We start from the raw sequence: 55,471 nt of genomic DNA, 5'->3' as shown, positions 1-55,471 counted from the left end.
CATAGGAGCGTGGAATGGATCACCCGCATTTACATCGGGATATTCCAGGGCACCCCGCTGCTGCTGCAGCTTTTCGTCGTGTACTACGGATTGGCGCTGACCGGGTTGAAGCTCGACGCCTTCGCCGCGGTGGCGATCGGTTTCACCGTGAATGCCTCCGCCTTCCTCGGCGAGATCTGGCGCGGTGCGATACAGGCCGTGCCGCGCGGCCAGACCGAGGCGGCGATGGCGCTTGGACTGCACTATTCGTCGCGCATGCGCGACATCGTGCTGCCGCAGGCGATCCGCATCTCGCTGCCGGCGACGATCGGTTATCTCGTTCAGCTCATCAAGGGCACTTCGCTCGCCGCCATCGTCGGATTCATCGAACTCGCCCGCGCCGGTCAGATCGTCTCGAACCAGACCTTCCAGCCGTTGCTCGTCTTCGGCGTGGTCGGCGCAATGTATTTCATCCTCTGTTGGCCACTTTCGTGGTGGGGCAGTCGGATGGAGGCCAGGCTCGCCCTGGCCAATCAAAGGTAGGAACGGCGCACCTGCCCAATCAAACACAGCCATCACCAGCAGGAGGAAACATCAGATGTTATTTTGGTTCAATCGCCGCCAGCTCGGCATCGCGCTGCTGACGCTCGGGGCCGTCACCGTCGCAGGTAAAGCGCAGGCGGGCACTCTGGAAGACGTGAAGAAGAAGGGCGTCGTCGTCATCGGCATCCAGGGCGACAATCCTCCCTGGGGCTATGTCGACAGCTCGGGAAAACAGGATGGGATCGATGCCGACATGGGGCGCGCCTTCGCCGAATATCTCGGCGTGAAGGCCGAGTTCGTCCCGTTGGCCGTGGCCAATCGTATTCCGGCGCTGACCACAGGCCGCGTCGACATTCTGTTCGCAACCATGGCGATGCTGCCGGAGCGCGCGAAGGCGGTGCAGTATTCCAAGCCGTATGTCGCCAACGAGATCACGCTTGTCGCTGCCCAGGCAACGCCAATCAACAGCAATGCCGACATGGGCAAGTACGTGATCGGCGTTCCGAGGTCATCGACGCAGGACACCCAGGTCACCAACAGCGCTCCAGCGGGCACCGAAATCCGCAGGTTTGACGATGATGCGGCGACGATCCAGGCGCTGCTCTCCGGTCAGGTGCAGGCCGTCGGCGCGAACAGCTTCTATCCGCAGCGTCTGAACGCCGCAAAGCCGGAACTGGGATTCGAGCCCAAGCTTCACTTCACCGCACTATACAACGGAGCCTGCACCCGCCTGGGCGAGAAGGAGTGGAACGAGACGGCCAACAAGTTCATCGACCAGATCAAGTCTAACGGCAAGCTGGCCGGCTTCTACGCCAAATGGATGAAGGCGCCCGTGCCGACCTTCCCGGAGTCGATCCCCGGCGTCCCCTTCACAGTCCAGTAGCCCCTGCGAGCGGCCGACGCGCGATCCGCGTTGGCCGTCGCCCGACGGCGGAGACCAGCATGCAAGACCAGATCCTGATCGAAATGAAGGGCGTGCAGAAGTGGTATGGCGGGTATCAAGCTCTCCGCAACGTCGATCTCACTGTCCGCAGGGGTGAAAAGATCGTGCTCTGCGGTCCGTCCGGTTCGGGCAAGTCGACGCTCATCCGCTGTATCAACCGCCTGGAGGCGATCCAGCAGGGCAGTATTGTTGTAAACGGACATCGGCTCGACGACAGCATCAAGGCCATCGATGTCGTACGTCAGGACGTCGGCATGGTCTTTCAGAGCTTCAACCTTTTTCCGCATATGACCGTGTTGCAGAACTGTACGCTCGCGCCCATTCGCGCACGCCGCATCGGCAGGACCGAGGCGGAGGCGACCGCGCGAAAATACCTCGAGCGGGTACGCATCGGTGACCAGGCCGAGAAGTATCCGGCTCAGCTTTCGGGAGGTCAGCAACAGCGCGTCGCGATCGCGCGCGCACTCTGCATGCAGCCCAAGGTGATGCTGTTTGACGAACCGACCTCGGCTCTCGACCCTGAGATGGTCAAGGAGGTGCTCGATACCATGATCGGCCTCGCCAACGACGGCATGACCATGATTTGCGTCACCCACGAGATGGGCTTTGCTCGCCAGGTTGCAGATCGGGTCATCTTCATGGCAGAAGGGCAGATCATCGAAGAAGGCGCGCCCGACGCTTTCTTCCGCGAACCACGGCACGCCCGCACCAAGCAGTTCCTTGGCGAGATCCTCGCCCATCACTGAACGGAGTTCTTCGATGAGTCGTCTTGTCTACGTCCTCAACGGGCCGAATCTCAATTTGCTCGGCAAGCGCCAGCCTCACATCTACGGCCACGAGACGCTTGCGGATGTGGAGCGGGATTGTCGAGCGCTGGGCAAGGAGCTCGGCCTGGACATTCGCTTTCATCAATCCAACAGGGAATACGAGATCATCGATTGGATTCACGAGGCGCGCGAGACGGCTGCCGGTATCGTGATGAATCCCGCAGCTTTCACCCATACGTCGGTCGCCATCCTGGATGCTCTGAACACGTTCGAGGGGACGGTGATCGAGGTGCATATTTCCAACGTGCACAAGCGCGAGGAATTCCGCCACCATTCGTTTGTTTCCAAACGAGCCGATGGGGTCATCGCAGGCTTCGGCACGCAGGGCTATCTGCTCGGCTTGCGTCGTGTGGCCAAGCTGCTCGATGAGAACAAGGGGTAGCATAGGATGGACGCACCCGTCCGCCTGTCGGTGATGGGAGCGGGCCTCATCGGCAAACGGCATATCGAGCACATTCTCGCGCGGCCGGAGGCGGTGCTGTCGTCGATCGTCGATCCGGCGCCGGCGGCACGAGAGTTGGCGGCTGCCCTGAAGGTGGACTGGTTTCCGTCGTTTCAGGACTTGCTTTCCGGAAATCGGCCGGAGGGGGTGGTCGTCGCCACCCCCAATCAGATGCACGTTGCCAACGGCATGGATTGTATCGCGGCTCGCATCCCGGCGCTCATCGAGAAGCCGTTAGCAGACGACGTCCTCGCTGCACATGCTCTGGTCGAGGCCGCCGAGGGGGCGGGCGTGCCGCTGCTCACCGGCCATCATCGCCGCCACAATCCGATGATCCAACGCGCCAAGGCGGAGATCGACAGCGGCCGGCTCGGCGAGATCGTGTCGGTGCATGGCATGTTCTGGCTGATCAAGCCGGACGAGTATTTCGATGTGGCTTGGCGCCGGCAGAAAGGAGCGGGGCCCGTTTTCCTGAATCTCATCCACGATGTCGACCTGCTGCGGTACCTCTGCGGGGATATCGTGGCGGTACAAGCTGCCCAATCCAATCGGGTGCGTGGAAATGCGGTTGAAGAGACAGCGGTGATCCTCCTGCACTTCGCCTCCGGCGCCTTGGGAACGGTCAATGTCTCCGATACCATCCAGTCGCCTTGGAGCTGGGAATTCACCGCCGGTGAGAACCCGGCCTACAGTCATACGCAGGAGGCGTGTTACCAGATCGGCGGCACGAGGGCATCGCTGGCTATTCCGCAACTCGATCTATGGCATCACCCAAGCCAGGCCAGCTGGTGGGCGCCGATCGAGCGCGAGCGGCTGCGGTACGAGAAGGAAGATCCGCTCGGCCTGCAGATTGCCAATTTCTGTGGGGTGATCCGGGGTACGGCCGAGCCTGTGGTGAGTGGACGCGAAGGGCTGAAAACCCTCAGAGCGATCGACGCGGTCAAACGCGCGGCGGAAACGGGGGGGTTCGTATCGGTTTGATGCCGGAAAGCACGGCCTTCTGTTGCAGAGTGAGCACGCCGCGAAGATATTCGAGCGGCGTCCGGATCGTATGGATGAGGAGCAGCGGAGGCCCATTGCCGGTCTTTTGAAAGCGCACGCTGAGTTTGATGATATCCACGATGTTGCGTGCGAGAAGCCGGACCTGCAGCCGGCACTGGCTGCCGAATAGGGCCGTGCCAGTCCGATGATCCCATGAATGCCCTGACGTCGATGACGCCGCGGAAGCGGCCCGGGCGGTCACATTCGGCGTTCATGTCCTCCGTTTTTCACTTCTGTCGTTTCTTCTTTTTGGTCTCGAGCAGGGTTCGCATCGCGTCGGCCCACATCGCTACAAGTCGCTCGCGTGGTCCCGCAGAGGTTCGAAGGTTCTCGGAAATCGCGAGGCCTCTGATGAAATGGAGCGTCAGCGCGATGACGTCGTGATAGGCCTCGGAATCCGTCCACTCGCCGAAGAGCTGGACATAAACGCGCTCGAGATCGTGTCGGGCACCGCGCTCCGCCGTGGTCAATGCCTGTTTCAAGGCAGCATCCGTGCGAGCCACCGCCCAGAGCTCCAACTCGGCGAGATAGGCTGGCTGGCGCGCGGCGAATGCAAGCGCTTCGACGGCCGCAACCAGAGTGTCAGCCGGCCCCGCGCCTGCGCGCCCCTGCGAGACGGCCTTCTCGTTCCGGCTGACGAGTTCGGCGACGCTCGCGGCCAACAGAGAGGCGTGGGTTGGAAAGTGATGGAGAAGGGCGCCACGGCTGACTCCCGCCCGATGCTGTACCGCGAGCGTTGTCGTGCCGGCGACGCCGAGGTCGATCAGGCAATCCACGGCGGCGTTCAGAATCCGCGATCGTGTGGTCTCGGCCACTCCGTCGAGAGCGCCGTTCTTCGCAGGTCTTGGCATGCCTTCCCTCGGCCAGTCAGCATTGACTGTAACACGATTGTTGTTACAGTCAACGCTGACTGTCCATACATCCGGGAGGTTACGATGCCGAATTTCTCGACTCTCAGTATCGCGGTCCGCGAGGATGCACCGAACATCGCCCGTCTCGTCCTCGACCGCCCGGGTCGGTTCAACGCCATCGACGACGTGATGCCCGAAGAGATCCGTGCGGCGGTGGAGTGGGCGGAGAAAAACGACGACGTGCACGTCGTCGTGATCGAAGGCGCAGGTAAGGGGTTCTGCGGCGGATATGATCTCGTCGCCTACGCGGAGAGCGAGATCGAGCACCCGTGCCAGCAGGAGAGCGAGCCTTGGGACCCCATGGTCGATTACGCATTCATGAAGAAGAACACCGAGAACTTCATGAGCTTGTGGAAGTGCTCCAAGCCGACCATCGCCAAGATTCACGGCGCGGCGGTCGCCGGGGGTAGCGATATCGCGCTCTGCTGCGACCTGATCGTGATGGCGGAGGACGCTCGGATCGGCTACATGTCGACGCGCGTATGGGGATGCCCTACCACCGCGATGTGGACGTTCAAGCTCGGACCTGCGCGCGCCAAGGAGATGATGTTCACCGGGAACATGATCGACGGGCGCAAGGCGGCGGAGTGGGGGCTGGCGAATGTCTGCGTTCCGGTGGAGCGGCTCGAGGCCGAGACGCGAAAGCTCGCCGACCGGATTGCCGGCGTTCCGAAGAGTCACCTCGCCATGCACAAGATGGTCGTCAACCAGGTCATGCTGACCATGGGTCTCGAGCAGACGCAGTCGCTCGCGACGCTCTTTGACGGCATCACGCGTCACAATCCTGAGGGGTTGTGGTTCAGGCGGTACGCGCAGAAGCACGGTTTCAAGGCGGCCATCGAATGGCGTGACAGCGGCCGCCCGATCCCGGAACGCGACGAGGCACGCAGGTTGATTCACGAAATGAAGGGTATTGACTGACGCCGTCGGGAGCGCGAGCGATGTCGGCGCCATTCATTCATCGAAGAACGTCCGGAGAAACGAATGAGCATTAAGAACAGTACGTCGGATGACGTGCAGGCCTATCGCGCGGTCGAGCGGATTTATCACTCCTATCTTACGGGTCTCATCCTTCATCTCTCGTCGCGCGCCGGGGCGGCTCGCGCTGCTGAGATCGTGTTCAGAATGTTCCGCCGCCAGCAAGCGACCCATTTCGTCGCTGGCCTCAAAAAGCTCGGTTTGGACGGCTTGCCCCATGCAGTCGCCAGCGCACAGTACAACTACCTCGCCAATCAGATCGGCGGCGTAAAGGTCGAATACGTCTATGAGAGCGACAAGAAGGCATGGATTCGTTATCCGCCTCCCCGGTGGCTTTGGTATGGTACCGCAATCTGCGGAATTCCCTCGGAAGTGTCTCGCGGGATGCTCAGGGGATGGCACGGCAACAACGGCGTGGTTCTCGGTAACCCTCGCCTGGGCTTCGTCTGCACGGGACAGACCGTCGACGGGCAGCCCGGCCTGGAGGGATATTACCGGGAGTACGATCACGAACTTTCTCCGGAAGAGCGGCTGCAATTTTCGCCCGGAGAGCGATGCCCTCCATTCAGGCCAGAACTTGCGCCACGCCTTGGCGAAACGAATTGGCCAGAAAGTCGCTTGAGAAAGGCCCTCCGCAATTACGCGATGGACTACATCACGTCGATCCTGCCTGAAATGATGTCGGTGCTCGGACCGGCCGAGGGAGGTCACCTGGGAGGTTTAGCCGCTCGATTGATCGGCATGCACACGTTCGACGATGTTGCGTCCATGCTCGGTGGAGTGGACCGAGGTGTCGCAGGTTTTGCAACCGCACTTACGAGGCTGTTACGTGGCCAAGGCGATGACGCCGAGATGCATCTTGAAGGCAGCACGGCGATCGTAAGGCAAACGACGTGGCGCCTCATGTCTGGGAGGGAGCAAATGTCTCCCGCCATATTCGATGCGTGGAATGAGCTGTGGCTGGGCGCTGCACTGGCTCACGATCGTTTCATGCGCGTCACCCTGATCAGCCGCCGAGATGCCGGTGATCCGGTCTGGGCATGGGAGATTCGACAGGGCCATTGAATGAATTGACCTGAATCAACCAGCTTGTGGGAACGCGAGCGATCCTATAATTGGGTTGGAAGCGACCTTGAACCAATTCACTTGCATGATCCTCCCGTTTTTCATGCAGTTGCGATCGCAGGCGTGCGCTTTGGAGCAATGCGACGCGTCCGCGACATCGCAGCAAGTGAAAAGCCGTACCTCACGTGTGATCAGTTGGTCCATCCTCGGAAAGCAAGCTGGTTCTCCAGGCTGCTGCTCCCGCCAAGCGGGGAGGTCGAGGCCGTCGCGCCTGCCACGAGGCCGGTGTATGGTCTCCGCGTCTCGCTCGCGCTCTTCCTGATATCGCTGGGCGCCATCGCCGCCGTGTGGTGGTGGTTGGGGACGCCGGTCCAATTGGTGCGCGCACCCATCGATCCAAACGACAAGGTCCAATGCATCTCATACGCCCCGTTCCGCAGCCATCAGACCTCGCTTTCGTCCGCGACGCAGGTATCGCGTGAGCAGATCGCGGAAGATCTCGCCCAGCTTGCGGAGATATCCGACTGCATCCGTACCTATGCGACCGATCTTGGTCTCGACCAAATCCCCGAGCTTGCAGCCCGAGCGGGGTTGAAGGTCATCCAGGGTATTTTCCTCGACAAGGACCAGCAGAAGAATCGAGCGCAGATCTCAACGGCGATACGCCTCGCCAGGGAGTATCCCGGGACCGTCATCGCGTTGGTGGTCGGCAACGAGACCTTGTTGCGCAAGGACATAACGGTCTCCGATCTCGCCGACACGATCCGCTCGGTCAAGGCGCAGGTCAGTGTCCCCGTGACCTATGCCGACGTCTGGGAATTCTGGCTCGGCAGTCGTGAGCTCTACGACGCCGTCGACTTCGTCACGATTCACATCCTGCCATATTGGGAGAACGTGCCGATTCCGGCAGAAGCGGCTGCCACGCACGCCGACGCAATACGCCGGCAGGTCGCGGCGGCCTTTCCGGGCAAGGAGATCCTGATCGGCGAAGTAGGCTGGCCGAGCCAGGGACGGATGCGGGGATCGGCGTTGCCGTCGCGTATCAACCAGGCCCGGGTGGTCTCGGAGGTTCTCGACCTCGCCCGGCGCGAGAATTTCCGCTTCAACCTGTTCGAGGCCTACGACGAATCCTGGAAGCGAGAGATCGAGGGCACAGTCGGCGGATCATGGGGCCTGTTCGGAGGCGAGCAGCGCGTGCTCAAATATCCTGCCGGCATCCCCGTCAGCAACTTTCCGCTCTGGAAGCTGCAAATGAGCTGCGGAATTGCGCTCGCGACCCTGGTGTTCGCCGCGGCATGGTTGACCTCGCGTCGCAAGCCCGCGAGCCCTGGCCTGGCTTCATGGCTCGGGGTGGCGATATCGGCGACGGCAGCCGGAATCCTGTTTGGCGTGGACGCCCAAAAGGTGTTCTTTGAAAGTGTCGGAGCGGGTGGCTGGCTCCTTTGGAGTTCTCTGCTGCTGGCCGCGACGATTTCGCCGGTGCTTGGTGCCAACGCTCTCATGTCGGGGCGTCCACCGCCGAGTTTTCAGGAGTTGCTCGGTCCGAAAGGCTACCGGACGGAAACGATGGTCGCAACCATGCACGGGTTGGCCTTGATCGTGACCGTCGTGATCGGTGCGGCCACCGCACTAGGGCTCGTGTTCGACCCGCGCAACATCGATTTTCCTTTTGCAGCACTCACCATGGCAGCGTTGCCTTTTGCAGCGATGACGCTGCTCAATCCATCCGGGAAGGGAAGTCGTCCTGTGGCGGAGTCGCTGTTTGCCGGCGTGTTCGTCGGAGCGGCGATCTATGTGACCGTCAACGAGGGGACGGCGAACTGGCAGGCGATGTGGACTTGCGCCGCCTACCTCCTGCTTGCCGCGACGCTGTGGCGGGCCCGCGCCTGAGAAGGGCACGACATGACCCGCCGTGCCTGCGCGAGCACCACCTTGATGCGGCCGATCGAGAGCGTTGAACTTTGAGCAGGCGGGTGCGCAAGGATGCGACAAAAAATTTTCACCGAGTCCCCTTGAACAAAGATGAACCTGTTCCTAGGTCGTTTGCCGCCCGGGGGCCGGTTCCGGACCCGGATTTTGGACATCGCTGAACCTACCCAAGGAGGATGTGCATGCATTTCCGCCCGTTGCACGATCGCGTGCTCGTGCGCCGCGTCGATGCCGAGGAGAAGACCGCCGGCGGCATCATCATTCCCGACACCGCCAAGGAGAAGCCGCAGCAGGGCGAGATCATCGCCGCTGGGCCGGGTGCGCGTAACGAGCAAGGCCAGCTCGTGCCACTCGACGTCAAGGTCGGCGACCGGGTGCTGTTCGGCAAGTGGTCAGGCACCGAGGTCAAGATCGATGGCGAAGAGTTCTCGATCATGAAGGAAAGCGATCTTCTCGGCGTGGTCGAACAGGCCGGCACGCTGAAGAAGGCGGCGTAACACTGACGGTCATCGACAGAAAGGAGAGTGGCAACATGGCTGCCAAGGACGTGAAGTTCGCGACCGAGGCTCGCGAGCGCATGCTGCGGGGCGTCGACACGCTGGCGAATGCGGTGAAGGTCACGCTCGGTCCAAAGGGACGCAACGTCGTCATCGAAAAATCGTTCGGCGCGCCGCGCATCACCAAGGACGGCGTCACCGTCGCCAAGGAGATCGAACTGGAGGACAAGTTCGAAAACATGGGCGCCCAGATGGTGCGCGAGGTCGCGTCAAAGACCAGTGATCTTGCCGGAGACGGCACCACGACGGCGACGGTGCTGGCGCAGGCCATCGTCAAGGAAGGTGCCAAGGCCGTCGCCGCCGGCATGAACCCGATGGACCTCAAGCGCGGCATCGACCTTGCCGTGGAGGCGATCGTGACCGATCTCAAGTCGCACGCCAAGAAGGTCACCTCCAACGACGAGATCGCCCAGGTCAGCACCATCTCCGCCAACGGCGACACCGAGATCGGCCGCTTCCTGGCGGATGCCATGCAGAAGGTCGGCAATGAGGGCGTGATCACGGTCGAGGAAGCCAAGAGCCTGCACACCGAACTCGAGGTGGTCGAGGGCATGCAGTTCGACCGCGGCTATGTCTCGCCCTACTTCGTCACCAACCCGGAGAAGATGAGGGTCGAGCTCGAAGATCCCTATGTGCTGATCCACGAGAAGAAGCTCTCCAGCCTGCAGTCGATGCTCCCGCTGCTCGAGCAGGTCGTGCAATCGGGCAAGCCGCTGCTGATCATCGCTGAGGAGGTCGAGGGCGAGGCGCTTGCGACTTTGGTCGTCAACCGTCTGCGCGGCGGCTTGAAGGTCGCCGCCGTCAAGGCGCCGGGATTTGGCGACCGCCGCAAGGCGATGCTGGAGGATATCGCGATCCTCACCGGCGGCACGGTGATCTCCGAAGATCTCGGCATCAAGCTCGAGAACGTCACAGTGAAGATGCTGGGCCGTGCCAAGAAGGTGGTGATCGACAAGGAGAACACCACGATCGTCGATGGCGCCGGCGCCAAGAAGGACATCGAGGCGCGAAGCCAACAGATCAGGACGCAGATCGAGGAAACCACCTCGGATTACGATCGCGAGAAGCTGCAGGAGCGGCTGGCCAAGCTCGCCGGCGGCGTCGCGGTGATCCGGGTCGGCGGAGCGACCGAGGTCGAGGTGAAGGAACGCAAGGATCGCGTCGACGATGCCCTGCATGCGACGCGGGCCGCTGTCGAGGAAGGCATTCTGCCTGGCGGCGGCGTTGCACTGCTGCGCTCCCTCAAGGCGCTCGACGGCGTCAAGACCACCAATGCCGACCAGAAGGCGGGGGTCGAGATCGTGCGTCGCGCCATCCAGGTGCCGGCCCGGCAGATCGTTCAGAATGCGGGCGAGGATGGCTCCATCGTCGTCGGCAAGCTCCTCGAAAATCAGACCTACACCTGGGGCTTCAATGCCGCGACCGGCGAGTACCAGGACATGGTCCAGGCGGGCGTGATCGATCCTGCCAAGGTGGTGCGCACCGCCTTGCAGGACGCGGCCTCGGTCGCTTCGCTGCTCATCACGACCGAAGCGCTGGTCGCTGACAAGCCGAAGAAGACAGAAGCGGCAAGCGCCCCCCCCATGGACTTCTAGGGATGAGCGAGCCCGGCCGAGCGGCCGGGCTCGTTCTTCGCGTGCTCTGTTCTGATCAATTGGATCTGTTCTCGAACGAAAGGAGGATGAGATGATCAACGATCGTGCTTTCTCCGCTCGCGGGGAAGCCACCCAGAAAACGCTGCGGCGACTCGCCGCCTTGGCCGTTGGTGCCGGCCTCTCCCTCGTGCCCTTCGCAGCCTACGGCGCCGAAAGCTCGAGCTCTGCCGCCAAGGCGGCGGACACTTTCGAGCGGCTGGCCTTGCCGCCGATCCCGTACCTGGACACGATGCCGTGGTCGAGCTGGCAACGGGGCAGCCCGACTATGAAGGTGGATACGCTGCTGTCGCCGGTTCTGGGGCCATCCGGTATCCGGCTCGATGTCACGCCGCTGGATCGGAACCGTCCAGAGCCTGCCATGAGCTGAGGTCGTAGAGCGGCCGGGAGGCCGCTCCCTCCCGGTTCTCGCCATCTCGGCAGTCCAATGCAGAGGGGAAACGCCGCGGGGGACTACGCCCGCCCGGAATAGAGATCTGCAAAGCGTTCGCGCAAGACGTTCTTCTGCACTTTTCCCATCGCGTTGCGCGGCAGCCCCTCGACGAACACGACGCGCTTCGGCTGCTTGAACTTTGCCAATCGTCCCGACAGCGCCGCGAGAATGGCGCGTTCGTCGACCGATGAGCCCGGCGACCGAACCACCGCCGCGGTGACACCCTCGCCAAAATCGGCGTGCGGCACGCCGACGACCGCGCTCTCGGAAACGCCGGGAATCGCGTCGATCTCGGTTTCGATTTCCTTGGGATACACGTTGAACCCACCGGTAATGATGAGGTCCTTGCCGCGCCCGACGATGTGCAGATAACCATTCGCATCGAATTTGCCGAGATCGCCGGTGATGAAGAAGCCGTCGGCACGGAACTCGGCCGCGGTCTTGTCCGGCATGTTCCAGTAGCCCGCAAAGACGTTCGGCCCCTTCACCTCGATCATGCCGACCTCGCCAACGGGGAGCATTGCGCCGGTTTCGGGATGGGTGACGCGAACCTCGACGGCGGGAAGCGGCCGGCCAACCGACCCGGCGATGCGAGACCCCTCGTAGGGATTGGAGGCGATCATCCCGGTCTCGGTCATGCCGTAGCGTTCCAGAATCGCGTGCCCGGTCCGCTTCTTCCAGGCCCGGTGTGTCTCGGCCAGAAGCGGCGCCGAGCCGGCGACGAAAAGCCTCATGTTGGCGGTGCTTCGCTCGTTCAGGTCAGTGCTCTCGAGCAGGCGGACATAGAAGGTCGGCACGCCCATCAGAACCGTGCTGCGCGCCATCGTTGCCAGAATGCGTTCGGCGTCGAACTTCTGCATGAACAGGATGCGCGCGCGTGCGGCGAAGCTGACGTTGCAGGCCACGAAGAGCCCGTGAACGTGATAGATCGGCAGGGCATGGATCAGCACGTCCTTGCTCGAATAACGCCACTCCTGGACGAGCGTCAGGGCGTTCGAAGAAAGATTGCCGTGTGTCAGCATGGCTCCCTTCGAGCGGCCGGTCGTGCCCGACGTGTAGAGGATGGCCGCAAGATCGTCAGTCGTCCTGGCGACGGTTTCAAATCGCACCGGGAAGTCTGCCGCAGCTTCGACGAGCGAACCCTTGCCGCGGTGATCGAGCGTCTCGACGCGGCCGCCCGCCTTGGCGGCGATGGCGCGCAACTCGGCCTCTTCTCTGGGATCACACACGATCAACGTCGGCTGCGCGTCGCGGATGAAATACTCGGTCTCAGTCGGCGTATAGGCTGTGTTGAGGGGCAGATAGACCGCGCCAGTGCGCAGCGTTGCGAGATAGAGCGCGACCGCCTCGACGGATTTCTCCACCTTGACCGCGACGCGGTGGTTCGGGCCGATGCCGATACTGGCGAGGAAGTTTGCGAACCTGCCGTTCAGCGCAGCAAGTTCGGCATAGCTCAACGCCGTGCCGTCGTCCTTCTCGATGCAGATGGATTGGTCGGACGCCGCGCCGGCCAGCAGGCGATCGTACAGGTTCGAGGTCATGACGAGATCTTCCGTTGCGAGTTGGTGTGAGGACTGGGAACGAGGTCCCGCGATGACAGTTTCGCGCGAAGCGCCTTCTTCACCTTGTCGGACGCGACGACCGTGCCATGCTCGGCAAAGGCCTCGTGGTTCGCCTCGATGCGCTCGAGCGCGTAGAGATAGTTCACCATCAGCCCGTAGGATTGCTTCATTCCCTTGGCGGAGGCATCGCCGAGGAAATTCAGCCGTTCCAGGCGCGCGCCGTTACCGAGATGGAAGCGGGCGACCGCGTCCACCGGCTTGCCTGACGGCAGTTTCGCCTTCAGGAAGTAATAGGCGGCGAGCGCCGTGATCGCCTCCTTTGCCTGCGCGATGTCGCCGCCGTCGTCGAGCGCGGCCAGCGCGCGTCGCGTCTCCTCATCGATCGCGGCGGAGGCCTCGGTCTTGAGCTCGCGCCGCACCCAGCCGGCAAAGCCGGGAACGGGAGACAGCGTGACGAAGGTCTTCAGGTTCGGCAGCTCGCGGGCGAGGTCCTGCACCACCTGCTTGATCAGGAAATTGCCGAACGAGACGCCGGCCAGGCCCTTCTGCGTGTTCGAGATCGAGTAGAACACGGCCGTTGTCGCCTCGTGCGCGGCAATCGCCTCGCGCGATTTGTCTAGCAATGAGCCGATCGCGCCGGGAATCTCCTTCGTCAGCGCGACCTCGACGAAGATCAGCGGCTCGTCGACCAGCTGCGGATGAAAGAATGCGTAGCAGCGGCGATCCGGTGGCTCCAGTCGGTTGCGTAAGTCGTCCCAGTCCTGGATGGCGTGGACGGCTTCATATCTGATGATCTTTTCGAGGATGTTGGCCGAGGTGGTCCAGTCGATCGGTCGCAGCACGAGAAAACCCCGGTTGAACCAGGACGAGAACAGATGAACGAAATCGTCGTCAACCGGCTGGAGCTCGGGATGCTCGCGCAGCAGCGCGAGCAGCACCTCGCGCATCCGCACCAGCGACGATGTTCCACCGGGCGCAAGGTTGAGGCGCCGGATCAGCTCCTGCCGGCGCGGCTCTGCGGCGGCATGGAGCGCCTCGAGCTTGCTTCCATCGCCGCCCTCCTTGCGCTGGTAGGCGGCGATCGCGAGCTCGATCGCGCGCCGGTCGGGCCCGAACCGGTCGGCGAGGGAGGATAGAAACTTGAGCCGCTGCGGCTCGGCCGCCCGCTCGAAGGCCGCAAGCAGCGATTGCGCGATCGCAACGCCGGAGGCTTCGCCGCGCCGGGAAAGTAGCGCCTCGCCGAGAAGCTCGAGGTCGCGATCCTCGCCGACATCGCGATCCGGCTTGATGCCGAGAACCGCGCGGCCGCGTTGCGTCAACGTGTCGATCAGCCCTTGCAGGAATTCGGGCGCCGCAATGCGTCCGGATCGGATGTCGTTCAGCATCGTTCATGCCTCCTCGGTTAACGCGACGGCGCGCCCATCACCAGATTGGGCAGAAAAGTGGAGATCGACGGCACCAGGCAGAGCAGGACGACCGCGAACGCCATCAGCAGGACGAAAGGCAGCGTGCCCCAGATCACGTCCCGCAACGGGATGTCGGGCGCGATGTTCCTGATGACGAAGATGTTGAGTCCGACCGGTGGATGGATGAGGCCCATCTCCATCACGATCGTCATCACCACGCCGAACCAGATCAGGTCGAAGCCGGCGGCCTTGAGCGGCGGCAGGATGATCGGCGCGGTCATCAGGATGATCGAGACCGGCGGCAGGAAAAAGCCGAGCACGACCACCAGCACCAGGATCGCGCCCAGCAGCACCCATCGCGACAGCTGCATCGCCACGATCGCCTGCGCCGCCGCCTGGCTGATGTGGAGATAGCTCATCACATAGGAGTAGAGCAGCGACATGCCGATGATGAGCATCAGCATGGTCGATTCCTTCAGCGTCGATTCCAGGATCGGGCCGAGATCCCGCGGGCGCCACACGCCGTAGATCGAGGCGATCAGGACCAGCGCCAGGATGCCGCCGAGGCCGGCGGTTTCCGAGGGCGTCGCATAGCCGCCATAGAGCGCGATCATGACGCCGCTGAGCAGCACGACGAAGGGCAGCACGCGCGGCAGCGCGCCGAACCGCATCGCCATGGTGAAGCGCTCGTTCGACAGGATCGGATGCTGCGCCGGATCGGCGGCATAGGCGCGCTGCGCCGCGTTGTATTCGGCCTTGAACCTCAGCACCGCGTAGATCGCGAACAGCAGCACCAGCAGGAGGCCCGGTCCGATGCCGGCGAGGAAGAGGCGTCCGAGCGACTGCTCCGCCGCGACCGCGTAGAGGATCATGGTGATCGAGGGCGGCAGCAGGATGCCCAGCGTGCCGCCGGCGGCGATCACGCCCGCGGCGAAGCCGCCGGAATAGCCGCGCTTGCGCATCTCGGGGATACCGGCCGAGCCGATTGCCGAGCAGGTGGCCGGAGACGATCCGGCCATCGCGGCGAACAGCGCGCAGGCAAACACATTGGCGATGCCGAGACCGCCGGGAATGCGGCCCATCCAGACATGCAGTGCGCTGTAGAGGTCCTGTCCCGCCTTCGACTTGCCGATCGCGGCGCCCTTCAGGATGAAGAGCGGGATCGCCAGCAGCGTGATCGAGGCCATCTCCTCGTAGACGTTCTGCGTCACCGTATCGAGCGATGCGGTGGGCATGAAGTAGTACATGAAGACGACGGCGACCGCGCCGAGTGCGAGGGCGATCGGCATGCCCGAGGCCATGACGGCGAGGGTCGCACCACCATACATCAGTCCGACGGCAAGCGTGCTCATTTGCTCCTCCATGCGTCGATGCTCGCGGCGAGCTGAAGCGCGATCTGCAGCGTCATCAGGGTCATGCCCAGCGACATCATGCTGTAGGGAATCCACAGCGGCGGAGCCCAGGTCGATCCGGACACCTGGCCGTCGACCCAGGCTTCGTGGAACAGCGTCCAGGATTTCCAGGCGAAGAAGCCGCAGAACAGCAGGCTCGCCACGTCGACCACGAGCATGCGGATCGCGTTGCCGCGTTTCGACAGGTAGCCGGTGAGGGCCTCGATGCCGATATGGCCGCGCCCGGCCTGCACGAACGCGGTGGACAGGAACGTGGCGCCGACCAGCAGGAACACCGCGGCCTCGTCCTGCCAATAGGTGGCCGCGTTGAAGAAGTAGCGCGCGCCGACGCTGTAGCTCAGGATCGTGCTCGCGACGATGAGCGCGATCGAGCAGAGCACGACGATTGCCCTGTTGAGCAGGGTCATCGCGCGGCTGATGCGTCCCACGGGGGACCCGGAGCGCGCCGCGGGCACGGCGGCGGAATGGCCGAGATCGATGCCGTGCGCGCTCATGAGCCGGCCTCCATGGCAAGCTTGATCAGGCGGGCGCAGTTCTCGTTCTTGCCAGCGTAGTCCTTCCAGGCGGTGTTGCGCGCAAGCTCACGCCAGGCCTGAACCGTCTTGTCGTCGAGATCGTGCACCGTTGCGCCGGCGGCCTGGTAGACCTTGGCGACGCGGACGTCGTCCTCCACGGCCGCAGCGCGGCCGAACGCTTCGAGCTCGGTGCCGACCGAGACGATGATGTCGCGCTCCTCGCTCGAAAGCCGGTCGAACACCGCCTTCGACATCACGAGCGGCTCGAGCATGAACCAGTAGCTCTTGGCTCGCCCGGTCGTCAGATGCTTGGCGAGCTCCTCCAGGCGGAACGAGGTCAGGCTGGTGGACGAGGTGAGGGCGGCATCGCAGGCGCCGGTCTGCATCGCCGCATAGAGTTCGTTGGAGGGCAGCGACAGCACCGAGGCGCCGGCAGCCTGCAGCACGAGATCCATCTCGCGCGAGCCGCCGCGGATCTTCATGCCCTTGGCATCGCCGACCTCGACCAGGGGGCGCGCACGGCTGGCGACGCCGCCGGCCTGCCAGATCCAGGTGATGATGACGAGACCCTTGGCGGCAAGGAATTTGCTGAACTCCTGGCCGATCGGCTTGTTCTTCCAGCCGAGGCCTTCGTCGTAACCGGTGACGAGGCCCGGCATCAGGCCGATGTTCAACTCGGGAAGATCGCCGCCGGCGTAGGAGATCGGGATGAGGCTCATGTCGAGCGCGCCTTTGCGCATCGCTGAGACCTGCGCGTTGGTCTTCATCAGCGACGAGCCCGGATAGATCTCGGCGGTCATCGCACCTTTGCTGCGCTCCTGGATCTGCGCCGCGAAACGCCGGCAGAGCCGGTCGCGGAAATCGCCCTCGGTTGCGGTGCCTCCAGGAAACTGGTGCGAAATCTTCAGGGCCGTGGCCGCACGCGCCTCTCCGAACCGGAGCAGCGCCGGGGCCGCGATGCCCAGGGCCAGGGCTTGGCGTCTCGAAATCCTCATTCCATACCTCCTGTCGCCAAATTGCATTTTTTATTTCTAATCTTGCATACAATTACCATATGAACTGCATGCTGTATGTTTTGTCAAGCGTATGGTATGGAGCTGTGAGATCGGATGTATACAATGAGCCAGGCCTTCAGACTGAAGCAGTCGATCGAAGATGCTGTGATTGCAGGGGAATTTCAGCCCGGCGATCGCTTGGACGAAGCCTCGCTGGCGGAGCGATTCGGCGTGTCGCGGACACCCATCCGGGAAGCGCTGCTGCAGCTCGGGGCCGAAGGCTTCATCGATGTTCGCCCGCGACGCGGCGCCATTGTCAGCGTCCCGTCACCAACCCGGCTGTTCGAGATGTTCGAGACCATGGCCGAGATCGAAAGCGCCTGCGGACGGCTGGCCGCACGGCGGCTGACGCCGGACAATGATGCGGCGATGGAAGCTGCGCACCGGGCCTGCGAGACGGCCGCGCGGAACGGCGACAGCGAGCAGTACTACGCCGACAACCGCAACTTCCACGAAGCGATCTACCGCGCCAGCCGCAACAGCTTCCTGGCCGATCAGGCTTTCGCCTTGCACAAGCGTTTGAGCGCCTATCGCCGCATCCAGCTTCGGGCGCGCAACCGGCTGCTGCAATCGCTGCAGGAGCATGCCGGCATTCTGGAAGCGATCCGTGCCGGCGACGAGCAATTGGCCGCAACCCGCCTCCACGACCACGTCCTGGTGCAAGGCGAACGGTTCTCGGACATGGTCCTTGGCCTTTCACCCGGCGGCCAATCTCCTGCCGAAAGCAGGAGGCAGACGGCGAAATAAACGTGGCTGCCGTGCGGCGCGCCAGTTAGATGGCCCGCAGCCCTTCCTTGGGCATCTCCCGGATCAGCGCATCGATATCGTTCTGCTCGAGCGTCTCCTTCTCCAAGAGCTTCTTCGCGGCGCGGTCCAGGATCGGCCGGCGCGTGTTCAGGATGCCCTGGGTGCGTTGGAAGACCTGATCGACGATGGCCTTCACCTCGCGATCGACCGCGGCTGCAGTCTCTTCCGCATAGTCGCGCTCGCGCGCCGGATAGGGGCGGTCGGCGCCGGCAAGGAAGTTGCCGGGGTCGCGCTCGTAGGCGACGCCGCCCAATCTCTCGGACATGCCGTAGCGCGTCACCATGCTGCGGGCGATGTCGGTCACGCGGCGCAGATCGTCGGCCGCACCCGTGGACAAATGACCGAACACGATCAGCTCCGCGGCGCGGCCGCCGAGCAGCACCGCCATCTTGTTCTCCAGCTCCTCCTTGGTCATCAGGAAGCGGTCTTCGATCGGTCGCTGAATGGTGTAGCCGAGCGCGCCGACACCGCGCGGGATGATCGAGACCTTGTGCACGGGATCGGTCCCCGGCAACGAGAGGGCGACGAGGGCGTGGCCCATCTCGTGATAGGCGACGATCTCGCGTTCCCTGGTGTTGAGCAGGCGGTTGCGCTTTTCGAGGCCCGCGACCATGCGCTCGACCGCATTGTTGAAGTCAATCATGCTGACCGCGTCGGCCCCTCGACGTGTCGCCAGAAGCGCCGCTTCATTGACGAGATTGGCGAGGTCCGCGCCCGTGAAACCCGGGGTGAGCGCTGCAACGGCGTCTGCATCGACGCCGTCCGCCAGCCGCACCTTCTTCATGTGCACCTTCAGGATCTCGATGCGGCCCTTCTTGTCGGGCCGGTCGACCAGCACCTGCCGGTCGAAGCGGCCGGCGCGGAGCAGGGCGGGATCGAGGATTTCGGGCCGGTTGGTGGCGGCGAGGATGACGAGCCCCGACCGCGAATCGAAGCCGTCGAGTTCGACGAGCAGCTGGTTGAGCGTCTGCTCCTTCTCATCGTGGCCGCCCGCGAAAGCGCCGATGCCGCGGGCGCGGCCGAGCGCGTCGAGCTCGTCGATGAAGATGATGGCCGGAGCCTTTTCATGGGCCTGCTTGAACAGGTCCCGCACCCGCGCGGCGCCGACGCCGACGAACATCTCGACGAACTCCGAACCCGAGATCGAGAAGAACGGCACTCTCGCCTCGCCGGCAACGGCCTTCGCCAGCAGGGTTTTGCCTGTGCCCGGAGGGCCGACCAGCAGCACGCCTTTCGGCATGCGGCCGCCGAGCCGGCCATAGTCGGTCGGGTTCTTCAGGAAATCGACGACCTCGCGAAGCTCGTCCTTGGCCTCATCCACTCCGGCGACGTCGGCAAAGGTGACCCCGGTGTTGGATTCGACATACACCTTGGCCTTGCTCTTGCCGATGGCCATCAGCCCACCGCCGATCCCGCCGCCTTCCGCCATGCGGCGGCCGATGTACCACCAGACCCCGAAGAACAGCAGCACGGGCATGACCCACGACAAAAGGTCACGCAGAAACGTGCTCTCGATCTGGCCGGTGAATCGGACGTTGTATTTCTCCAGCTCCTGCGCAACGTCCTGATCGACGCGCGTGGTGACGAATTGTTTTTGCCCGCCGGGCAGCGGCTCCTTCAGTGTGCCCTGCAGGGTGCGGTCGGAAATGCCGACGGCATCGACTTTCCCCTGGCGCAGCAATTGCTGGTATTCACTGTAGGGGATCACGGCGGTCTGGTGCGCCGTGGAGATCAGATACTGGATCAAGAAGACCGCGAAGATCGCGGCCACAGCATATCCAAGATTGAAACGGATATTCTTGTTCATGCGAGAGCCAGATCCGATCGTGTTGCGGCCGCGCCGCGTCGAGGCGCATTTTTGCGCGCTCGGGCCCGGTACGCGGCCGGACCTGCATCGTTATCGACAAAACTTCTCCTGCTGCCTTCAGTTCCGGATACGCCAGTGCGCTTGGGGTGAGAGGCGCAGGCCGGGCCCTTGCTCAGCCGCCGCAGCCGGTGTGTCGCAGCGGCAACAGCCGGTGCTTTTCCGCGGGTTGTAACCGGGTTGGCGCTCGCGCGCCCTTGCGAAGGGCGTCCCGGTTCCAACATAGGCACGGACCACGCGCCGGCGGGCGGTGCGGTGGCGAGACGGCTACCGGCAGCGAGTGAGCAATCATGCGCGTGTTCGTTCGAATCGCGATCCTTCTATCTGCCATCTGGTGTCTAGCCGACCCGAACGCAGCTTGCGCACACGCCATCATCGTGTCGTCCTCGCCGGCGGCCGGTGCGACCGTATCGGGCGATGCGGTCGCGATCAGCCTGCATTTCAACAGCCGGATCGATCGCGCCCGTTCCAAGCTGACGCTGCTGGCTCCGAACGGCGCCGCGCAGGCGCTGACGCCCGCGGCCGATGCGCCGGCCGACGAGCTCAAGGCCGAGGCGGCGCGGCTTTCCAGTGGCGCCTGGCACCTGCGCTGGCAGGTGCTGAGCGTCGACGGACACATCACGCGCGGCGACATTCCGTTCATCGTTCACTGACCTCACCTTGTACCTGTTTCTCGACATCTTCGGCTATCTGTCGGTCGTCCTGCGCGGCCTGATCCTGATCGCCCAATCCTTCGCACTCGGCGGTCTCGCCTTTCAGATGCTTTTGTGGGGGCCGTTGCAGCCGCAGCTCTCCGTGTTCGGCCTCTCGATCGAGGAGAAATGCCTGACGGTGCTGAAGGCCAGCGCCTTCGCGTGGGCGATCCTCACCGTCGCCTCGCTCGGCCTCAATACCGCCGCGCTGGTCGGAACGCTCCAGGTGCCCTGGAGCGAAGCTGTCACCGCCGATTTCGGCCGGGCGGACTTCGTCATCGCGATATGTGCATTCGGCCTCGCCGTACTGGCGAATGGTCGCGCGCAGGGCCTGCGATCCGCTGCGCTCCTCGCGCTTGCGCTGCTCGCGCTCGCGATGCAGACCAGGCTGACCCACGCGGCGAGCCGGCCGGTCGTCAGCTGGCCGCTGCTCCTGTCCAATGCCGGACACATGCTGGGCGCCGCGATCTGGATCGGCGGGCTTCCCTATTTCCTGATCGCGCTGAACGGCTGCAAGTCGTCCTCCGACTGGCGTCTCATCGCACGGCGCTACTCGCTGATGTCCATGGCCGCAGTCGCGGCCATCGTCGGCGGCGGTCTCGTCATGGCCTTCGATTACATCGGCTCAATCGAGGCGATCTACGGCACCGCCTATGGCGTCATGACCCTCGCCAAGGTCGGGTTGCTGCTGATGCTGCTCGCGCTTGGCGCGGGCAATTATTTCCTGGTCGAGCGGCTGCGGCGCGACGCCGCAACGCCCATCGTTCGCCTCAAGCGCTTCGCCGAGGTCGAGGTCGGCATCGGTCTCACCGTTCTGCTCGCCGCTGCGTCGCTGACGTCATTGCCGCCCGGCGTCGATCTTTCGCGCGATCGCCTGAACTGGCAGGAGATCGTCGAGCGCGCTACGCCGCAATGGCCGCCGCGCCTGACCAGCCCGGACTACGACAAGCTGACCATCGCGCAGCTCCAGGCCAGGATCAGCCTGGTTGATGCCGGGCGCAGCAGCGCGCCATCCGCCTACGTTCCCGGCGAAGGCACGATCCTGCCGCGCAACGCCGAGGACATCGCCTGGTCCGAGTACAATCATCACTGGGCCGGCGTCTTCGTGGTGTTGATCGGGCTGCTCGCCTTGATCGAGCATTTTCGCTGGGGCCGCTGGGCGAGGCACTGGCCGCTGCTGTTTCTCGCGATGGCCGCCTTCCTGTTCCTCCGCGCCGACGAGCAGGCCTGGCCGCTCGGGCCGGCCGGTTTCTTCGAGTCGCTTCGTGATCCCGAGGTGGCGCAGCATCGGATCTTCGTGCTGCTGATCGCCGCGTTCGGCCTGTTCGAATGGCGCGTGCGGCTGCGCGGCGACAAGGCCGGACGCGCAGCGCTGGTGTTTCCCCTGACGACCGCGCTCGGTGGTGCGCTGCTGCTCACGCATTCCCATGCCATCGCCAACATCAAGGACCAGCTGCTGATCGAGATGAGCCACACACCGCTGGCGCTGTGCGGCATCGCTGCCGGCTGGGCGCGCTGGCTCGAATTGCGTCTCGATGGTCGCGTCCGCGAGGTCGCGGCGTGGATCTGGCCAGTCGCCTTCGTCCTGGTCGGGCTCGTCCTGCTGGACTACCGCGAAGCCTGAGCGCCCGCTGCCATCTTGCCGTGGCAACCATTCCCTGTAATCTGACCAAAACACCGGGGAAGAGGCCGATGGGAGGAGTTTTGGAGGGCGTGCGCGTGCTCGATTTCGGGCGCTACATCGCCGGGCCATATTGCGCGACCTTGCTGGCGGAGTTCGGGGCCGACGTCATCCGCGTCGAGAAGCGCGACGGCAGCGAGGATCGTTTCGTGGCGCCGGTGGGCGAAGGCGGCGAGGGCGCACTGTTTCTCCAGGTCAATCGCAACAAGAAGTGCATCACGCTCGATCCGATGAAGGCGGAAGGCCAGGAGGTGATGCGCCGCCTGATCGCGACCGCGGACGTCGTGGTTGCCAATCTGCCGCCGCAGACCCTGCGCGCGATGAAGCTCGATTACGAGTCGTTGAAGGCGATCAAGCCGGACATCATCCTGACTACGGCGACTGCGTTCGGCGGGCCGGGCCCCTGGTCTGACCGCGTCGGCTTCGACGGCGTCGGGCAGGCGATGTCGGGTTCGGTCTACATGACGGGCGCGGGCGATCCGCCGTATCGGGCCGCGGTGAACTGGGTCGATTTCGGCACGGCGCTGCATTGCGCGTTCGGCACGCTCGTCGCGCTGATCGAGCGCGGCAAATCCGGACGCGGGCAGATCGTCGAGGGCGCGCTGCTCGCAACCGCTCTGTCCTTCACCAATGCCACGCTGATCGAGCAGGCGGTGATCAACGTCAATCGCGTTCCGACCGGCAATCTCGGCCAGACCGCAGCGCCGGCCGATATCTACCGCACCAAGGACGGCTGGGTGCTCTGCCAGGTCACCGGCCATCCGCTGTTCAAGCGCTGGGCGAGGCTGATCGGCGAGGAGGAGCTTTGGCTGAACGATCCGCGCTTTGCCGACGACATCAGCCGCGGCAACAACGGCCGCATCATCAGCGAGCGGATGGCGCGCTGGTGCGCCGAGCGCACCACGCAGGAAGCCGTCGACGCGCTGGGCCAAGCGATGATTCCGACCGGTCCCGTCCTCAGCCCGCAACAGGCGCTGGATCATCCGCACATCCGCGCCGCCGGTTTCATGCAGGACGTCGATTATCCGGGCCTGCCGAAACAGGCGCCGGTCGCCCGCGCCGCGGTGCGGCTGTCGGAAACGCCGGGCAACATCGCAACGCGTCCGCCGACACTCGGCGAGCACACCGATCTCATCCTCGCCGAGCTCGGCTATGACGAGGCGGCGATCGCGGCGCTTCGGCGAGGCGGCATTATCTAGCTATCAGGGTGCAAGCTCTGGGATGGCGGGCGCTCAAAGCGAGCTGCCGCCGCAGATGACCAGCTGCTGTCCGGTGATGGCGGCGGCTTCGGCCGAGAGCAGGAAGGCGACTGCGCCGGCCACTTCCTCGGGGCGGATGTAACGGCCGAGTGGCGGCAGTCTTGGTGCAACATCAGCGCGCGAGGGATCCTTCAACATCGGCGTCTCGGTCGCAGCCGGCGCAACCACGTTGACCGTGACGCCACGCGGTGCAAGCTCCATTGCCCAGGACCGGGCCAGCGCGATCAGCGCCGCCTTCGTCGCGGCATATTGCCCGCGTCCGGGCGCACCCGATGCGGTTCGGCTGCCGATGAAGACGATGCGCCCGCCCTGTGGAAGGCGCGGTGCCAGGGGCGTCGGCGAGACGCTCGGCAACCTCGACATGCAGCCGCCACATCGCCGCTCCCGCCTCGTGATCGAGCGACCCGAGCTGACCGACCCTCAGCATCCCGGCGGCATGAACCAGTGCGGTCGGCGCGATGCCCGCGACGGTGTCCGCGATGGCCCTGACGTCGGCAAGGTCGAGCGACACATGATCGAAGGCCGGATGCTCCAACAGACCGGGCCGCCGGCTGATCCCGGTGACGCGCCAGCCGTCGCGCAGCAGCCGCTCGACGATCGCAGCGCCAATCCCCGAACTGGCGCCGGTGACGAGAGCGTGAGGCCGCATGTGCATCATCTCAGTCCCGGGCGCCGCGCGTTCACCCATGGTTCGGTCACACGCACATATTTGATGGCGCGGCGGTGGAAGGTGAACGCCATGTGGAGCGCGCCGTCGGCGGTCTGCTTGATGGACGGATAGGACAGCTCGCGATTGCTTTGCTCGCGCGAATTGTTGGTCATGCAATAGCCGTCGCCGGTCTCGACGTTGCGCCTGGTCCAGCTCCGTCCACCGTCGGCCGAGACCGCCAGCGTCATCGGTGCCCGCGGCGCACCCCAGAAGGCGGTGCGTCCGTTCGCCGTGCTGCCGTCGGCGGCGAGGACCGGTGGCAGATCATCTTCGATTTCGTCATAGAGCGAGAGCCGACGCCCGGTTGCGTCATTGGCGCTCGAGTCGTTGAACACGAGTGCGAGATGGCCGTTCACGAGACGCGTAAACTGGATAGACGAGTTGTTGTTGGGAAGCGCGGTCGCAACCGGCGCCGACCAGCTGCTGCCGTGGTCGACGGACCTGCTCTGATAGATGTTGTCGGCCCAGCGGCTGCGATACAGCGCGAGCAGCGAGCCGTCGTCGAGGCGCGCGACGCACATATGCACGCAGCCCCGGCTGCCGGGGACGTCGACGTCCCGCCAGGTCGCGCCGGCATCCGACGAGATCTTCACCGCGCTGGTGTCCTCGTCGCCGTTCCATTTCCGGCCCGGTGTGCTGTGGCAATAGAACACGGGCAGTAGCCAGTCGCCATTGTCGAGCACGACGACCGGCTGGCGGATGAAGGTGCCGCGGCCGCGCTGCTCCGGGAACAGCGTCTCGATCGGGCCCCAACTCTTGCCATTGTCACGCGAGAGGCGGCGGCGGATCAGCGCGGTGTCCTGGTTTCCGGCGAGCTGAGCCGTCCACATCAGCCACAGCGTGCCGTCGGGAGCGGGAAACAGCACCGGGTTCTGCTCCGAACGTCCGGTGTCATCGGAGAGCTTTTCGGCAGGCGACCACTGTGTCGCGCCGCGGGATAGGCGTGAAAAATAGATGGAGATATCCGACATACCCTCCTGCGTGCCGCCGAACCAGACGCAAGCCAGATCGCCGCCCGCGAGCGGCATGAGATTGGCGGCGTGGTTCTGGACGCAAGGCGAGGGGATGAAGGCGTCGAACCGTTCGGGATCACCGGCCACGGCGCGGACGACGCCATCGGCGACGATCTCCATGTCGGCGATCATGTCGAGGTCCTTTCCATCAGGGCATTTCGTTGCGCCGCCCGCGCGCTGGGCGAGCGGCCCAGCACCAGGTGCTCGATTGCCATCACGATCAATGGCGTCGCGGCGGCGACGTACATGTTGTCGATGCCGAACGGGTTGCCCAGCAGGTACCAGACCGTGGTCGACACCGCCGCGCCGATCAGCCCGGCCGTGGCGCCGCGGTTGCTGGCAAACAGCGGCAGATAGAAGCCCATCATCGCCACCATCGTGATCGACAGGCGCAGCGCGCGCGTGAAGAACGACAGCTTGAGGATCTCCGGAACGAAGAAGACGAAGACCAGCGGCACGATGCCGATCAGCACCGAGAACACGCGGGTCATCTTCAGCTCGCGCTCCGGCGTCGGCTTCCAGTATGGAACGTAGAAGTCGCGCACCACGAGCGAGGCGATCGCGAGCGCCACCGTGCAGACGCTGACGAAGATCGAGGCGACGAGCGAGGTGGTCACGAAGGCCGAGGCCAGCGGCGGCATCTTCTCGAGGAACACCGGCAGGGCGTAGAGGCTGTTCATGTCGGGATAGAGGAATTTCGCGGCGACACCGACCAGCGCGAGCAGGATGCCGAGCGGCAGGCAGAACGCGGCAGCATAGAAGGTCGCCTTGCGTGCGTCGTCGGCGCTCGGCGTCGAGGAGATCGCCTGGACGATGAACTGCGTCGAGAAGATCGCGCCGACCGTGCCGAAGGTCCAGGCAAAGATGGTCGCAAAGCCGATCTTGCCGTCCCAGCTGAAATAGTAGGCGGGCAGCTTTGCTTGCATCGGCGCAATCCCGCCGGTCAGCGACATCGCCACCGCAAAGATGATGAGGATGCCGACGACCTTGATGGCGCTGTGCAGGATCGTCACCCAGGCGACGCCCTTCAAGCCGCCGAACACGTAGTAGAAGGTGCTGACGAATGCGATGATGCACATCGCGACGGGCAGGCTGACATGGAGCGCGGTGGCGATCGCGGCTGCCCCGCTGACGTAGTTGCCGACGTTCACCAGCAGCAGGGCGTAGATCATGATCACCGATACCGTGAGCATGGTCGACTTGCCGTATTTCTGCGCGATCGCGGCCGAGATGGTGTATTCGCCGGAATTGTAGAGCTTCTTCACCATCAACAGCCCGAACAGCAAGAAGCCGATCGAGGCGCCGAGCACGGCCCAGCCTGCCGCGATGCCCGATTGGAAGGCCTCCTGCGCCGTGCCGACGGTCGACTTGGCCCCTACGAATTCGCTCATCATCAGCACGCCGACGACGACGGCCGGCATTGCGCGCGCGCCCGTCATGAACTGATCGCTGGTTCGGCTGCGCAGCTTCAGCGTGAGCCAGGACGTGAAGGCGATATAGGCGACGATCATCGTGACGATGAGCGTGCTCTCGCCGTTGAGGATGGCTTGCATCGTTGACGTTTCCTCTGGTGACGCGGACGCGGTGTTGTGAGCCCGCTGTATCCGATTGGATCGGTGTTCGGAATGCGAACAATTGTTCTTTGTCCCCATTAGACCTTCCCGGACAACATGCGTCAAGCGCGCTGAGGCGGGGCCGCCCGGCAGGCGTGCGATCAGCGGGATTCCGGTTGCTTGGTCCAAGGGAAGGCCGGGTTGCGCGGCGAGCCGGCGTCCGCCTGCTACAGCAATTGCTTCAACGCCTCTGCATCGGCCGGCGCTGCGCTCTTCTGGTCGTTGTCGAAATAGACGTAGACATCGCAGCCCTGCCGCTTCCACGACTTGATGCGCTTTGCCCATTGCGTCAGCATGGCCTTGGTGTAGTGCCCGTGATAACGCCCGCTCGGCCCGTGTCCGCGCACATAGACGAAATCCGCGGTGCGCTTCCACGGCGCCGGCGCATCGTGATGATCGGACAGGCACAGCGAGATATTCTCGTCGGCCAGCATCCGCAGGATGCGCGGCTGATACCAGCTCGGATGACGGAATTCGAAGCTGTAGCGCCGCTTCCGTGACAACAGCTTGAAGAAGGACGCGAGCCGGTCCGCATTCGCCTCGAACTGCGGCGGCAGCTGGAACAGGATCGGGCCGGCCTTATCGCCGAGCCGCGAGATGCGGTCCTCCAGCAGCTCGAGGCTGTTGACCGAGCGGTCCGACAGGCGCTTCCAGTGCGTGATGAATTTCGACGCCTTCCAGGCGAACACGAAATCGCGGCCGGTCTGCTCGCGCCATCCCTTCACCGCTTCCGGCGTCGGCGTGCGGTAGAACACGCCGTTCAGCTCGGTGGTGTCGAACTGCCCGGAGTAGTAGCGCAGCTGCTGCTTCAGCGTCACGCCCTCGGGAAAGAACGGGCCTCGCCAGGAGGCATAGTGCCAGCCGGAGGTTCCGATCAGAACGCGCGCCATCGCTCACGTGCCATCCGTTGCCATTTGCCGGAGGGAACGTCCGTGCGGCCGATACGTTGCTCTGGGCATCAACGCAGGACCGGAACCGATGTACGCGCTGTTCGAAGGCAACAAGCAGATCGGCAATCCCTTTCCGACCGAGAAGGAGGTGTGGGAAGCCGCCTTGATCGAGGGCCTCGTGACCGACGTCCCCGTCGCGGACGAGGAGGGCGGCCACCTTTTGCCCGCCGGCTATCATGTCGAGCGGGTGGACGAGGTTTGCGAGCCGCGGCCGGATTGGAAGCTGCCACACGAGATCTCGTGAGCTAGTTCGAGGCCAGCGCCGTCTTGGCGACCTCAGCCATCCAACCGGAGGCCACCGGCAGGATCGCGTCGTTGAAATCGTAGCGCGGGCCATGCAGCTCGGCGCCCTCGCGTAACTCGCCATTGCCGATCCAGACAAAGGCGCCCGGCCGCTGCTGCAGGAAGTGGGCAAAGTCCTCACCGGCCATGCTGGGCGCAAGGTCGCGCCGCACGGGCGCCTGCACCTTTTCCGCGGCGATACGCGCGAGCTCCGCTTCGGCCGGCGTGTTGATCACGACGCCGACGCCCATGACGATCTCGGGCGTGACCTTGACGCCAAAGCCGGTCGCAATCCCCGCGCAGGTGCGTTCGATGCCATCGAGGATGGTGCCCTTGACCGCCTCGCGGTGGTACCGCAGCGTGCCGCGGATGGTGACGCGTCCGGCGATCTGGTTCGGCGCGGTGCCGCCTTCGATCGTGCAGAGCGACAGCACGGCAGTGTCGAGCGGATCGACGCCGCGCGAGGTGACCGATTGCAGCGCCACGATCAAATGGCCGGCGGCCACCACCGGATCGCGCGTCAGATGCGGCATGCCGGCGTGGCCGGCATGGCCCTCGATGGTGATGGTGATGCGCCCGCCGGAGGCCATGACGACACCGTCATGGACCGCGATGGTGCCGGCGGCAAGGCCCGGCCAGTTGTGGAAGCCGAATATCCGCTCCATTGGAAAGCGGTCGAACAGCCCCGCCGCGACCATCGCGCGCGAGCCGCCGAATCCTTCTTCGGCCGGCTGAAAGATGAAATCGACCGTGCCGCTCCAGTCGGCGTCGGCGGCGAGCAGTGCTGCTGCGCCGAGCAGCGAGGCGGTATGGCCGTCATGGCCGCACGCATGCATCACGCCCGATGTCTTTGAAGCGTAGGCCAGGCCGGTGTCCTCGGTGATCGGCAGCGCATCCATGTCGGCGCGCAGGCCCACCCGGCTGCGGGCGTGCCCGCGCTTCAAGGTCGCGACGATGCCGTGCCCGCCGATGTTGGCTTCAAAGGGGATGCCGAGCTCGGCGAGCCTGTCCTGCACGAAGGCGGCTGTGGCTTTTTCCTGGAGCGACAATTCGGGGTGGGCATGCAGGTGCCGGCGCCACGCGGTCAGTTTCTGGTGGAGTTCGGGGGACAAGGTGGGTGTCTCTCGCAAGTTGTCTGTCGCCACCTTAGCGGATTATCGGGCCTACGCATCCCACGCAGGGGTATGGCTCGCGTGCAGCCACACCCTCATGGCCGGGCTTGACCCGGCCATCCACGTCTTGCTTCGTAGCTGAAAAGAACGTGGATGCCGGGACAAGCCCGGGCATGACGGGTGCCCTAAGGCGCCAGCTTCGCAAGGCCCTTCCAGTCAAAGCCGATGCCGTGCCCGGGCCGATCAGGCGCCAGTGCCAGCCCATCCTTCAGCACCAGCGGATGCTCGATATATTTGTCCAGCCCGAACCCGTGCGCCTCCAGATAGGAGCGGTTCGGGCAGGCCGCGAGCAGGTGCACGGTGATGTCGTGCGCGCCGTGGCTGGTGACCGGCAGGTTGAACGCTTCCGCCAGCCGCGCGATCTTCATGAAGGCAGTGACGCCGCCGCAATTGGTGACGTCGGGCTCGGGATAGGACACCGCGCCACCGGCGATGTAATTCTTGAACTCCCACAGCGAGCGCAGATTCTCGCCCGCCGCGATCGGCACGCCGCCGGTCTGCATGATGCGCGCGTGCCCGGCGACGTCGTCGGGAATGATCGGCTCCTCCAGCCAGGTCAGGTCATAGGGAACGAAGGCACGCGCGGCCCGGATCGCCTCCTCGACCGTCCATTTCATGTTGGCGTCCGCCATCAGCGGAAAGCCGTCGCCGAGATGCTGTCGCATCGCGGAGACACGCGCGATGTCGGACTTGAGATCGGGCCGGCCCACCTTCATCTTGATGGCGCGAAATCCTTTGGCGAGGTTGTCGTCGGTCTGCTTGAGCAGCGCATCGACGGAGAGATCGAGGTCGATGCCGCCGGCATAACACGGCACGCGCGCGTCAAAACCGCCGAGCAGGCGGAACAGCGGCAGCTTGGCGCGGCGCGCCTTCAAATCCCACAGCGCGATGTCGAGCGCGGAGAGCGCCAGCACCACCGGCCCGCCGCGGCCGCCATAATGCAGCGCCCACCAGACGTGATTCCAGATCGCTTCGGTGTCGTCGGCCTCGCGCCCTTCGATCAGTGCAGGGATCTCGCGCGCGAGAATGTCAGCAACAGAACCGCCATTGCGGCCGACGGTGTAAGTGTAGCCGACACCCTCGGCGCCATCGGCATCACGGATGCGGCAGGTGATCAGCTCGAATGCGGCGATCTCGCCATGGGTGGAGTCGGAGAGCGTAATGGGGAGAGGGATCCGGTAGAGTCCGGTCTCGGTCGTCGCGATGCGCGCCATGGTTCCTTCCTGCTTTTTTCTTGCAGGCTAGGACGATGCGCACCGCTCGGCAAGCGCGCATCGCGCAAGGCACCTCACCGCATGGTCGCCAGCTGCAGCGCCAGCGCGCAGGCGCGGTCGTATTCGTCGAGATTGATCCATTCGTCGATCGTGTGCGCTTCATTCTGCCCCGCGCCGAAGGTCACGGTCGGAATACCGTGACGGACCATCCAGTTGGCGTCCAGCCCGCCGTTGGCCGCGCGCACGTTCGGAGTTCCGCCCACGGCCGACACCGCCTCGATCGCGCGTTTGACCACCGGCAGGCTCTCCTTCATCCGGAAGGGATAATAGTCGGTCTCGGCCTTGAACTTGATCTTGCCGGACTTGCCTTGCACGTTGGTGACCTTCTTGGCCGCCTTCTCGAAGGCGGCCTTGTAGGCCTTGGTGATCTCCTTGAAGAATTTTCCGTCATGGCTGCGGCATTCACCGCGCACATGCACGTAGTCCGTGACGACGTTGGTGGCATCGCCCGCGGGGCGGCCCTCGCCGCCGGTGACGGGGCCGACATTGCTGGTGCCTTGCTTCTTGCCCTTCACCACCTTGCCGAACCAGCCGCCGGCCTTCACGTCGGCCAGCGCTAGCGCCATGATCATGGTCGCGGAGATGCCGCGCTCGGGCGCGACGCCGGCATGCGAGGCGCGCCCGAAGATCTCGACGGTCCAGCGATCGGCGCCGACGGCGCCGATGACGACGTTGGACGCCGAGCCGCCGTCATAGTTGAAGGCCATCGCCGGCGCGCCAAGCTCATCGAGCTTGACTTGCCGCGCGCCGTAGAGCCCGCTCTCCTCGCGCACGCAGAACAACAGCGTGATCGGCGGATGATCGAGCTTCTGCCGTGAGAGCTCGGCGGCCAGCGTCACCAGCACGCCGCAGCCGCAGCGATTGTCGCCGCCGAGCGCGGTCTTGGCCTCGTTGACGATCTTGCGCCCCGACAGTTTCGGCCTGGCGCCGGCGCACAGTGGCACGGTGTCCATGTGGGTCATGAACATGATGCGGGGCTGGTTGTGCAGCACGCCGCGGCCGGGCAGATCGACGATGAGATTGCCGGTCTCGGTCGGCACCGGAATGCGCGTGTTGGCATCGTCGAGCCGGATCGCCTTCGCCGGCACGCCGGCCTCCTTCAGCGCGGCCGTAAGCTCGCGCCCGATCGCAGCCTCCTGTCCCGTCACGCCCTCGACGGCGAGAAAGCGCATGAGGCGATCGGTGGCGGCTTTGTGGTCGACAGGCATGGACTGGAATTCCCTTGATGCAGGCAGCGGCGCGGGGGCGAACGGTTGGGCGGGCTAGAGCTCTTCGCTCTATCCATCCATCCTACGAATTCGCTCTCGTGTAAGTCAAAAAGATCAGCACGCCGAGCGCCAGCGCCGCCGCCATGAACAGCAGCACCGCCGGCAGCCCCGCAAGCGCGGCCACCGCGCCGGTGAGGGACTGCATCAGCGCGGTGCCGAGAAAGAAGGCGAGATTGAGAGCTGCGAGTGCTTTCCCTGCGACCTGCGCGTCGACGAGTTGCCTGGACATGCCGAACAGCAGCGGCTGCGCGGAGGTGGAGAGCCCGATCAGCACGAACAGTGCCAGATCGTAGTACGGCGGCATGACGGTCACGCCGAACAGCCATGCAACGGCAAGGTGCGGGGCTCCCAACGCCATCAGTGCGAGCAGCAGCGCCGCGAAAGCGTGCGTGCCGACGACCAGTTCGCGACGGCGGCCGAGCCTGCGGTCGACCATGCCGATGCACAGGGGGCCGGCGATCATCGCCAGCGTGAACGCGCCGAGCTGGTTGCCGGCTTCGACCCGCGTCAGTCCCTTGATCTGCATCAGCCATGGCCCGCCCCACAGGCCGCGCAGCACCAGCGAGCTCGCCAGCGACACCAGCGCCAGCGCGATGAGGCCTCGCAGCGGCCGCGACAGGCCGAGCCTGACAACCTCGATCATCTGCGCCAGCGGCGAGGAGTCGTCCTTGTGCTCGGCCGGCTGGTTCGGCACCAGCGCGAACACCGCGAGTGCAACGAGGATGCCGCCGAACGCCGAGATCCAGAACCCCGCGCGCCAGCCATAATGGTCGATCACGAAGGCGAGCGGGCTCGACGACAGCAGCATGCCGATATTGCCGATCGAGAGAATGGCGCCGGACCACAATCCGAACCGCGCGGCGGACAATTGCTTGGCTGCGAGCGTCATCGGGCACATCAGCATGCCCGAGGTGGCTATGCCGAGCAGCAGCTGCCCGACGGCGAAGCTTTCCGGTCCCGTCGCAAACCCGGACGCCACCGCGCCGAACACGGTTCCTGCCAGCAGGCTCAGCGACACCGGCCGCACGCCGAACCGGTCCATCGCCGCGCCAACCGGGATCTGGGCCGCCGCAAAGGCGAAATGATAGATCGAGGTGAGGCTCGCCAGCGCCTGCGGCTCCATGTGGAAATCCGCCGCCATCAGGTCGAGGCTGACGGCCGGAATGGTGCGCAGCAAGGTCGAGAGCATGTGGCCGCAGGCGAGCGCGAGCAGCGCAAAGATCAGCGCGCGGGTGGCGATGCCCGCGTCGTTGGCGGCAGTGGTCATGAGCGTTCCGTCCCTAGAAGGTTTCTGTACGGCGTACATGATCACGGATCGGGCGCCAATGGCGGCAGCGGGAACCCCCTCATTCCGGAATGTGGCTTCTCCGGATACCGCGAACGACCAACGGCAAGCAGCCGCAATCAGCCTGCACTGCCGATGCCCGCGGGCCTCACCGACGACGCGCCGACGCATTCAGGCCTCTGGCGGTTGTGAACCAGGATGGCCGTCAGGACGTTATGTTCGGGAAAGCGTGGCACCCTGCCAGGCAGGAAGCGCTGTGATCCGCAGTGGCGGCGGCAATGTCTTCGTCCGAGAGTTCTAGTCAGACGCACAGTGACGCGGGCCGTCGAGCGCGGAGGAGGAGCAATTCCTTACTGCTGGTTCTTGCGATTGGATTCCTTGTTTTTGGCGCCGCAACGGGTGCGCTCTACTATGCATTGCGGCCCTACAGCCTCAAGATCGCGGTTGGGCCGCCGGGCAGCGATGATTACAAAGTCATTCAGGCGATGGCCGACGTCTTCGGCGGTGAAAGCCGCACTGTCAGGCTGTCGCCGATCAAAACCGAAGGGGCGGTCGAGTCCCTCGCCCTGCTTGGGGCTGGCAAGGCAGACCTTGCGATCGGCCGGGCCGATCTGGAAATGCCCGCCGAGGCGCAGACCGTCGCCGTCTTGCGCAAGAACTTCGTTGTGCTGTGGGCGCCGGCTGGACCTGCAAGCAAGAATCCAAAAACAAAGCGCGCGCCGAGAATCAAGGAGGTTGCCGATCTCACAGCGCGCCATGTCGGCATCATCGGGCGGACCCCGGCGAATGCCGCGTTGCTGCGGGTCATCCTGAGCGCCTCCGGGGCGGAGGCGGACAAGGTTGCGGTGACCCACTTTGGCACGGACCAGATCGAGGAGCTGGCGCGCGATCCGAGCCTCGATGCCTTCATGGCGGTCGGGCCGCTCGATAGCAGGATCACGTCGGATGCTGTCGCTGCGACAGCGCGCACAAGAGGCGAGCCGAAGTTTCTCGCCGTCGAGACATCGGAGGCAATCGCCCTGAAGCATCCCCGGTATGAATCCGAGGAAATACCGCCCGGCGTCTTCGATCCAGCTTGGCCGGATGACAAGGTTGAGACGGTCAGCGTCAGCCATCTCATCGTAGCAAGAAAGAGCCTGTCCGAAACGACCGTTGCTGCCTTCTTCCGGCAGCTTTTTACCGTGCGTCAGGCCATCGCGAGGCATGTACCTGGCGCCGCCCACATCATCAAGCCAGACCTCGAGAAGGACACCGAGCTGCCGGTCCATCGGGGAGCGGCAGCCGTCATCGACGGCAACGAACGCACCTTTCTCGACCGCTATGGCGATTATTTCTGGTTCGGCCTGCTGCTCCTGTCCGGAATCGGCTCGGCAGTCGCGTGGTTGCGTCGCTATTTGAACCGCGACGAACGAGAGGACAACACCAGCCATCGCAAGAGAATCCTGGCCATGGTTTCCAGCGCGCGCACGGCGGAATCCAACCAGGAACTTGTTGCACTCCAGCGTGAGGCCGACGCAATCATCCGCGAGACACTCGAGTGCTACGATGACGGGGCTGTCGAAGAAGAGGAGCTCGCGGCATTCGGGCTGGTGCTCGAGCTGTTGAGCAGCGCCATCGCGGAGAGGCGGGCGGCATTGCAACGTGTCAGCTTCGAAACCGTTCGCGGCGCGGTAGCCGGCCAGGGCGTGACGCCACGCGGATGAGGACGCCATCTGAACCTGCCGTAGCTGGCCCCGCGTGCTCTGCCGTGCCTCGTCAAGTGCGAGACCTGACATTTGGGGCACCGTTGGCTTGTCGGCAGTGATCCTCGGCTCGGGGAGCTGAGTGCTAGCTCCGCTCGAACGTATCGACATTCGTTGTCACGGCGCGCCACCAGTTCACTGGCTTCAGCCTTGCCGGCTCGCCTTCCCTGGACGCGCTCAAGGCCTGGTCTGCAATCACGAACCAGGCAGTCTCCATTTTTCCGTGACGCAGCAGTCCGGTGTAGGAGACGGCGCGGTCCCCCGTCACGGACGAGCCCACCGCGACGAAGGCAATGCAATTGCCTCTGTGAAACCCGGTGACGGGCACCGCCTGCCCGAAAAAGCCGCTGTCATCGAGTGCGGTCTCGAAACTCCCCTCGATGCGGCCGTTCGCGTCGTCAGTGATGCGCAAGATCGAGCCGAATTGATTTCGCCGATTGCCGACCCAGGCGATGTCGCTTGCCATGCCGGTTCTCCTACGCTCGGTCATTCGGCACGACGCGCAGTTTGCGCAACCGATGCAATTCCGTTGCAGCGTCCTTCATCAGGCCATCGGCCGTCTCGCGTTCATGGCCGACGATGACGCCTGACGCGAAAGCCTGAGCACGGCGGTGCGCAGGTGGCGCGGTCAGCGCAGCCTCGGTTGCCAGTTCGCGGTGGGCCATGAAGTCGTTGAGCGATCCCAGGGCGGATTGAATTTGCTTCAGCCGGTCGGACAGGTCTGCGAGCTCCTTCTGGTCGGTATCGCTGTAAAGGCTTTCGAAGAAATCGACGGCATAGCGAATCTTCTTGATCTTGATCCGTAGCTTGTGGCGCTGCATCGGATCGAGATCGTTCAGGTGCTTGCCCTCCTTGCGCGCCTTCCGGATACGCCGATCGAGCACCTGCGCGGCATAAGCGGCGATCGAGCGGTCATCCTTGACGCGAGACCGTCCAGCCTCGATCCATTCGATCACGTCGATGAGCAGGCGGCGATAACGTGCCGACGCAACCGCATCGCGGGCACGCCTGAATGCGGCCTGCCGCTCGCCGGAGAACTTCACGCGGAGCGCGCGAGCGCCGCGTCGCGGAACGTCCTTCTCGGTGATCGGCTCGATGCTCTCCGTCAGAAACACGTCGATCTCGCGCGCCGGCGCCAGTTCGCCCGTGAGCCATTTCAGCTCGGCCTTGATCCGCGCAGTGCTCGCCCGAGGCAGGATGTCGGAGAACAGCGAGATCGCCGCCCGCAAGCGGCGCAGGCCGACCCGCATCTGATGAACACCTTCGGCGTCCATGTCACGCACCGGATCGGCGTTGGCCGTGATCTGACGCAGCGTCGAATGTGCGATGACGCGGAACGCATCCCGCGGCGGGAGTTCCGGCTTCAGCTCGATCGGCTCGGCGTGTTGCGCACCGCCGCCGTTGCCTGCGACCAGCTGGAAGCCTCGCTCGCATTTCGAGCGAAGATCGAGCTCGGCCCCCGTGCTGCGTTCGAGCTTGCGCGCCAGTCGGAACAGATCTGCAGCGCGTCCGGACTTCAATTCCAGCTCCAGCTCGGACACAGGTCGCGACCTCCGCCCGGCGCTGATCCGGCCTTGATCGACGGCAAGCTCGATCTCGCTGTTCCGGACCCGTTTCGCTCGCGCCTTGCGATGAATGTTGGTCTGGAACACCGGCTTCAGCTTGCGAGGGAGTTTGCCGGTCGCGAGCTGTCGCAGAGGCGTCTTCCTGGTCTTCTTCAGGTCAGGGCTTGCACCGGAGATCTCGCGCTCCCATTCGCCGCGCGTCACTCCGCCCGTGCCGCCCGCCTTCACGGTTTGCACGTAGCGCCCTTCGACCTTCCGGACCCGCAGCGTCAAGCCATGGCGCCTGAGCTTGTGCTTGTTCGTATCGAAGTAGGTCGACACGAGCGTCTGCCCGGCCTGGTCGCGGCGGTGCCCGTTCAAACCGTTGTTGCGCAAGACCGATGACAATTGTCGCGGCGCAATCCGGAATTTTAGTTCCGTCTCTGCGTTCATGTGGGAGCTCTTTCCGCTGCCGAAGCAAAGCGGCGCAAGGGCGGTAAGTTCCCCTCTTATGCGAGCATTTCAATCCAGCAGTGCCAGAGCTTGCAGGTCATTGAGACTTCACGGAACCGGGTGCGCGCATGGTCGATTGGAGCCGCGATCTTGCAGCCTCGATCGGTGACCGGGCGCGGAGCTGTTTGGCAATTCGCGGGCGCCGCGCCGAGGCGCCTGCCCATGGATCATCCTGGCGCGCAGGTCGCGCCACCACCTACTTCAGCTCATCCAGAACCTTCCATGCGTCCTCCAGCAAAGCCTGCACCTGGTGTCGCTCGGCACTACCATCCTCTGTGAACATTCCATGTCTGAGCGCATTCCGGTTTCCCTTCGGCGCGCCCGATCTCCGCGCGCCGCCGTGCATGCGGCAGCGTGCCTTGCCTTGCATCGCCGGCGCGCGGCAGGCGGTGCCGTGGCGTGTCCGCGCGCCGCAGCGCGGGCTCGACTGCATTGCATCCGTATGACGGATGTGATCGCTGGTCATGCGCTGGTGCCATTCACACTCCGGGTCCATCGTTTCCGCGGTGGGCATCGCAGCCTGCGCTCGTTCCCGTATCCGCAGCCGTATCCATCGTGCCGGTCTCCGCAACGATCACATTCGCATGCTGCGTGACGTTGCCCACGATCGCCCGTCCGCCGTCCTGCACCGACAGGTTCTGTACCGTGATCGGGCGCTCGTCGCTGTTGCGGTGGCGATTCAGTGCTTCGACCTGGGCGGCGAATCAATGCGCGGGTGACACCCTCCTGCTGTGCAAGATCATCCGTACAGGCGAGGCGACATGCGCAACGCATCGCCGCCACGTGAACCGAGACCATCTGGGAGACCAGCATGGCCTCGATGGAATCTTTCGGCGCGATGCTCCTGATCGTCGAGATCATGAAGGCGAGGTTGGCCTCATCGGGCCTCTGCCCGACCGCGCTGGCCTTGACCAATTGCCTCAGCATGCCCTGCAGCGCGTCGCGGTCGGCGGCGCCGAGCGCCTCGGCCAGCAGCCGCTCGCCGGCCTGCGGGTCGGGATGGCTGATCGCGATGCGCCGCTTGTAGAGTTTGATGCGCGGGCTCACGAGCGGGCCGCTGCGATCGCTTGCCGCGAGCGGCGAGGTGATGTGGCGGGCCGGTGCTGTCGTCATGCTCTGTGTCCTTTGATGGGCAGGCGCGAGCGACCGTCCGCTGTCGCGCGCGAATGCGAATTTCGGGATGCCGATGAAGGGTTTACGCGCAACCGCGTCGGGCGGCCCGTAGTCGGGCAGGCCGGGATGCTCACGATTTTTGCGATGATGCCATCATGCCACTGTTTTGCCCGACGAGTCAAAATGGATTTCGTAAATCCGAAAATTTTCTCGCCCTGCGCAAGTCCTTGTTCCGACAGGGGCCGGCTACTGTGCATGGGGTTGTTTTCGCATTTTTTGTTTGGAAGCGGCGTGCACGTGCCGTGCGGCGGAATGCCGGCGGCCAACCGCGATTGCGAAATCCGGCGCGTCCGCTAATCATGAACGCGTCGCATCGACAAACACGCACAAGCGGCGCCAAGAAGTCCGGGAGAGAACGAATGCAACGAACGGCCCGCCTGCTGGCAGTCATCGCCGGATTATGCGCAGCAGTGCTGGCGACAGATGCCCTCGCGCAGAAATATCCGGTGCGGCCGGTCAAGGTGGTGGTCGGCTTCAGCGCGGGGGGACCGGTCGACGTCGTTGCGCGCATCATCGGCGATCGCCTCGGCAACAAGCTCGGCCAGCCCTTCGTGGTCGAGAACCGCGCCGGCGCCAACGGTATGATCGCCGCCGAAGGCGTCGCGCGTGCGGATGCGGACGGCTACACCATGCTCGCCTGCAACTCGTCGACGATCACGCTCAACAAGACGCTGTTCAAGGAGATCCGCTACGATCCGGAAAAGGATTTCGCGCCGCTCACCACTGTCGTGTCGGCGCCGCTCGTCCTCGTCGTCAATCCCGAGAACCCCAAGACGGCGAACGTCAAATCGGTGGCCGATCTCGTCGCTGCGGCAAAGGCCGCGCCCGGTGCGCTTGCTTACGGCTCCGGCGGCAACGGCAATCTCGCCCATCTCGCCATGGAACTGCTCAGCCAGAAGGCCGGCATCAAGCTGATCCACGTGCCCTATCGCGGCGGCTCGGCCGCCGAGATGGGCATTCTCGCGCAAGAGGTCCTGGCGGTGTTCGATCCGCTCTCGGCCGTGCCGCTGGTCAAGGCCGGCAAGCTGCGCGCGCTGGCAGTGTCGTCGGCCGAGCGGCTGCCGGCGCTACCCGATGTGCCCACCGTCGCGGAAGCCGGTTATCCCGGCTTCGACATCTCGTTCTGGGTCGGCTTCTTCATGCCGAAAGCGACGCCCGCGCCGATCACGGAGATGCTGCACCGGGAGATCGTCGCCGCTGCCAAGGATCCGGCGGTCGAGGAGAAGCTCGGCTCGCAAGGGGTCGTCCGCGTGCTCAGCCAGGCTGACTATGCCGCGAAGATCGCGAAGGAGACCAAGGAGCTTGCCGAGGTGGTGGCGGCGGCGAACATCAAGGCGGAGTAGGGCGCGATCGGCGAGCGCAGGCAAGTACGCCGCGCCTATTCGCCGCCGGTCAGCTGCTCCAGCCGATCGAGCAGCGGACGTTGTCCGGCGTTGATCTTCTCCCGCGCCCCTTCCAGCGTGAACCATTGCGCGCGGTCGACTTCCGGAAAGGCCTGCCGCTTGCCGCTGCGCGGCGGCCATTCCATCTCGAACGTGTTGCTGCGAATGCCGCGCACGTCGATGTCCAGCTCGGCCGCGAAGGCGGTGACGAGCTTGCCGCCGCGCTGCCTGACCTGGCCAAGCGCGATCAGCGGCACGGACAGCTGAAGTCCAAGTTCCTCGGCAAACTCCCGTCGCGCGGCAATCTCTGCGTCTTCTCCGTCCGCGTACTCGCCCTTCGGGATCGACCATGCGCCGAGATCCTTGTTACGCCAGAACGGCCCTCCGGGATGAACGAGGAGCACCTCGACTTTCCCGCGTTTCCGATAGGCGATGATCCCGGCACTCTTCGATGGCATTGCAGGTTCCGTGCAGGTTGGGGGCAGCCTCTTAACTGGAACAGAGCGTCCTAACGTGGGTTAGTAGCCAACGTTCATTTTGATCAAAGGGAGTGAATCATGATCCGCCTGCTGGCAACCACGGCCTTGGGGCTGGTGCTGGCGAATGCCGCTTTTGCGCAATCGCCAGGCACGAACACGACGTCTCAGCAGTCGCCGCAATCACAGTCGAATTCCACCGCGCCATCCACCGCCTCGCCGTCGGGCGCGGCCGATAGGCAGCAGACCACATCGCAACCGCAGCAACCATCGACGTCGGGAACGTCGGCCCAGAATGCGCAGAGCAACACACCATCTCCCGGCTCCTCCAATGCCGCCAACAACCCAAGCCCGACCGCTCCGTCGCAGAGCGGTACGGCAAGCTCCAATGCACCCGGCAACCAACCTGCGACGCAGCAGAGCGCCAACCCGCCGCCGGCGAACACGAACCAGGCCCAGCAGGCTCCCGCTGCATCTGGAACCAACCAGGCCCAGCAGGCGCCGAATGCGCCAGCCAGCAATCAGGCGCAGGGCGAGCGTTCGAGCACCAATTCACAGGCGGCCGCCCAGACCGACGTCAACCTCAACAAGCAGCAGGAGACCAAGATCAGCGCGTCGATCTCGCGCCTGAACGTGCAACCGCTGACCAACGTCAATTTCGCGCTCAATGTCGGCACCGTGGTGCCGCGCGACGTGCACCTCTCGACATTGCCGCCCGACGTCGTCGAGATCGTGCCGCAATATCGCGGCTACAGCTTTGCGCTGGTGAAGGATCAGATCGTCGTGGTCGATCCGGCGACCTACAAGATCGTGACGGTGCTGCCGTATTCGGGGCAGTCCACGGCAACAACGACGACGACCACGCGCGAGCGTAGCGCCAGCAAGTTTTCGGATCGCGATCGCGAAGTGATCCGCAAGCACGCGAAGACTCGCACCGAAGGACGGGGCGAGGCGCGGACCACCGGCAGCACTGCGCGCACGGAGATCCATGTCGGTGACCGCATCCCGGACACTGTCGAGGTCGAGGAATTCCCGAGCACGGTCTATCGGGAGGCGCCTGACCTGCGGGAGTATCGCTACATCCATCGCGACACCCGGACCTATGTCATCGAGCCCAGCGAGCGTCGCGTGATCGAGGAGATCGACTAAGCCCATCGGAAGCCGCTCCATCGAGCGGCTTCTCCATCTCCGCATCAGCTCGCGGAGCGTTCTCGAGCGGCGAAGCGAACGGCGTTTCCGGCATGAATTGCGCGACGCCCGGCGCGCCCGCCGGGCTGACTTCGTTGCAACGAAAGCGGCTCTCCTGCCAGAGCAGGTGCGCGAAGAACGGCACCGGAATGCTGCTGGCCTCGGCGGCTTCACGAAGCGCGTGACATAGGCGATCGGCGAACTCTCAGCCGGCAACGAAGGCGAGCAGTGTGCCGTTGGCCTTGGCCGGCGGCACGCAGATTGCAGCTCCGCTCCGCACGGCTGCCGAACCGAGCGCTTTTTCGGTCGCCGCGAGATCGGCGCTAACCAGCACCAGCGCGGCGCCGCCGCGCTCGGAGAGACCTGCGAGCGGCACGCCGGGATAGCGCTTGGCGAGCTGGTCCAGCGTCAGATAGACGAAGTCGGCGCGCTCGCCGCCGGAGGGCACCGTGACCGCGCCGTCCGTCTCGGTCTTTGGCTCGCGGTCGATCAGACGTGCGAGGTGAGCGGCATCCTTGGCCGGCTCCGGCGTTGCTATCAGCGTCTGCTTGATCCGCCTGGCCGCATTGGCGTGGGTCATCAATTCGGGAATCCACACCGTCTCGCGGGTCTTGTGCTCGCAGGCGAAGATGCGCACGCCGCCCGGTGCTTCGGCGGTCGGCCACATGAAGGTGCGGAATTTTGCCGCCGAGACCGTGCCGTTTGGCAACGTCACCGGCCGTTCGAAATCGGTCGGGCCAATCGCCTCCAGGCCCCGTGCACGGATCTCCGCGGCGCCGGCGGCGGAATCGATTGCGGTGAAGGCGATACGCTCGATACCTTCGCCGCGCTTGTCGAGGAAGGCGCGCGCCGGGGCGTTGAGCTCGGTCGCAGCTAGCACGCCGAGCAGCTCCATATAGTCGGGGTCGAACATGATGGTGTAGTTGCCCGTGCCCATATGGACGCTGTGGGTGCCGCGCGGCGACACGGTGAAGCCGAGTTGCCGATAATTGTCGGCAGCCTTGTCGAGGTCCTTCACCATGACCACGGCGTGGTCGATACCGATGATGTTCTTGAGGGCCACTGTTCTTCCCCGATTGCAAACTGACTTTGGGCCGCGCCGGCGGCTGCCGGTCATGTCTACGCCGGATACGCGGCCGAGTCATTTTCAATTCAGCGGCAGTTGCGGAATTTCATTTCCGCGCAGGGCACCCTCGCGCGACGCACGTCAGCGGGCCTGCTCGATGTAGGCGGCGAGGACTGCGCGCTCTTCGCTGGTCATCTCGGTGATGTTGCCGGGCGGCATGGCACTCGACCAGGCGGCCACACGCCCGATCAGGCGGATGTTGCGCTGAATGTGCTCGGGTGCGTCGAGCAGGATGCCTTTCGGGGCGGTGACGATGCCGGCCCAGACCGGCTCGGCCGCGTGGCACATGCTGCAACGGGACATCACGATCTCCTCGACATTGGCGAGCGTCGGCGGCGTCGATAGTGCGCCCGTCTTCACCTCGCGCGGACCGGCGGCGGAGAGGAAGAGGATCGCGATCACGCCGGCCGCCGTCACGCCCCACACCCACCACGGCGATTTGCGCCCGGCATGGCGCTCGTTGAAGAAGTGGCGGATCACCGGCCCCAGCGCCAGGATGATCGCGACGATGATCCAGTTGAAGCGCGTTGCGTAGAGCAGGGGATAGTGGTTGCTGATCATCAGCACGACCACGGGGAGCGTCAGGTAGTTGTTGTGGACCGAGCGTTCCTTGCTGGCCATGCCGAGCTTTGGATCGGGCGCCTGGCCCGCGATGAGGCTGGCAACGATCTTCTTCTGATTCGGGATGATCAGCGCGAAGACATTGGCGACCATGATGGTGCCGATGATCGCGCCGATCTGGTTGAAGGCGCCACGTCCGCTCAGCACATGGGTGAAGGCGTAAGTGAGCGCGACCAGGAACAGATAGCCGCCGATGGCGAAGGGCAGCTCGCGTTGCGCAAGCCCGGTGCGACAGGCGGCCTCATAGAGCAGCCACGCCAGCGCCAGGCTGCAGAAGCTGAACAGGCCGGCCTGGAATGGCGTGAGGTCGAGAATCGACTTGTCGACCAGGAACAGATCGGCCTCGAGATAGTACACCACCACCATCAGCGCGAAGCCGGACAGCCAGGTGGTGTAGGCTTCCCATTTGAACCAGGTCAGCTCGTCCGGCATCTGGTGAGGGGCCACCAGATATTTCATGATCCGGTAGAAGCCGCCGCCATGGACCTGCCAGGCTTCGCCCTGCACGCCGTCAGGCAGCTCGCTTCTGGGCTTGAGGCTGAGATCGAGGGCGATGAAATAGAAGGAACTGCCGATCCAGGCGATCGCAGCCACCACGTGCAGCCAGCGCAGCAGCAGGCTCGCCCATTCCGATATGACGGATCCCCACATGATCTTCCCATCAGTCGCGACATCGGTGCCGCAGCCTTGATGACCGCAACCGGCCGTCGCCGCCCTTACAATGTGTCGCACCGATCAACTGCATTTTCCAGTATGATGGGCCGTGGCTGATGCACATCGTGCGGGCATGAACTGACGTGCGATTCGGCAGGCGTCAGACCTGCTGCAGGCCATTGCCGGTGATCGGCGTTGACGTGCGGGAAAGGCGGGGAATAGACGACGTGAGCCACAGGATATCGTTCGTGACGGTGCTCGCAGGGCTGCTGGTTGCAGTCGCGCTCGGCGCGCAGGCCGAGCCGGTGTTGCAGGGCAAGGACGCCTATGGCGATTGGCGGGCCGACAAGCCCGGCACGGTCAGGCTGATCAGGCCGCAGGATCTGGTCAGGCCCGGCGCCACGCGGTCGGTTGCGAGCTCGTCACGCGTGGTGCCGCGTCCGCCCGAGGCGGCGCTCCAGGTGCCGGCCGGCTTCAAGGTCGAGCTGTTCGCCGAAGGCCTGCGCGCGCCGCGCATCGTGCGGGTTGCGCCGAACGGCGATGTCTTCGTCGCGGAGACGCGGGCGGGCACCATCCGCGTGCTTCGCGCTGGAGAGGGTGGCAAGGTCGCGACCAATGAGGTGTTTGCCAGCGGCCTGCGGCAACCGTTCGGGATTGCCTTCTTTCCGAACGGCGACCATCCGCAATGGGTCTATGTCGCCAACACCGATAGCGTCGTCCGCTTTCCGTATCAGACCGGTGATCTCAAGCCGCGCGGCAAGGCGGAGACGATTGTGGCGAGCCTGCCGCATGATGGCGGCCACTCCACCCGCGATATCGTCTTCACGCCCGACAACAAGCGCATGCTTGTCTCCGTCGGCTCGCTCAGCAACGTCGCCGAGGGCATGGGCACGCCGCCGGGCGGATTGGAGGCGTGGTCGAAGACGCAGCCACTCGGCGCAACGTGGGCCAGCGAGCTCGAGCGTGCCGCGGTGTTGGCCTTCAATCCCGACGGCAAGGAGCGCAAGATCTACGCCACCGGCCTGCGTAACTGCGTCGGCCTCGCAATCCAGCCGCAGACCGGCTTGCCCTGGTGCTCGACCAACGAGCGCGACGGCCTCGGCGACGATCTCGTGCCCGATTACGTGACCAGCGTGAAGGAGGGTGGCTTCTACGGCTGGCCGTGGTTCTATATCGGCGGCAACGAGGACCCCCGCCATGCCGGCGCACGTCCGGATCTCAAGGACAAGGTGACGGTGCCTGATGTGCTGATCCAGCCGCACTCGGCCTCGCTCGGCATGACCTTCTACCAGGGCACTCTGTTTCCATCGGAATACCAGGGCGACGCCTTCGCCGCCGAGCACGGCTCCTGGAACAGGTCGAAGCGCACCGGCTACAAGGTCATCCGCATCAAGATGAAGGATGGCAAGCCGACGGGCGAGTACGAGGATTTCGTCACCGGGTTCGTCGTGAGCGATACCGAAGTGTGGGGCAGGCCGGTCGGCGTTGCCACGGCCAAGGACGGTTCGCTGCTGATCTCGGAGGATGGCAACGGCACGATCTGGCGGGTGACGCATTCGCGATGAGCGAGTTCTCTTCGCCTCTCCGCGCAAGCGGGGAGAGTGTGAAGAAAAACCTACCCCCGTCTCACGCTCGCGCCGCCATCCACCGGCAGTGTCACACCCGTAATGAAGTTCGCCTCGTCGCTTGCCAGGAACAGCGCGGCGTTGGCGACGTCCCATCCGGTGCCCATCTTCCTGCGTAGCGGCACCTTGCTGTCGCGTTCGGCTTCGACCTCGGCGCGGGTCTTGTGCCATTCGCGGGCGCGGGTATCGACAGCCATCGGCGTGTTCATCAGGCCAGGCAGGATGACGTTGGCGCGGATGCCGTATTCGGCGTTCTGGTAGGCGAGCTGTTCGGTGAAGGCGATCATCGCCGACTTGGTCGCCTTGTAGGCGACGTAAGGGTAGGTCGTGATCGCCGCCATCGACGAGATGTTGATGATGGCGCCGCTTCTCTGCGCGCGCATGATCGGGATCACCTCTTTCGCCGCAAGGATGCAGCTCTTCAGATTGATTGCGACGACGCGGTCGAACGCCTCCTCGGTCAGCTGCAGCAGCTCGGCATCGCCACCGGCGAGACTGACGCCGACATTGTTGTGCAGCACGTCGATCCGGCCCCAGCGCGATTGCGCGTCGGCCACCATCGCCTTGATGTCGACAGCTTTGGTCACGTCGGCCTTGAAGGCCGCGGCCGTGCCGTGTTGCGCGGTGATCATGTCCACCGTCTCCTGCGCCGACTCCAGATGGTGGTCGACGCACAACACCTTCGCACCCTCGCGCGCGAAAGTCAGCGCCGTGGCGCGGCCATTGCCCATGCCCTCGCCGGAGCTTTGCCCGGCCCCGACGACGATCGCAACCTTGTCCTTCAAGCGCATCCGGCTCGCTCCCAAGCTTCTCGATTATTTTCGTGCAGGTTAGCAATCGCGCCGATCGGAGAGAAGGGCGTGCGTCTGCGTTCATGTCATTGACATCACATGGAATTGCATGTTGCGGCCGGCGCATCGCGCGTGGCTGACCCCGGTCGTCCAGGAACCGTTCTGAGGCCAGTGCGTTTGCTGCCGGAACTTTTCCGCGTTAGGCTCAGTCCCGGGGCTTCCCAACCGCCAGTGGCTTGCCGATGAATCTGCTCGATCCGCAAGGACCCGTGGCTGCGGCCAACAGCACCATTTTGGTCGATTCCGTCTTCATCATGCTCGTGATCGTGGTGCCGACCATTTTCGCGATCCTGGCTTTTGCGTTCTGGTTTCGCGCCTCGAATCCCAAGGCGCGTTACCAGCCTGAGTTCGTCTATTCCGGCCGCGTCGAAATGGTGGTGTGGTCGATCCCTGCATTGACCGTGATCCTGCTCGGCGGCGTCGCCTGGATCGGCTCGCACCAGCTCGATCCGGCTGCGCCGGTGCCTGGCACCGGCAGCCCGGTGCGGATCCACGCCGTGTCGCTCGACTGGAAGTGGCTCTTCATCTATCCGGACCAGCGCATCGCCACCGTCAACACGTTGACGGTGCCCGCCGGCGCCGAGCTGAACTTCCAGCTGACATCCTCGAGCGTGATGAACACGTTCTTCATCCCGCAGCTCGGCAGCATGATCTACACCATGAACGGCATGGTGACGAAGCTGAACCTGCGCGCCGACAATGAAGGCAAGCTTCAGGGAATGTCGGCGCATTTTTCCGGCGACGGTTTTCCCGACATGATGTTCGACGTCAACGTGATCTCGCCGCTCGCCTTTCCGGAGTGGGTGGCGGCCACCGCGAAGACGGATGCGGTGCTGAACGCAGACAGCTACAAGAGGCTGATGCAGCAGGGCATCGAGAAGGGCCGGCCCGTCTACCGCCTGGACGATCCCCAGCTGTTCGACCTGATCTCGACCCTGCATATTCCGCCGGGACCCGGGCCAGAGCTCGCATCCGAAGCAGGCCGGTCGCACAGCGGAGGCCATGATGCTCGGTAAGCTCGATTGGTCGGCCATTCCGTTCGATCAGCCGATCCCGCTCGTCGCCGGCGCGGTGGTGCTGGTCGCGATCCTCTGCGTCTTGGCGTGGGTCGTGGTGAAGGGACATCTGCCCTATCTCTGGCGCGAATGGATCAGCAGCGTCGATCACAAGCGGATCGGCGTCATGTACTTCCTGCTGGCGTCCGTGATGCTGCTGCGCGGCGGCAGCGACGCCGTCATGATGCGGATCCAGCAGGCGGTCGCCTACCAGTCGCAGGGCTATCTGCCGCCGGAACACTACAACCAGATCTTTTCCGCGCACGGCACCATCATGATCTTCTTCGTGGCGATGCCGTTCGTGATCGGGCTGATGAACCTGATCGTGCCGCTCCAGCTCGGCGTGCGCGACGTGGCGTTTCCGACGCTGAATTCGGTCGGCTTCTGGCTGACCGCGACCGGCGCGCTGCTGGTCAACGTCTCGCTCGTGGTCGGCGAGTTCGCACGCACCGGCTGGCTCGCCTTTCCGCCGCTGTCGGAATTGTCCTACTCGCCCGGCGTCGGCGTCGACTATTACGCCTGGTCGCTGCAGATCTCCGGCGTCGGCACGCTGGTGGCCGGCATCAATCTCGTCACGACGGTGCTGAAGCTGCGCACCAGGGGCATGAACTATCTGCGCATGCCGATGTTCTGCTGGACCACGCTTGCCTCGAATCTTCTGATCGTCGCGGCCTTTCCGATCCTCACGGCCACGCTCGCGATGCTGCTGCTCGACCGCTATCTCGGCTTCCACTTCTTCACCAACGAGGCCGGCGGCAACGTCATGATGTTCATGAACCTGATCTGGGCCTGGGGCCATCCCGAGGTCTACATCCTGGTGCTGCCGGCCTTCGGCATCTTCTCCGAGGTGGTCTCGACCTTCTCCGGCAAGGCGCTGTTCGGCTACCGCTCCATGGTGCTGGCGACCATGGCGATCTGCGTCATCTCCTTCATGGTCTGGCTGCATCATTTCTTCACGATGGGGGCGGGGCCCGACGTCAACGCCATCTTCGGCATCGCCAGCATGATCATCGCGGTGCCGACTGGCGTGAAGATCTACAACTGGCTGTTCACGATGTATGGCGGCCGCATCCGCTTTGCGACGCCGATGTTATGGTCGGTCGGCTTCATGGTCACCTTCATCATCGGCGGCTTGACCGGCGTCCTGGTCGCGGTGCCGCCGGCCGATTTCATGCTCCACAACAGCATGTTCCTGGTCGCCCACTTCCACAACGTCATCATCGGCGGCGTGCTGTTCGGCGCCTTCGCCGGTTTCGAATATTGGTTTCCGAAGGCGTTCGGTTTCCGCCTCGACGAGCGCTGGGGCAAGGCCGCGTTCTGGTTCACCTTTCTCGGCTTCTACGTCACCTTCATGCCGCTCTACATCGTCGGCATGCTCGGTATGACGAGGCGCATGCAGCACTATGACGTCGCGGCCTGGCGGCCCTGGATGATCATCGCCGCGTTCGGCATGGCCGTGCTGACGATCGGCGTGATCTGCCAGATCATGCAGCTCGTGGTCAGCATTCGCGACCGCGAGGCGCTGCGAGATCGCACCGGCGATCCCTGGGACGGGCGCTCGCTGGAATGGGCGACGTCGTCGCCGCCGCCGGTGTTCAATTTCGCCTTCAATCCCGATGTGCGCGGCGAGGACGCCTATTGGGAGATGAAGGCCCATGCCCGGCAGCAATCGTTCGCGCACGAAGAGCGCGAATATGAGGATATCGAGATGCCGCGCAATTCTCCGACCGGCTTCGTCTGCGCGTTCTTCGCCACCATCATGGGCTTCGCGCTGATCTGGCACATCTGGTGGATGGTGATCCTGGGGGGTATCGGCGCATTCGCGACCTTCGTCGTGTTCGCCTGGCGCGACCATGACGAATACGTGATCCCGGCCGAGGAGGTCGCCCGCATCGACCGCGTCAATATCGAGGAGCGGCGCAGCCTCGTCAGCATGGCGGGGTCAGTCTGATGGCGATGACCGCGACCGCCGACCATGTCCATGCCGATCCCCATCACATCGGGCGCGTCATCGAGCATCCCGGGCCCGCGCCGAAGCGGATCGTGACTGCCTATGGTTTCTGGATATTCCTGCTCTCCGACATCGTGATGTTCTCCTGCTTCTTCGCAGCCTATGCCGTGCTGTCCGGCCAGACCGCGGGCGGCCCCAGGGGCTCCGAGATCTTCGAGCAGCGGAACGTCGCGATCGAGACGGTCTGCCTGTTGCTGTCGAGCTTCACTTGCGGCATGGCCAGCATTGCCGCCGACGTGCGCAACCGGTTCTGGTTCTATCTCGGCATGGCCGTGACCTGCGTGCTCGGCCTCATATTCCTGGCCATCGAGTTCCGCGAATTCGCCGACCTTGTCGCCCGTGGCTACGGCCCGTCGCGCAGTGCGTTCCTGACCGCGTTCTTCTCGCTGGTCGGGTGCCACGGCCTGCATGTTTCTGCCGGCATCTTGTGGCTCCTCACCATGATGGCCCAGGTGTTCGCAAAGGGCTTTCGCGCCGACATCTTGCGGCGGATGATGTGCTTTGCGTTGTTCTGGCACGCGCTCGACATCATCTGGGTCGCGGTGTTTTCCGTCGTTTACCTGCTCGGGAGTGCGCCATGAGCGACGAGACGCATCTGACCGCTCACCACGATCTCGCTCCGGGCGAGGAAGAGCAACACAGTGTCGGCGAGCGGATCCTGGGCTATGTCGTCGGTCTGGGTCTGGCGCTGCTGCTGACGGCGACGTCGTTCTTCATCGCCGGCACGGACCTGGTCTGGCAACCCTCGATTCCCGTCGCGCTGATCGTGCTCGCGATCGCGCAGATGGGCGTGCACCTCGTGTTCTTCCTGCACATCACCACCGGCCCCGACAACACCAACAACGTGCTGGCGCTTGCCTTCGGACTGCTGATCGTCTTCCTGGTGGTGGGCGGTACGGTCTGGATCATGTCGCATCTGAATGCGAACATGCCGCCGATGGATCAGATCATGCGGATGCAGTGATGGCACCGAACAATCGTAGCGGGGCGTCACCAGAACATCTTTTTTGAACGCTGACGTTTCTGCATCGGCATGGCCGGGACAAGCCCGGGCATGACAGGTTCGGTTTGGAGCGACGCACAAAAAAGAAGAGCCGCTTGCGGTGACAAGCGGCCCAAGTCTAGGGAGGAAACGCCCGAGCAAGGCAATCGGGCCGAAGCCGGATTGCTGCCGAGGAACGCTCGCGCAAGGCGCTTGCGTACATTTATAAGTGCAGCAACTGCCGATGAAGTTCAATTCCGGATCAATACGGTCTCGGACTACCACTCACGGATGCGTGAACCAACTCGCTCATTTCGGCCGGCGGCAATTGTAGGCCTTGCGGAAGCCGGCGGCCTGGGCGTCGTCCTCCGAGCAGAACCAGCGGTCGGGCTTGGTGGTCGCCGGATAGCTCGGGCAGCCGCGCAGATGATAGATGCCGATATTGCCGGTGACGCGGGCGCGCACCGCTAGCTTGCCCTTGATGCTGCAGCTGGGCGGCATGGTCAGCTCCTCCGGAAACAGCACGGCGCGAATCTCCTTGTCGCGGTCGCGCCGGCAGGCGGCGCCGAGGAGCGCGCCGTCCTTCTTGCCGCTACGGAAGTCTTGCGGCGCAACAAAGCAGCCCTTCCAGATACCAACCGCCGCCGTCTTGGCCTCGGCGGCTGCCGGCTTGACGTTGGCCTTGATAGGCTCGCGCGCGAGGGCAAAGCCGAGCTTGATCAGCTGCTCGTTCAAGCTGGCCTTGTCGCCTTCGGCCGTGCAGATGGCGCGGTGCCGCTTGCCGAAACTCTTCTCCGGGCCGACATCGTCGCAGCGCACCGTCCGTTTGTTGATCAGCTTCGCCAGCTGGTCGCGGGCCTCGATGCCGCAGGTCCAGGAATCGGCGTGATCGTCGATACAGACCTGATCCAGCTCGGGCGCGTCGACGCCGTCGAGCCGGTAGGTGACGTCGCCGAGCTGGATCGAGTTGCCGTCACGGACAGTCGCGGCGCCGGTCAGCGCGGCGACTGGTCCGGACGAGGCCAGAAAACCGGACAAGGCGAACAACGAAACGAGCGCAAAAGCGCGGGCGGCGGCAAAGAAATTTCGGGAGGACATACGGTCTCGCTATCGATGGCTCGTGCGCCCTGTTCCTAGCATCCGGATTTGGCGTTACCAATGGTCTGCGCCCTGCGAAGTGCGACATTCCGGCCTCGCGGCTTTACTCGGCCGTCGCTCTGACCCTATCGTTTGCCGGCCTCGCTGAGCGCGAATGGCCGAATCGCCCGGGAAGCGGCGAGGGGGAGGAAAAGGCTGCGATGAAAGACCCCGTGGACGTCCTGATCATCGGCGCCGGCGCTTCCGGCGCAGCGGTGGCGTGGTCGCTGGCCGAAACCAAGATGCACATTCTCTGCCTGGAGCAGGGCGGCTGGATGAACCCGGCGGAATATCCCAGCACGGGCCGCGACTGGGAGGCCAAGTTCTACGGCGAATGGTCGTCGAGCCCGAACGTCCGCGGCCGGCCCGAGGACTATCCCGTCAACGACGACAACTCCCCGATCAAGGTCGTGAACTACAACGCGGTCGGCGGCTCGACGGTGATGTACACCGCGCATTGGCCGCGGCTGCACCCTTCCGATTTCAAGGTGAAGACGCTCGACGGCGTCGCCGACGACTGGCCGATCGACTACGACACGCTGACCCCGTTCTTCGAAGAGAACGACCGCATGATGGGCACGTCCGGCCTATCAGGCGATCCGCTGTCGCCGCTGACGCATCCGCCGATGCCGCAGCAGCCGCTCGGATTGTCCGGCGCCATCATCGGCAAGGCCATGAACAAGCTCGGCTGGCACTGGTGGCCGTCGGATACCACGGTCGCGACGATGGACTATGAGGGCCGGGCGCGCTGCATCAATCTCGGCCATTGCACGCCGGCCTGCGCGCAGGGCGCCAAGGCCTCGACCGACATTACCTACTGGCCGCACGCGATCCGCGCCGGCGTCGAGCTGCGCACCCATTGCCGGGTGCGTGAGATCACCACCGACGAGAATGGCATGGCCTCGGGCGTGGTGTATTACGACAAGGACGGCATCGAGCAGTTTCAGCCCGCGCATGTCGTCATCATCGCCTGCAACGGTGTCGGCACGCCGCGCCTGCTGCTGAACTCGGCCTCGGGGCGATTCCCGAACGGACTTGCCAATTCGTCCGGCCTCGTCGGCAAGAATCTGATGTTCCATCCCTATGCGCAGATCTACGGCTATGTGAAGGAGCCGACCGATTCCAACCGTGCGCCGCCGACCTGTTTGTGGAGCAAGCAGTGGTACGACACGGACCTGTCGCGCGGTTTCGTGCGCGGCTATGGCGTGCAGTTCGTGCGCGGCGCAGGGCCGGTGTTCGAGGCCGTGGTCAGCGAGCAGAAGGGCATTCTGCCCTGGGGCGCCGATCATCACCGCGTCTTCCGCAAGCTCAACGGTCATCGTTTGGGTTTCTCCGCGATCTGCGAGGACCTGCCGGAGGAGCACAATCGCGTCACGCTCGATCCGGTGCTGAAGGACAGTCACGGCATTCCCGCGCCGAAGGTCGACTACACCATCAGCGAGAACAGCCGGAAGATGATGGAGCATGCGCTGGCGCGTGGCCGCGAGTTTCTCGATACGGCAGGAGCGAGCGACATCTGCGTCAATTCGCCGATCCCGTGGGGCGGCTGGCACCTGCTCGGCACCGCGCGCATGGGTACCGACCCCGAGCGCTCCGTCGTCAACGAATGGGGCCGCTCGCACGACGTGAAGAACCTCTTCATCGTCGACGGCAGCATTTTCGTCACTTCGGGCGGCGTGAACCCGACCTCCACCATCCAGGCGCTCGCGCTCTACATCGCCGACCAGATGAAGCAGCGCTTGGCTAATTTATTTGATTGATGCGCGTGATGGATGCACCGAACCCGCCACGAACTCGCTGCACCTCTGCCGCCTGCGGGAGAGGTCGACGCGCTCGAAGAGCGCGGCGGGTGAGGGCTCTCTCCCTTGGGGGAGTCCCTCTGCGGAGACACCCTCTGCCCGACCCTGCCCCGCAAGCGGGGGAGGGAGCGCACCGTCTTCGTGGCGGGAATGAACCAACGAGAGCACGCCATGTCTGATCAACAACTCACCCTCACGCCTCGGCAGCGCGATGACCTCCGCACCATCGCGGCGATGATCATTCCTGCCAGCGACGAGTACAAGGTGCCCGGCGCCGACGATCCCGCGATCCAGGCCGACATCCTCGCAACGCTCGGCCGCGACACCAAACTGGTGGTGGCGGCGCTGGACCATCTGGCGCGGCTGGCCGGCATGCCCTTGGCCGACCTCGAGCCCGTCGCGCGCGCCGGTGTCGCCCAGAAGTTCCGCATCTCCGGCGGCATCGCCGCTGCAACGCTCGTCCGCGTGGTCCTGCAATGCTATTACCGCGACGACCGCGTGCTGCGCTCGCTGGGGCTGGAGCTGCGCGCGCCGTTTCCCAGGGGGCACGTGCTCCCGGATGGGGACTGGTCGCTGCTCGACCCGGTCAAGGCGAGGGGAGGCACGCTGCGACGCGCGCCCTAGCCATCTTGGCAGGTCCAGCCCTGCGCCCCGGCCGGGCCACTTGCGCTGGCGGGAACAGGCCACCATCTATGTGAGCCTTCAAGGACTCTTGCCATGCTGGATTTCACCTCAGATATCGCCGATGACGCAGCGTCATCGCGAAGGACGGCGGCTACCCCGGTCGATGACCGGGCGCTGCTGGACGCCTATTCCAATGCCGTGATCGATGTGACCGACCGCGTCGGCCCTGCGGTCGTGCGGGTCGAGACCGGGCCGAAGGTGCCGAACGGCCGCGAGCGCGGCGGGCTGGGCTCCGGCATCGTGATCTCGCCGGATGGTCTTGTCCTCACCAACAGCCATGTGGTCGGCTCCTCCAAGGAGATCCGGCTGCGCGACGTCGAGGGCCATGTCGGCGATGCTCAGGTGCTTGGTGTCGATCCCGACACCGACCTTGCGTTGCTGCGCGCCAACGGCGTGCGCGACTTGCCTTACGCCGCGCTCGGCAACTCCAAGATCTTGCGGCGCGGCCAGCTCGTGATCGCAATCGGCAATCCGCTCGGCTTCGAATCGACCGTGACCGCCGGGGTCGTCTCGGCGCTCGGGCGCTCGATCCGCTCGGTCAGCGGGCGTACCATCGAGGACGTGATCCAGACCGATGCCGCACTCAATCCCGGCAATTCCGGCGGCCCGCTGGTGTCGTCGAATGCCGAGGTGATCGGCATCAACACCGCCATCATCAATGGCGCGCAAGGAATCTGCTTTGCGGTCGCCAGCAATACCGCGCAATTCGTGCTGTCGGAGATCATCCGCCACGGCTATGTCCGCCGCGCCTATATCGGCGTCGCCGGGCAGACCGCGCCGATCCCGCGGCGGCATGCCGTGCTGGCCGGGGTCGAGAACAAGATGGGCGCGCTTCTGATGCAGATCGAGCCTGATGGACCTGCGGCGAAGGCCGGCCTGCTCCCCGGCGATGTCGTGATCAGGCTCGACGGCGTCGAGATCAACGGCGTCGATGACCTGATCCGCGTGCTCGACCGCGACCGCATCGGCCGCCGTCTGGCCATGGACGTGCTGCGGCTCGGCCGCCTGCGGGCGATCGATATCGATCCGATCGAACGCAAGCCTGCGCGCTAGGGTCCGGACTCAATTGATCCACCAAGTAACGGCGGCGACCAAGAGGATGGCCGAGAGGAAGTTGTCGGCTCGCTTGTCGTAGCGGGTCGCAATCCGCCTGAAGTCCTTGAGGCGGCAAAACATGCGTTCGATGAGATTGCGTCCTTTGTAGGCCTTCACGTCGTACCGGTGCGGATGCTTGCGAGTTGGGTTGGGCGGAATTACTGCCTTTGTTCCGCGCTCGGCCAACCACTCACGCCCCTTTTGCGCCCGCCGCCGAGCGGTGGGCTTTGATGTGGGTCGCGTCGATGGACATTGTCCCGACCCGGCCGGTTGAGCCAGTCAAGGCGTAGAAAATATTGCCCCACACGCCTTGGCGGCTCCAGCGATTGAAGCGGTTATAGATGGTCGTGTAGGGGCCGTAATCTGCCGGGCAGTCTCGCCAGCGTGCGCCCGATCGCAGCATGTGGAGGATCCCGCTGATCACGCGTCGGTCATCCACGCGATGGGCGCCGCGCCGCCCACGTGGCAACAGCGGTTCAATCCGCTTCCACTCCGCCTCACTCAGCCAATATAGCTTTTGCCCCATCAAGCCCCCCTTCGACTCGGAGGTCTTGAATCACAACTCCGCCTCAGCGGGAATCCCTATTGAGTACAGACCCTAGCACTACTTTGGCAGATTGTGTTTTCGCCGCTGTTTTTCACGGATTTGCCTTCGGCAATATGGGCAATGCTGAGACGGCGGCCGAAGGATGAG

General features: G+C 64.4%; 49 protein-coding genes and 4 pseudogenes (1 of these 53 running past the window's edge). 27 read left to right on the top strand and 26 right to left on the bottom strand.

What is annotated here, in order from left to right; translation table 11 throughout:
* The 5 genes in view from BRAD3257_RS27355 to BRAD3257_RS27335 are tightly spaced (at most 59 nt apart) and all read left to right on the top strand, a layout consistent with a single transcriptional unit that may run on beyond the window.
* On the top strand, positions 1-522 hold the 3' portion of the coding sequence (locus BRAD3257_RS27355; protein ID WP_122404466.1) for an amino acid ABC transporter permease. The gene continues 135 nt to the left of window position 1, outside the view; the window shows 522 of its 657 coding nt (coding positions 136-657); its start codon lies beyond the left edge, outside the window; its stop codon occupies positions 520-522.
* Positions 523-577: 55 nt separating this feature from the next.
* Positions 578-1,405, top strand: coding sequence for a transporter substrate-binding domain-containing protein (locus tag BRAD3257_RS27350; RefSeq protein ID WP_122404465.1), 828 nt, complete (start codon positions 578-580; stop codon positions 1,403-1,405).
* Positions 1,406-1,464: 59 nt separating this feature from the next.
* Entirely contained in the window at positions 1,465-2,211 is a 747-nt protein-coding gene (locus tag BRAD3257_RS27345; protein WP_122404464.1) for an amino acid ABC transporter ATP-binding protein, read from the top strand.
* A gap of 13 nt (positions 2,212-2,224) precedes the next feature.
* The gene (gene aroQ, locus BRAD3257_RS27340) at positions 2,225-2,674 is read left to right on the top strand and encodes a type II 3-dehydroquinate dehydratase (RefSeq protein ID WP_122404463.1); all 450 of its coding nucleotides are present in this window, start codon (positions 2,225-2,227) and stop codon (positions 2,672-2,674) included.
* A gap of 6 nt (positions 2,675-2,680) precedes the next feature.
* Positions 2,681-3,715 carry a Gfo/Idh/MocA family protein gene (locus BRAD3257_RS27335; protein ID WP_122404462.1) on the top strand — a complete coding sequence of 345 codons (1,035 nt, stop codon included), beginning with the start codon at positions 2,681-2,683 and terminating at the stop codon, positions 3,713-3,715.
* A gap of 287 nt (positions 3,716-4,002) precedes the next feature.
* On the opposite strand, the gene BRAD3257_RS27325 is transcribed toward BRAD3257_RS27335, so the two are convergent.
* Positions 4,003-4,626, bottom strand: coding sequence for a TetR/AcrR family transcriptional regulator (locus BRAD3257_RS27325; protein WP_122404460.1), 624 nt, complete (start codon positions 4,624-4,626; stop codon positions 4,003-4,005).
* An 84-nt stretch (positions 4,627-4,710) separates the two neighbouring features.
* On the opposite strand from BRAD3257_RS27325, the gene BRAD3257_RS27320 reads away from it, so the two are divergent.
* The 6 genes from BRAD3257_RS27320 to BRAD3257_RS27295 all read left to right on the top strand — a co-directional run bounded on the left by BRAD3257_RS27320 (position 4,711) and on the right by BRAD3257_RS27295 (position 11,237).
* On the top strand, positions 4,711-5,607 hold the full coding sequence (locus BRAD3257_RS27320) for a crotonase/enoyl-CoA hydratase family protein (RefSeq protein ID WP_122404459.1): 897 nt from the start codon (positions 4,711-4,713) through the stop codon (positions 5,605-5,607).
* Positions 5,608-5,670: 63 nt separating this feature from the next.
* Positions 5,671-6,729, top strand: a complete 1,059-nt coding sequence (locus BRAD3257_RS27315; protein WP_122404458.1) for a hypothetical protein — start codon at positions 5,671-5,673, stop codon at positions 6,727-6,729.
* Positions 6,730-7,014: 285 nt separating this feature from the next.
* Positions 7,015-8,619, top strand: coding sequence for a glycoside hydrolase family 17 protein (locus BRAD3257_RS27310; RefSeq protein ID WP_174221593.1), 1,605 nt, complete (start codon positions 7,015-7,017; stop codon positions 8,617-8,619).
* A 221-nt stretch (positions 8,620-8,840) separates the two neighbouring features.
* Entirely contained in the window at positions 8,841-9,155 is a 315-nt protein-coding gene (gene groES / locus BRAD3257_RS27305; protein ID WP_162500390.1) for a co-chaperone GroES, read from the top strand.
* Positions 9,156-9,190: 35 nt separating this feature from the next.
* Positions 9,191-10,810, top strand: a complete 1,620-nt coding sequence (gene groL, locus BRAD3257_RS27300; protein WP_122404456.1) for a chaperonin GroEL — start codon at positions 9,191-9,193, stop codon at positions 10,808-10,810.
* Positions 10,811-10,901: 91 nt separating this feature from the next.
* Complete coding sequence (locus BRAD3257_RS27295) at positions 10,902-11,237, top strand: hypothetical protein (RefSeq protein ID WP_122404455.1); 336 nt, start codon at positions 10,902-10,904, stop codon at positions 11,235-11,237.
* Positions 11,238-11,320: 83 nt separating this feature from the next.
* Here BRAD3257_RS27295 and BRAD3257_RS27290 read toward each other — a convergent pair whose 3' ends face one another.
* The 5 genes from BRAD3257_RS27290 to dctP are packed head-to-tail and all read right to left on the bottom strand — an operon-like array spanning position 11,321 to position 17,190.
* Positions 11,321-12,841 carry a malonate--CoA ligase gene (locus BRAD3257_RS27290; RefSeq protein ID WP_122404454.1) on the bottom strand — a complete coding sequence of 507 codons (1,521 nt, stop codon included), beginning with the start codon at positions 12,839-12,841 and terminating at the stop codon, positions 11,321-11,323.
* Positions 12,838-14,247 carry a malonyl-CoA decarboxylase gene (locus BRAD3257_RS27285; protein ID WP_122404453.1) on the bottom strand — a complete coding sequence of 470 codons (1,410 nt, stop codon included), beginning with the start codon at positions 14,245-14,247 and terminating at the stop codon, positions 12,838-12,840. Before BRAD3257_RS27285 ends, BRAD3257_RS27290 begins: the two co-directional genes overlap by 4 nt.
* Before the next feature lie 17 nt (positions 14,248-14,264).
* Positions 14,265-15,620 carry a TRAP transporter large permease gene (locus tag BRAD3257_RS27280; RefSeq protein WP_122404452.1) on the bottom strand — a complete coding sequence of 452 codons (1,356 nt, stop codon included), beginning with the start codon at positions 15,618-15,620 and terminating at the stop codon, positions 14,265-14,267.
* Positions 15,617-16,174: a TRAP transporter small permease gene (locus BRAD3257_RS27275; protein ID WP_122404451.1), complete on the bottom strand. Its 558-nt coding sequence runs from the start codon at positions 16,172-16,174 to the stop codon at positions 15,617-15,619. Before BRAD3257_RS27275 ends, BRAD3257_RS27280 begins: the two co-directional genes overlap by 4 nt.
* Positions 16,171-17,190: a TRAP transporter substrate-binding protein DctP gene (gene dctP / locus BRAD3257_RS27270; RefSeq protein ID WP_122404450.1), complete on the bottom strand. Its 1,020-nt coding sequence runs from the start codon at positions 17,188-17,190 to the stop codon at positions 16,171-16,173. Before dctP ends, BRAD3257_RS27275 begins: the two co-directional genes overlap by 4 nt.
* A gap of 123 nt (positions 17,191-17,313) precedes the next feature.
* Between dctP and BRAD3257_RS27265 the strand changes: the two genes are divergently transcribed.
* On the top strand, positions 17,314-17,997 hold the full coding sequence (locus tag BRAD3257_RS27265; RefSeq protein ID WP_122404449.1) for a GntR family transcriptional regulator: 684 nt from the start codon (positions 17,314-17,316) through the stop codon (positions 17,995-17,997).
* Between the two features lie 25 nt (positions 17,998-18,022).
* Here the strand turns inward: BRAD3257_RS27265 and ftsH are convergent, their stop codons facing one another.
* Entirely contained in the window at positions 18,023-19,864 is a 1,842-nt protein-coding gene (gene ftsH / locus BRAD3257_RS27260; protein ID WP_122404448.1) for an ATP-dependent zinc metalloprotease FtsH, read from the bottom strand.
* Positions 19,865-20,211: 347 nt separating this feature from the next.
* On the opposite strand from ftsH, the gene BRAD3257_RS27255 reads away from it, so the two are divergent.
* The 3 genes from BRAD3257_RS27255 (at position 20,212) to BRAD3257_RS27245 (ending at position 23,493) form a co-directional block, all read left to right on the top strand.
* Positions 20,212-20,574 carry a copper resistance CopC family protein gene (locus tag BRAD3257_RS27255; protein WP_122404447.1) on the top strand — a complete coding sequence of 121 codons (363 nt, stop codon included), beginning with the start codon at positions 20,212-20,214 and terminating at the stop codon, positions 20,572-20,574.
* Positions 20,575-20,581: 7 nt separating this feature from the next.
* Positions 20,582-22,237 (top strand): copper resistance D family protein, encoded by a 1,656-nt coding sequence (locus BRAD3257_RS27250; protein WP_122404446.1) that lies wholly within the window; start codon positions 20,582-20,584, stop codon positions 22,235-22,237.
* Positions 22,238-22,305: 68 nt separating this feature from the next.
* Positions 22,306-23,493 carry a CaiB/BaiF CoA transferase family protein gene (locus BRAD3257_RS27245; RefSeq protein ID WP_122404445.1) on the top strand — a complete coding sequence of 396 codons (1,188 nt, stop codon included), beginning with the start codon at positions 22,306-22,308 and terminating at the stop codon, positions 23,491-23,493.
* 33 nt (positions 23,494-23,526) lie between these two features.
* On the opposite strand, the pseudogene BRAD3257_RS42255 reads toward BRAD3257_RS27245, so the two are convergent.
* From BRAD3257_RS42255 to BRAD3257_RS27225, 4 genes and pseudogenes are all read right to left on the bottom strand, one after another.
* Positions 23,527-24,211 (bottom strand): annotated as a pseudogene (locus tag BRAD3257_RS42255) (SDR family NAD(P)-dependent oxidoreductase).
* The gene (locus tag BRAD3257_RS27235; RefSeq protein WP_122404444.1) at positions 24,208-25,407 is read right to left on the bottom strand and encodes a sialidase family protein; all 1,200 of its coding nucleotides are present in this window, start codon (positions 25,405-25,407) and stop codon (positions 24,208-24,210) included. Before BRAD3257_RS27235 ends, BRAD3257_RS42255 begins: the two are co-directional and overlap by 4 nt.
* Positions 25,404-26,828: a sodium:solute symporter family protein gene (locus tag BRAD3257_RS27230; protein WP_122404443.1), complete on the bottom strand. Its 1,425-nt coding sequence runs from the start codon at positions 26,826-26,828 to the stop codon at positions 25,404-25,406. Before BRAD3257_RS27230 ends, BRAD3257_RS27235 begins: the two co-directional genes overlap by 4 nt.
* 227 nt (positions 26,829-27,055) lie before the next feature.
* Entirely contained in the window at positions 27,056-27,778 is a 723-nt protein-coding gene (locus BRAD3257_RS27225) for a DUF72 domain-containing protein (protein ID WP_122404442.1), read from the bottom strand.
* Between the two features lie 88 nt (positions 27,779-27,866).
* Here BRAD3257_RS27225 and BRAD3257_RS27220 point away from each other — a divergent pair, with 88 nt between their 5' ends.
* Complete coding sequence (locus BRAD3257_RS27220; RefSeq protein WP_122404441.1) at positions 27,867-28,082, top strand: hypothetical protein; 216 nt, start codon at positions 27,867-27,869, stop codon at positions 28,080-28,082.
* Position 28,083: 1 nt separating this feature from the next.
* Here the strand turns inward: BRAD3257_RS27220 and BRAD3257_RS27215 are convergent, their stop codons facing one another.
* The 4 genes from BRAD3257_RS27215 to BRAD3257_RS27200 all read right to left on the bottom strand — a co-directional run bounded on the left by BRAD3257_RS27215 (position 28,084) and on the right by BRAD3257_RS27200 (position 33,101).
* Positions 28,084-29,232: an amidohydrolase gene (locus BRAD3257_RS27215; protein WP_122404440.1), complete on the bottom strand. Its 1,149-nt coding sequence runs from the start codon at positions 29,230-29,232 to the stop codon at positions 28,084-28,086.
* Positions 29,233-29,417: 185 nt separating this feature from the next.
* Positions 29,418-30,506 carry a mandelate racemase/muconate lactonizing enzyme family protein gene (locus tag BRAD3257_RS27210; RefSeq protein ID WP_122404439.1) on the bottom strand — a complete coding sequence of 363 codons (1,089 nt, stop codon included), beginning with the start codon at positions 30,504-30,506 and terminating at the stop codon, positions 29,418-29,420.
* A gap of 74 nt (positions 30,507-30,580) precedes the next feature.
* Positions 30,581-31,774: a M20/M25/M40 family metallo-hydrolase gene (locus BRAD3257_RS27205; protein ID WP_122404438.1), complete on the bottom strand. Its 1,194-nt coding sequence runs from the start codon at positions 31,772-31,774 to the stop codon at positions 30,581-30,583.
* 82 nt (positions 31,775-31,856) lie between these two features.
* Positions 31,857-33,101 carry an MFS transporter gene (locus tag BRAD3257_RS27200; RefSeq protein ID WP_162500389.1) on the bottom strand — a complete coding sequence of 415 codons (1,245 nt, stop codon included), beginning with the start codon at positions 33,099-33,101 and terminating at the stop codon, positions 31,857-31,859.
* 296 nt (positions 33,102-33,397) lie between these two features.
* Between BRAD3257_RS27200 and BRAD3257_RS27195 the strand changes: the two genes are divergently transcribed.
* On the top strand, positions 33,398-34,822 hold the full coding sequence (locus BRAD3257_RS27195; RefSeq protein ID WP_122404436.1) for a TAXI family TRAP transporter solute-binding subunit: 1,425 nt from the start codon (positions 33,398-33,400) through the stop codon (positions 34,820-34,822).
* Between the two features lie 124 nt (positions 34,823-34,946).
* Here the strand turns inward: BRAD3257_RS27195 and BRAD3257_RS27190 are convergent, their stop codons facing one another.
* The 4 genes and pseudogenes from BRAD3257_RS27190 to BRAD3257_RS41185 form a co-directional block, all read right to left on the bottom strand.
* Positions 34,947-35,327: an avidin/streptavidin family protein gene (locus BRAD3257_RS27190; RefSeq protein WP_244607695.1), complete on the bottom strand. Its 381-nt coding sequence runs from the start codon at positions 35,325-35,327 to the stop codon at positions 34,947-34,949.
* A gap of 10 nt (positions 35,328-35,337) precedes the next feature.
* A complete protein-coding gene (locus tag BRAD3257_RS27185; RefSeq protein WP_122404435.1) occupies positions 35,338-36,858 on the bottom strand; it encodes a CYTH and CHAD domain-containing protein in 1,521 nt (506 codons plus the stop codon).
* A gap of 256 nt (positions 36,859-37,114) precedes the next feature.
* A complete protein-coding gene (locus BRAD3257_RS27180; protein WP_244607694.1) occupies positions 37,115-37,432 on the bottom strand; it encodes an HGGxSTG domain-containing protein in 318 nt (105 codons plus the stop codon).
* Positions 37,398-38,031 (bottom strand): annotated as a pseudogene (locus BRAD3257_RS41185) (hypothetical protein). Before BRAD3257_RS41185 ends, BRAD3257_RS27180 begins: the two are co-directional and overlap by 35 nt.
* Before the next feature lie 419 nt (positions 38,032-38,450).
* Between BRAD3257_RS41185 and BRAD3257_RS27170 the strand changes: the two are divergent.
* Positions 38,451-39,434 (top strand): Bug family tripartite tricarboxylate transporter substrate binding protein, encoded by a 984-nt coding sequence (locus BRAD3257_RS27170; RefSeq protein WP_122404433.1) that lies wholly within the window; start codon positions 38,451-38,453, stop codon positions 39,432-39,434.
* A 35-nt stretch (positions 39,435-39,469) separates the two neighbouring features.
* Here BRAD3257_RS27170 and BRAD3257_RS27165 read toward each other — a convergent pair whose 3' ends face one another.
* Positions 39,470-39,931, bottom strand: a complete 462-nt coding sequence (locus BRAD3257_RS27165) for an NUDIX hydrolase (protein ID WP_122404432.1) — start codon at positions 39,929-39,931, stop codon at positions 39,470-39,472.
* A 99-nt stretch (positions 39,932-40,030) separates the two neighbouring features.
* Here BRAD3257_RS27165 and BRAD3257_RS27160 point away from each other — a divergent pair, with 99 nt between their 5' ends.
* Positions 40,031-41,098: a DUF1236 domain-containing protein gene (locus BRAD3257_RS27160; protein WP_122404431.1), complete on the top strand. Its 1,068-nt coding sequence runs from the start codon at positions 40,031-40,033 to the stop codon at positions 41,096-41,098.
* 82 nt (positions 41,099-41,180) lie between these two features.
* Here BRAD3257_RS27160 and BRAD3257_RS27155 read toward each other — a convergent pair.
* The 3 genes and pseudogenes from BRAD3257_RS27155 to BRAD3257_RS27145 form a co-directional block, all read right to left on the bottom strand.
* Positions 41,181-41,333, bottom strand: a pseudogene (locus BRAD3257_RS27155) (transglycosylase SLT domain-containing protein); the annotation flags it as partial.
* 9 nt (positions 41,334-41,342) lie between these two features.
* A complete protein-coding gene (locus BRAD3257_RS27150) occupies positions 41,343-42,200 on the bottom strand; it encodes a VOC family protein (RefSeq protein WP_122404430.1) in 858 nt (285 codons plus the stop codon).
* A gap of 144 nt (positions 42,201-42,344) precedes the next feature.
* Positions 42,345-43,535: a urate hydroxylase PuuD gene (locus BRAD3257_RS27145; RefSeq protein ID WP_122404429.1), complete on the bottom strand. Its 1,191-nt coding sequence runs from the start codon at positions 43,533-43,535 to the stop codon at positions 42,345-42,347.
* Between the two features lie 230 nt (positions 43,536-43,765).
* Between BRAD3257_RS27145 and BRAD3257_RS27140 the strand changes: the two genes are divergently transcribed.
* Complete coding sequence (locus BRAD3257_RS27140) at positions 43,766-45,103, top strand: PQQ-dependent sugar dehydrogenase (RefSeq protein ID WP_122404428.1); 1,338 nt, start codon at positions 43,766-43,768, stop codon at positions 45,101-45,103.
* A 50-nt stretch (positions 45,104-45,153) separates the two neighbouring features.
* On the opposite strand, the gene BRAD3257_RS27135 is transcribed toward BRAD3257_RS27140, so the two are convergent.
* The gene (locus tag BRAD3257_RS27135) at positions 45,154-45,954 is read right to left on the bottom strand and encodes an SDR family NAD(P)-dependent oxidoreductase (protein WP_122404427.1); all 801 of its coding nucleotides are present in this window, start codon (positions 45,952-45,954) and stop codon (positions 45,154-45,156) included.
* A gap of 242 nt (positions 45,955-46,196) precedes the next feature.
* Here BRAD3257_RS27135 and BRAD3257_RS27130 point away from each other — a divergent pair, with 242 nt between their 5' ends.
* From BRAD3257_RS27130 to cyoD, 4 genes are read left to right on the top strand one after another with little or no spacing between them, the layout of a single operon-like run.
* Positions 46,197-47,030: a cytochrome ubiquinol oxidase subunit II family protein gene (locus tag BRAD3257_RS27130; RefSeq protein ID WP_122404426.1), complete on the top strand. Its 834-nt coding sequence runs from the start codon at positions 46,197-46,199 to the stop codon at positions 47,028-47,030.
* On the top strand, positions 47,020-49,020 hold the full coding sequence (gene cyoB, locus BRAD3257_RS27125; protein ID WP_122406776.1) for a cytochrome o ubiquinol oxidase subunit I: 2,001 nt from the start codon (positions 47,020-47,022) through the stop codon (positions 49,018-49,020). The genes BRAD3257_RS27130 and cyoB overlap by 11 nt, the downstream gene beginning before the upstream one ends.
* The gene (locus BRAD3257_RS27120; protein ID WP_122404425.1) at positions 49,020-49,661 is read left to right on the top strand and encodes a cytochrome (ubi)quinol oxidase subunit III; all 642 of its coding nucleotides are present in this window, start codon (positions 49,020-49,022) and stop codon (positions 49,659-49,661) included. Before cyoB ends, BRAD3257_RS27120 begins: the two co-directional genes overlap by 1 nt.
* Positions 49,658-50,044, top strand: coding sequence for a cytochrome o ubiquinol oxidase subunit IV (gene cyoD, locus BRAD3257_RS27115; protein WP_122404424.1), 387 nt, complete (start codon positions 49,658-49,660; stop codon positions 50,042-50,044). Before BRAD3257_RS27120 ends, cyoD begins: the two co-directional genes overlap by 4 nt.
* Before the next feature lie 327 nt (positions 50,045-50,371).
* Here cyoD and BRAD3257_RS27110 read toward each other — a convergent pair whose 3' ends face one another.
* The gene (locus tag BRAD3257_RS27110; protein ID WP_122404423.1) at positions 50,372-51,160 is read right to left on the bottom strand and encodes a thermonuclease family protein; all 789 of its coding nucleotides are present in this window, start codon (positions 51,158-51,160) and stop codon (positions 50,372-50,374) included.
* Between the two features lie 200 nt (positions 51,161-51,360).
* Here BRAD3257_RS27110 and BRAD3257_RS27105 point away from each other — a divergent pair, with 200 nt between their 5' ends.
* From BRAD3257_RS27105 to BRAD3257_RS27095, 3 genes are all read left to right on the top strand, one after another.
* Positions 51,361-52,959, top strand: coding sequence for a GMC family oxidoreductase (locus BRAD3257_RS27105; protein ID WP_122404422.1), 1,599 nt, complete (start codon positions 51,361-51,363; stop codon positions 52,957-52,959).
* A gap of 210 nt (positions 52,960-53,169) precedes the next feature.
* Positions 53,170-53,622: a hypothetical protein gene (locus BRAD3257_RS27100; RefSeq protein WP_122404421.1), complete on the top strand. Its 453-nt coding sequence runs from the start codon at positions 53,170-53,172 to the stop codon at positions 53,620-53,622.
* A gap of 93 nt (positions 53,623-53,715) precedes the next feature.
* Complete coding sequence (locus tag BRAD3257_RS27095; RefSeq protein WP_122404420.1) at positions 53,716-54,735, top strand: S1C family serine protease; 1,020 nt, start codon at positions 53,716-53,718, stop codon at positions 54,733-54,735.
* 9 nt (positions 54,736-54,744) lie between these two features.
* On the opposite strand, the pseudogene BRAD3257_RS27090 reads toward BRAD3257_RS27095, so the two are convergent.
* Positions 54,745-55,303 (bottom strand): annotated as a pseudogene (locus BRAD3257_RS27090) (IS5 family transposase).
* Between the last annotated feature and the right edge of the window lie 168 nt (positions 55,304-55,471).

It is taken from the genome of Bradyrhizobium vignae (assembly GCF_900324035.1).
GTDB lineage: Bacteria > Pseudomonadota > Alphaproteobacteria > Rhizobiales > Xanthobacteraceae > Bradyrhizobium > Bradyrhizobium vignae.
The sequence above is the reverse complement of the archived record's forward strand: the minus strand, read 5'-3'. Positions and strand labels throughout refer to the sequence as shown.

Excerpts from the sequence above, each read along its gene's own strand:
- BRAD3257_RS27130 (WP_122404426.1), top strand. The coding sequence starts at position 46,197 with ATGAATCTGCTCGATCCGCAAGGACCCGTGGCTGCGGCCAACAGCACC.
- BRAD3257_RS27105 (WP_122404422.1), top strand. The coding sequence starts at position 51,361 with ATGAAAGACCCCGTGGACGTCCTGATCATCGGCGCCGGCGCTTCCGGC.
- BRAD3257_RS27195 (WP_122404436.1), top strand. The coding sequence starts at position 33,398 with ATGTCTTCGTCCGAGAGTTCTAGTCAGACGCACAGTGACGCGGGCCGT.
- BRAD3257_RS27095 (WP_122404420.1), top strand. The coding sequence starts at position 53,716 with ATGCTGGATTTCACCTCAGATATCGCCGATGACGCAGCGTCATCGCGA.
- BRAD3257_RS27110 (WP_122404423.1), bottom strand. The coding sequence starts at position 51,160 with ATGTCCTCCCGAAATTTCTTTGCCGCCGCCCGCGCTTTTGCGCTCGTT.
- BRAD3257_RS27345 (WP_122404464.1), top strand. The coding sequence starts at position 1,465 with ATGCAAGACCAGATCCTGATCGAAATGAAGGGCGTGCAGAAGTGGTAT.
- BRAD3257_RS27190 (WP_244607695.1), bottom strand. The coding sequence starts at position 35,327 with ATGGCAAGCGACATCGCCTGGGTCGGCAATCGGCGAAATCAATTCGGC.
- BRAD3257_RS27245 (WP_122404445.1), top strand. The coding sequence starts at position 22,306 with ATGGGAGGAGTTTTGGAGGGCGTGCGCGTGCTCGATTTCGGGCGCTAC.
- cyoB (WP_122406776.1), top strand. The coding sequence starts at position 47,020 with ATGCTCGGTAAGCTCGATTGGTCGGCCATTCCGTTCGATCAGCCGATC.
- BRAD3257_RS27135 (WP_122404427.1), bottom strand. The coding sequence starts at position 45,954 with ATGCGCTTGAAGGACAAGGTTGCGATCGTCGTCGGGGCCGGGCAAAGC.
- ftsH (WP_122404448.1), bottom strand. The coding sequence starts at position 19,864 with ATGAACAAGAATATCCGTTTCAATCTTGGATATGCTGTGGCCGCGATC.
- BRAD3257_RS27180 (WP_244607694.1), bottom strand. The coding sequence starts at position 37,432 with ATGCCCACCGCGGAAACGATGGACCCGGAGTGTGAATGGCACCAGCGC.
- BRAD3257_RS27295 (WP_122404455.1), top strand. The coding sequence starts at position 10,902 with ATGATCAACGATCGTGCTTTCTCCGCTCGCGGGGAAGCCACCCAGAAA.
- BRAD3257_RS27160 (WP_122404431.1), top strand. The coding sequence starts at position 40,031 with ATGATCCGCCTGCTGGCAACCACGGCCTTGGGGCTGGTGCTGGCGAAT.
- groES (WP_162500390.1), top strand. The coding sequence starts at position 8,841 with ATGCATTTCCGCCCGTTGCACGATCGCGTGCTCGTGCGCCGCGTCGAT.
- BRAD3257_RS27265 (WP_122404449.1), top strand. The coding sequence starts at position 17,314 with ATGAGCCAGGCCTTCAGACTGAAGCAGTCGATCGAAGATGCTGTGATT.
- BRAD3257_RS27280 (WP_122404452.1), bottom strand. The coding sequence starts at position 15,620 with ATGAGCACGCTTGCCGTCGGACTGATGTATGGTGGTGCGACCCTCGCC.
- BRAD3257_RS27100 (WP_122404421.1), top strand. The coding sequence starts at position 53,170 with ATGTCTGATCAACAACTCACCCTCACGCCTCGGCAGCGCGATGACCTC.
- aroQ (WP_122404463.1), top strand. The coding sequence starts at position 2,225 with ATGAGTCGTCTTGTCTACGTCCTCAACGGGCCGAATCTCAATTTGCTC.
- BRAD3257_RS27205 (WP_122404438.1), bottom strand. The coding sequence starts at position 31,774 with ATGCCTGTCGACCACAAAGCCGCCACCGATCGCCTCATGCGCTTTCTC.
- BRAD3257_RS27325 (WP_122404460.1), bottom strand. The coding sequence starts at position 4,626 with ATGCCAAGACCTGCGAAGAACGGCGCTCTCGACGGAGTGGCCGAGACC.
- BRAD3257_RS27320 (WP_122404459.1), top strand. The coding sequence starts at position 4,711 with ATGCCGAATTTCTCGACTCTCAGTATCGCGGTCCGCGAGGATGCACCG.
- BRAD3257_RS27185 (WP_122404435.1), bottom strand. The coding sequence starts at position 36,858 with ATGAACGCAGAGACGGAACTAAAATTCCGGATTGCGCCGCGACAATTG.
- BRAD3257_RS27285 (WP_122404453.1), bottom strand. The coding sequence starts at position 14,247 with ATGCTGAACGACATCCGATCCGGACGCATTGCGGCGCCCGAATTCCTG.
- BRAD3257_RS27200 (WP_162500389.1), bottom strand. The coding sequence starts at position 33,101 with ATGACCACTGCCGCCAACGACGCGGGCATCGCCACCCGCGCGCTGATC.
- BRAD3257_RS27255 (WP_122404447.1), top strand. The coding sequence starts at position 20,212 with ATGCGCGTGTTCGTTCGAATCGCGATCCTTCTATCTGCCATCTGGTGT.
- BRAD3257_RS27315 (WP_122404458.1), top strand. The coding sequence starts at position 5,671 with ATGAGCATTAAGAACAGTACGTCGGATGACGTGCAGGCCTATCGCGCG.
- BRAD3257_RS27145 (WP_122404429.1), bottom strand. The coding sequence starts at position 43,535 with ATGTGGGGATCCGTCATATCGGAATGGGCGAGCCTGCTGCTGCGCTGG.
- BRAD3257_RS27275 (WP_122404451.1), bottom strand. The coding sequence starts at position 16,174 with ATGAGCGCGCACGGCATCGATCTCGGCCATTCCGCCGCCGTGCCCGCG.
- BRAD3257_RS27120 (WP_122404425.1), top strand. The coding sequence starts at position 49,020 with ATGGCGATGACCGCGACCGCCGACCATGTCCATGCCGATCCCCATCAC.
- BRAD3257_RS27220 (WP_122404441.1), top strand. The coding sequence starts at position 27,867 with ATGTACGCGCTGTTCGAAGGCAACAAGCAGATCGGCAATCCCTTTCCG.
- cyoD (WP_122404424.1), top strand. The coding sequence starts at position 49,658 with ATGAGCGACGAGACGCATCTGACCGCTCACCACGATCTCGCTCCGGGC.
- BRAD3257_RS27290 (WP_122404454.1), bottom strand. The coding sequence starts at position 12,841 with ATGACCTCGAACCTGTACGATCGCCTGCTGGCCGGCGCGGCGTCCGAC.
- BRAD3257_RS27350 (WP_122404465.1), top strand. The coding sequence starts at position 578 with ATGTTATTTTGGTTCAATCGCCGCCAGCTCGGCATCGCGCTGCTGACG.
- BRAD3257_RS27225 (WP_122404442.1), bottom strand. The coding sequence starts at position 27,778 with ATGGCGCGCGTTCTGATCGGAACCTCCGGCTGGCACTATGCCTCCTGG.
- BRAD3257_RS27170 (WP_122404433.1), top strand. The coding sequence starts at position 38,451 with ATGCAACGAACGGCCCGCCTGCTGGCAGTCATCGCCGGATTATGCGCA.
- BRAD3257_RS27335 (WP_122404462.1), top strand. The coding sequence starts at position 2,681 with ATGGACGCACCCGTCCGCCTGTCGGTGATGGGAGCGGGCCTCATCGGC.
- groL (WP_122404456.1), top strand. The coding sequence starts at position 9,191 with ATGGCTGCCAAGGACGTGAAGTTCGCGACCGAGGCTCGCGAGCGCATG.
- BRAD3257_RS27165 (WP_122404432.1), bottom strand. The coding sequence starts at position 39,931 with ATGCCATCGAAGAGTGCCGGGATCATCGCCTATCGGAAACGCGGGAAA.
- BRAD3257_RS27230 (WP_122404443.1), bottom strand. The coding sequence starts at position 26,828 with ATGCAAGCCATCCTCAACGGCGAGAGCACGCTCATCGTCACGATGATC.
- BRAD3257_RS27210 (WP_122404439.1), bottom strand. The coding sequence starts at position 30,506 with ATGGCGCGCATCGCGACGACCGAGACCGGACTCTACCGGATCCCTCTC.
- BRAD3257_RS27235 (WP_122404444.1), bottom strand. The coding sequence starts at position 25,407 with ATGATCGCCGACATGGAGATCGTCGCCGATGGCGTCGTCCGCGCCGTG.
- dctP (WP_122404450.1), bottom strand. The coding sequence starts at position 17,190 with ATGAGGATTTCGAGACGCCAAGCCCTGGCCCTGGGCATCGCGGCCCCG.